Genomic DNA, 43,443 nt, shown 5'->3' with positions numbered 1-43,443 from the left:
GAGACACTGATAATAGTAGCCTATATCTAATAGTATTAAACTAACTATTTAACTGCGGTTTTCAAATCTAAAATCTGATTATTTACAAGTTTTTATACTAAATTTTTACGGCTGTCAAGCACAACTTTACGTGTGAAATACTCAAATAATTTCCAGGTATATGCCCCATCGTTAACGTTTTTGAGAGAACGTGATTGGACAGCTTTGATAGAACTATTTGATCGAGACGACGGTGATGAGATTGAAGCCGACATTAGCGGTAGTTTGTTTTGGCTGATACCTGAGCCTTGTTGGGAAGACGATCCTTTTGATTTCTTGCGTGAGTACCTTTGAAGAGGGCTGAGTTAGGAAAGTTATTAGTCTATTCGATCGCGCCAGGTAAAACAGATATTGGAAAGAGGACGGAAATGCGATCGCTTTTTTGATTGCAGCGATGAATTGCATTTAACTGAAAACTATTGTCCCATTCCCTATTGACGGGTATAACGATGTTTCACTCCAATGGGAAAATATTCGGAATCACCCATTGGGGCTAATATAACTTGTAGTGTTTGGTATTCTACGGGAACATAATTAGCAAACTCGCTATTTAGGCGTAGCAGTTGTGAAAGAATAGAAAATGCGATCGCTTCTCTTTTATCTTCACTCCCCTCTACTCCTGGCGCTAACTCCACAACTACAGATAAAAATCGGTTCTTGTCTGCATCTTCCTTCACCTGCAACACAAATTTACCCGTTACCCATTCTTTAATTACTGGTTGCTCTAATCCCACCGTCACATTTTCTGGATAGATATTTGCGCCAAAGTAGGAAACTGTAAAGTTAGAACGGCCGAATACATAAACGAAAGGTAGCTGATGAATACCTCTAGGTGATTGTTGAGTGTCAGAACGCAGATTTTCGAGCGGGTTAAATCCCCATTCTGCTAAAAATTGCAGCATGGTATCATAACTAATTATTCCGCCAGTATCCAATATGTCATAACGCACTAAGGGAATACCGTTATCTCCAGAAAATAGCAATCCGTCATTGTGAACTTCAAAAAAGCGAGTGAAGGGATCGTATTGTACTAGCGTGGGTAAACGTGATTCTCCAAACAAAGCTCTAGCTGCATTGGGATTTTGCGCCAAAAAACGGCGAATGCAGATACTTAACGGTGTTTCATTCCCCAAAACTCCCGCATCCGCAGTGCCGTAAAGTGATGCAAAATCAGAGCAAGGATTTTGTGAACCAACTCTTTCACCAACTAAACTCCGCCATTCTTCACTAAATACTTCTCCTGCCATAACTAATTTAATCTGATATTGCTGCCACTCCACACCACGAGCGATACCAGTATCAATCACATCTTTTAAAAATGGTGGGTATCCCAATAATACAACTTGCTCAAATGCTGAACCTAATTCTTGGACAACTCGCAAAATTTCTTCTTTGTTATTACCAGGAGTAATTACAGTGATGAGATAACCTTTGCTAGCAAGATAACGACAGCAATTAGTAGTAAATATTCCACCTACCCAAGTACCCAAAGTGAAACAAATAACTGCTAGGGTACGTCTGGTATCTGAATAAAAACTATCGTGAAAAATCTGTTCAAAGCGTGTGGCTATTTGGAGTTCATCTGTGAAAAAACGAGGCCAAAATGTCGGTTTACCACTAGAACCTGATGAAGCAGCTATCATGTCGCACGCTTCTAATTGCCCGTTGCGGCACAAGTCAGCTAAAGGGTAACGCAGTATATAATTTTGTTTAGCGATCGCTGGGAGTTTTTGAAACTCTTCCAAGGTTTGAATAGTCGCGGGATTAATTTCCCTTTCTGCTAAAAAAGCTTTGTAGGCAGGTACATTAGCCGCCACATCATGAAATAAAGTTAAAGCTGCCGAAGTTTGAGTGTTGAGATGCCGTTTCAGTATCGTTTCTAGGGGGGTAGACAAAAAATCTTCAAATGCTTTAATGACTTGCTGCTGTCGTGGTTTGCGATTCATGACGCTTGTTGTTTATCCTGAAATAGAACCAACACCGTTAAAATAATTCGTAATTCGTAATTCGGAATGACGCTCTAATACTCGCTAACGTAATTCGTAGGATATCCGAAAATGAGGGTATGCGCGTTGTAATTATTCAATAAAACCTTAATTTATCCTTCAGCACCATGCAGCTCTATTGCAGTAAACAACACACAAATAATGGTAGTAACCGCTTTTGTACCCTTTGTGGTGAGCCATTACCTCTTGCTGTGGGGCAGGTGGTGGATAATCGCTATCAAATTATCCGTCATCTAGGGCAGGGTGGCTTTGGACGCACTTATTTGGCGGAGGATATAAGTAAATCTCATCAAACCTGTGTGCTGAAGGAATTTGCACCCCAAGTCCAAGAACATCAAGATTTACAAAAAGCTAAAGAGCTATTTGAGCGAGAAGCAAATGTTCTGAAAAAACTCCAGCATCCACAGATTCCGCGTTTTCACGCCTCGCTACAAGTGAAAATAGGTACTAAAGATTTTTTCTTTCTAGTACAAGATTATGTGGATGGTGATAATTATTACCAACTACTAGAACAACGCGAGAGTCAAGGAAAGACTTTTAGTGAAGAAGAAGTAATCACCCTACTGCAACAAATTTTACCTGTATTAGCCTACATCCACTCACAAGATGTAGTTCACCGTGATATCTCTCCCGACAATTTGATTTGGCGGCGTTCTGATAATCTACCAGTGCTGATTGATTTTGGTGGTGTCAAACAATTACCTGCTTCTCAAGGTTTTTGGCAAACTAAGTTGGTTGGAAATAACACATTATTAGGTAAAAAAGGCTACGCACCAGAAGAACAGCTACGGCAGGGAAAAGCCTTTTTTAGTAGTGATTTATACTCTTTAGCGGTAACAACATTAGTATTGCTGACAGGTCAAGAACCGCAAAAATTATACGACAGCTATCAGGGAATTTGGGGATGGGGAAAACAAATCCGAGTTAGTCCCCAATTGGAAGGGGTGTTAAAAAAGATGCTGGCTTATAAACCGAGCGATCGCTATCAACGAGCCGAACAAATCCTCAAAGATTTACCATCGGCAACTGCGACTAAATCACCTGGAAATTATATTACCACCAAGATTAAGACGATGGTAGTTGCTCCGGGAAGACAACGCGCTAGTGCTGTTATGAGTAAATTCCAGAACAAAACGCAAGCAATCTCTAAACCGAAATCTTGGCCTGTTTGGATTCGCCCTTTTGCGATCAGTTTAGGGGGAACAGCTTTAGTTGTCTTAACAGGCGCAGGTACTTTAGCGGTTGTAAATGCAGTCATTCGGAGCGTAACTTCAATCACCCTCCCATCAATTTCATTACCGCAAATTCCCCAATTTCCAAATCCAAGTGGTAAACCAGTCAGCGACAAAGGGAAAAATAGCAATCTCCAGGAAATTATCAATCGTCGCCAAAAACTAGAAATTACTGAAGGATTTTTTATTCCCTTCGTAGATGATTTATTTTATACAAAAAAACCGGAATTAAAAGGACGTAGCCTGACATCGAAACCGGAAGATACTGGTTTACGAGATGACTGGTCTGGTATCGCTGACGATTTATTGAATAAAATAGAACAGGCTGACCTCAGTACAGAAGCTCGTCGTAAATTGGGTAAATATAGTCAAAAAGATTACGATACATGGAGACGACTTGCGCGATCGGGACAGTTTGGGAACTATACAATCGATCAACTAACCAAAGACACAAATGAAAAATTTGATCGGTTGTTTCCTGGTCAGGAGCGTGGGAAACTGAATCAAAAGACTTTCGGTCAAATTTGGTATGCGATCGCAGCCGATCGAGTCAGTAAAGTACAATCTGGCAATTAAGGGGATTGGGGACTGGGGACTGGCGATTAGGGACTAGGGAAGAATGACAAATGACAAATAACAAATGACAAATGACTAAAATATATTGTTCTAAAGGACATGAAAATTCCCCAGGTAGCCGCTTTTGTCTCCAGTGTGGTGAAAATTTGTTGGATAAGCCCATGAGTTATAGTATCCAGCCGGGAATAACTTTAGGCGATCGCTATGTAATTGTGCGTCAAATTGGCCAAGGTGGTTTTGGACGCACTTATTTAGCTGAAGATGTCAACCGTTTCCGCGAACTTTGTGTTTTAAAAGAATTTTCTCCCCAAGTTCAAACCGCTTACGTTGTCCAAAAAGCAGAAGAACTGTTTGAGAGAGAAGCAAGTGTTCTCTATAAACTGCAACATCCCCAAATCCCGCGCTTTCGGGAACTGCTTCGGTTGAATTTAGGGGGCAAAGAATATCTGTTTTTGGTGCAAGATTATGTAGAAGGGGAAACTTATAATTCTTTGTTAAATGCGCGATTGCAGCAGGGCTTGCGCTTTACAGAGGCGGAAGTCCGCCAATTGTTACAGCAAATTTTGCCAGTACTGGAATATATCCATTCACTAGGAGTAATTCATCGAGATATTTCTCCAGATAACTTAATGCTTCGCACTGTTGACAAACTGCCAGTGTTAATTGATTTTGGCGGTGTCAAACAAGTAGTAGCAGCCGTTGCTTCCCAATATTACCAACCCGGCGTAGTTGCACCTCCCCCATCACCAACCCTATTAGGTAAGATTGGATTTGCTCCCCCAGAACAGATGCAAACTGGGTTAGTATCTCCCCACAGCGACTTGTACGCCTTGGCCGCAACAATGTTGGTTTTACTGACAGGGAAACAACCACAAGAATTAATTGATACCTATAATCTTACCTGGCAGTGGCGACGAGAAGTAAATGTGAGTGCGATATTGGCACAGGTATTAGATAAAATGCTATCTGCTAGACCAAGCGATCGCTATCAATCAGTCCGTCAAGTACTCGAAGCCCTCAACCCGCCCCCAGCTAACTTTCCCCCAACTCAATATCCCACCCCACCACAACCCACATCCGCGACTATCGCCATCTCTCCACCTTCTCCCCCATCCCCATCATTTTCCTCATCTCCCCCATCTCCTCAGTCCACAAGCTGGTGGACACCAACAAAAACCTTCCTAGTGGCGGCGGTGGTAGTTGGTAGTGTTGGATTAATTTGGTGGGGACTGAATAGCCGCCGCAATAATCTTGTAGAAGTCCCACCTACTCCTACAGCCAGCCCAATTCCAACCAGTAACCAACCAACCGATCCTTTAGCGCAATATTCACCAGCAGAACGACAGCGCAAAGAAAGATTAAGCGATCGCCGTCAACAGTTGGGGATTAACTCTAACTTCTACGTGAACTTAGTGAATCAAGTTTTTTGGGACAGAAACCCCAGTTTACGGGGACGCACTCTCAGCGATGGCCCTGAAGATGAAGGTTTACGGGCAGAATGGGATAAAACAGCCTCAGAATTGCTAGAAAAACTCGCGCCACTGAGTTCCAACACCCGCCGACAACTGGGAACTTATACAACTGCGGAACGCGATCGCTGGAAAGTAGAAGTCAACAAAATCAATGTTGGTAGTCGTTCTTTGTATGATTTGGGAGACGCAGCTTTTTTAAGTGTATTTCCTGAACAGCGTGGTAAAGATTTTCGAGATCAGCCCATTGGACAAGTTTGGTACGGTTTTGTAAGCGATAAACTTAGTGCGATCCTCAACGGTAACGCTTTCCAGAAGCTTGTTTTTGATCCGGGTGCAACTGGCAAAACAGTCAACGGTATTCTTCAACCTGGTGATGGTAAAGTATTCATTGCCGGACTGGCGAAAGATCAATCTTTGGAATTGAAACTACAGGCAAATTCCCAAGTTTTGTTATCAATATATTCACCATCTGGCAAAATCCAATTTTTAGAAGATTCTCCCCAGCGCAGTTTATCAAAAAAATTACCAGAAAAAGGTTTTTACGAGTTTGTCGTGGTTTCCACAGCATCGAAACCAGAAGACTATCGACTCACCATCACGGCGGAAAATCCCACGCCTACGCCAACACCTACTCCCACACCTACTCCCACAGAAATACCAACACCAACTTCTACGCCAACTCCCACAGAAACCCCCATACCTGAACCTACACCGACACCTAGTGCTGAGGTGACACCTCAAAGTAATTAAAAATTAAAAATACAGCAGATTGCAAGTTAATGAAGTACAAAAATCCCCCTCCCTAACCCTCCCCGATGGATTGGGGAGGGAACCTGGATTTCTCACCACATCTCGATTAAGCCTGCGCTTGAGCAGGGGAGCAGGGGAGAGTTCAAATACCAAGTTCTTTCCTCTCTGCTCATCCTTACCCTGAAGCTTGTGAGAAATGCGGGGGAACTAGATTGGGAATTTCCCCCTTTACAAGGGGGGTAAGGATGTACTTCATTTAGATGCAAAATGCTGTATAAGTGAAAAGCTATTTAAGATAGGCATTTCACGCCAAATGGCATAATTTTTAATTAATCGTTGTTCTACCCCTTAACGACAATAAATTCTTTGTTAATCAATATTAGTTACAAAAAATTTACAATTAGTAATTATTGTTTAATAACTGTCTTAAATCTTTTGGCTATCTGCTTAAGTGTCTTAACTGTCTTTTATTATTAAGTTTTTGATTTAACTATCTGCTTAAGTGTCTTAACTGTCTTCTAATTATTAAGTTTTTGATTTAACTATCATTTAATTGCTTTAGTCTACGGATTGATTTTTTTTTAAAACTATGAAAAGTTATGGAGGCATCATAAATCACTAAAAATTCATTTACCAGCATCGGAAATAAGTAATGACTTAAACAGCTTTTTCAAATGCCTTATCTTTCGTTATAGACAACTTCAAAAAAACGTAAATCGCTTGTTATTTGGATTAACAACATCTTGTCTTATCGCCTGGATACAAGCCACTACGAGGAAACAAAATGTGGGGACTTAGCCCGTTTGGCGAGAATACTTGTAAACTGCAACGGTGCTTAGATCGGCCACAAAATAAAGACAGCAAAAAGACCCCAGAGGAGGTTACGCGCAGATCATGCAACCCTTTGAACTGCCAGAATTTTACATGCCTTGGCCCGCGCGGCTCAACCCAAATCTAGAAGAGGCACGAGTGCATTCCAAAGCGTGGGCCTACCAAATGGGGATACTTGGCTCACAAGAGGAAGCGGAAAGCTCCCCTATTTGGGACGAGCGGACATTCGATGCCCACGACTACGCCTTGCTTTGTTCCTATACTCATCCAGATGCACCAGGGGCGGAGCTTGACCTAGTGACCGATTGGTATGTTTGGGTGTTTTTCTTTGACGATCACTTCCTGGAAATCTATAAGCGCACCCAAGATATGGCTGGTGCGAAGGAGTATCTTAACCGACTACCAGCATTCATGCCAGTGTACCCCACCGATACCCCCCCAGTTCCCACCAACCCGGTAGAACGTGGTCTAGGCGACCTATGGTCTCGTACCGCATTCACCAAGTCTGCGGACTGGCGGCGCAGGTTTTCCGAGAGTACCAAGAACCTCCTAGAAGAGTCTTTGTGGGAACTCTCCAATATCAGCCAAGATCGGATCGCTAACCCAATCGAATACATCGAGATGCGCCGCAAGGTTGGTGGCGCTCCGTGGTCAGCCGATCTCGTCGAACACGCTGTGTTTGTGGAGATTTCAGCCGAAATCGCCACAACTCGACCGATGCGTGTACTGAAAGACACATTTGCTGATGGAGTGCATCTTCGTAACGACCTGTTCTCCTACCAGAGAGAAGTCGAAGATGAAGGCGAAAATGCCAACTGCGTGTTGGTCTTTGAGCGCTTCCTAAAAGTGAGTACGCAGGAGGCAGCCAACCTCACCAATGAACTTCTGACCTCGCGGTTACAGCAGTTTGACAACACCGCCATTACAGAACTGCCGTCCCTCTTTGAAGAATACGGACTAGACCCGGTGGCTCGTGTAAACGTTCTGTTATACATCAAAGGACTACAGGATTGGCAGTCAGGCGGTCATGAGTGGCACATGCGATCGAGCCGCTACATGAACAAGGGAGGGGACAATTCTTCGGCATCCACCCCACTTCTTGGTGGGCCCACTGGGCTGGGCACATCGGCTGTACGGATTAGATCGTTATACAGCACCTTGGGTTTGGGAAGATTCAAGAACTTCACTCATGTTCCATACCAAGCTGTGGGGCCGGTAACGCTGCCGAAGTTTTACATGCCGTTCGCTACAAGTTTGAATTCCCATTTGGATGCCGCGCGCCAGCATTCCAAAGAATGGGCCCGCCAGATGGGGATGCTGGACTCACTACCTGGCATTCCTGAAGCCGTCATCTGGGATGACCACAAGTTCGATGTTGCCGACGTAGCCTTATGCGGTGCGTTGATCCATCCCAATGCATCCAGTGCTGAGTTGAATCTGACAGCGGGCTGGCTTGTCTGGGGAACTTATGCTGACGATTACTTTCCAGCACTCTACGGACACAGCCGCAATATGGCGGGTGCGAAACTATTTAACGCTCGACTGTTGGCGTTTATGCCTCTTGATTCCAGCCCCATCCCCTTACCGACCAACCCAGTAGAACGTGGCTTGGCCGATCTGTGGTCTCGCACAGCTGGCCCCATGTCCCAAAACGCGCGGGGTCAGTTCCGCCGTGCGATCGCGGATATGACCGAAAGCTGGTTATGGGAACTCGCCAACCAAATCCAAAACCGGATTCCAGACCCGATTGATTATGTTGAGATGCGCCGTAAGACCTTTGGCTCGGATCTGACGATGAGCTTATCTCGACTAGCTCAGGGCGACGAGATCCCGCAGGAAATCTACCGGACGCGATCAATGCGCCAACTAGATAATTCGGCCGCAGACTTTGCCTGTTTGACCAACGACATCTTCTCTTACCAGAAAGAAATAGAATTCGAGGGCGAACTCAATAACGGCGTGCTGGTCGTTCAGCAATTCCTCAACTGCGATCTGCCGCAGGCTGTCGAGGTCGTCAACAACCTAATGACCTCTCGCGCCCGCCAGTTTGAACACATCGTTGCCACCGAACTGCCAGCCCTGTTCGACGATTTCGACTTGGACGCAAGTACCCGCGAGAAACTGTACGGATACGTCGAGAAACTACAGCAGTGGATGTGCGGTGTCCTCAAGTGGCATGTGACGGTAGACCGCTATAAGGAATTTGAATTGCGTAATAGTTCGCCAGAAGGGCGGCTACTCAATGGCCCCACAGGTCTGGGCACTTCGGCTGCGCGGATCAGATCGTTGATTGGTACAGGGGGGAATGGTACTAAGAAAAGGGAAAATCGTTGAGGCTCTTGGGTGCAGAGGAGCAGGGGAGAAAGAAGAAGTTTTAGGTATTGCGTTCGGATACTTAGAAATTCTCCTCTGCACCTTTGCCCCCCTGCCCCTCTGCAATCTTTACGCTGCATACTCTTCAGCTTAACTTAGTGCCATTCGGTACAGGGGGTTTAAGTTCAGTCCTCGGTCAAGTCGGGTCGGGTTCTTTTGTCAGTGAATAGAGTTTGGCGGTGTGAGTCCAAGATCGGTATTTGATCGAGTCAGATCGGTTTTTTTAGTAACTTATAGAATAGAGGGTTAGATTATGACAGAATCTATTGAGTCAAATTTGGATGTTGAGAATGAGCATCCCCGGCTGAGTTTAAGTACATCTGCTGCGCGTAACTTGGCGACGACCACCAAATCTGCACCGCAGATGCAGGGCATTACCTCACGGTGGTTGTTGAAACTGTTACCTTGGGTACAAACCAAGGGTGGTACTTATCGGGTAAACCGTCGGCTAACCTATACCGTAGGTGATGGGCGGTTGAGTTTCTCCAACACTGGAGCCGATGTACAGGTAATACCCCAGGAACTTGGTGAGCTGCCATTGCTGCGAGGGTTTGACAACGTTGAAGTGTTGAATGCGTTGGCGGGTCGGTTTGTTCAGCAAGAGTTTGCCCCCGGTGACACGATCGTGGAGTTAGGCCAACCAGCCAATCAGCTTTTTCTGATCGCTCATGGCAAGGTAGACAAGATTGGTGTTGGCAAGTATGACGAACAGACCGTGCTGGGTGTGTTAGCTGACGGTGACTATTTTGGTGGTCAGGTATTGCTAGAGTCGCAGAGTAATTGGGAATTCACAGCCAAAGCAGTTACCCGAACCACGGTATTAGTCCTACCACAACAGGCATTTCGGGAACTTCTCAACCAGTCTGAGGCGCTACAAGCTCACGTCGATGGCTTCAGAACTCGCCCAGAAGGACAACAGAACGAGTACGGTGAAGCTTCCATTGAGGTGAGTTCAGGACATCTTGGGGAAACTGAATTGCCCGGAACCTTTGTAGATTACGAACTTTCACCCCGTGAATATGAATTGAGTGTTGCCCAAACCGTATTACGAGTGAGTACTCGGGTTGCGGATCTGTACAACGAACCGATGAATCAGACGGAACAACAATTACGGCTGACCATTGAGGCATTGCGGGAACGTCAAGAACATGAATTGATCAACAACCGTCAATTCGGCTTGTTACACAACGCCGACCTCAAACAACGCATCTACACCCGCAATGGCCCACCTACCCCCGACGACCTTGACGAACTGCTGGCCACGGTGTGGAAAGAGCCGGCATTCTTCCTGGCTCACCCTCGCACGATCGCTGCCTTCGGTCGGGAGGCCAACCGCCTCGGTCTCTATCCACAAAACATCGACCTGGGTGGCAACCGAGTACCTGCTTGGCGGGGCGTACCCATCTTTCCCTGCAACAAGATCCCCATTAGCAATGCCCGCACTAGTTCCATCCTGTTGCTCCGCACTGGTGTAGAAAAGCAAGGGGTGATTGGCTTACATCAAACTGGTATCCCTGACGAATACCAACCCAGTCTGTCTGTCCGATTCATGGGCATCAGCGAAAAGGCGATCATCTCTTACCTCGTTACAGCTTACTATTCAGCAGCCGTCCTCGTCCCTGATGCACTCGGTATCTTAGAAGACGTACAAATCGGCCTCTAAACATTCATCAGAGGTTAAGGCCAAATAACCTTTTTCAATAAGAAATTACGCTGAAAAACGGGGATTAAAATCAGTTTTGTACTGACTTTTCAGTTTCTCTGAGGAGATTCGCTCCTTCCTACAAATTTGGGAATATTTTCAGTAACATTATTTTTTGACAAAAGTTTTATAACCTTAACCTCTCACCTATTGGGTCGGGCACTTTTGTTATTAACTAGAGGATGAGGTGATGACGGATTCTATTGAATCGAATATAGATTTTGAAAATGAGCATTCCCGGCTGAGTTTGAGTACGGCTGCTGCCCGTAATTTATCTACGACAACTAAATCTGCACCGCAGATGCAAGGTATTACCTCGCGGTGGTTGTTAAAGATGTTGCCGTGGGTGCAGACCAAGGGTGGCACTTATCGGGTAAACCGTCGATTGACCTATACCGTGGGTGATGGGCGGTTGAGTTTCTCTAACACCGGAGCCGAGGTGCAGGTGATTCCCCAGGAACTTGGTGAGTTGCCGTTGCTGCGAGGATTTGACGACGTTGAAGTGTTGAATGCGTTGGCGGGTCGGTTTGTTCAGCAGGAATTTGCTCCTGGTGACATCATAGTGCAGTCAGGTCAGGCAGCAAATCAGCTTTTTCTGATCGCACATGGCAAGGTGAACAAGATTGGTGTTGGCAAGTATGGTGAGCAGCCCGTGTTGGGTGTGTTAGCCGATGGCGATTATTTTGGTGTTCAGGTGTTGCTAGAGTCCCAGAGCAGTTGGCAGTTTACAATCCAGGCTTTGACTCGAACCACAGTATTAGCGCTACCACAACAGGCATTTCGGGATCTGCTCAACCAGTCCGAGGCGCTACAGGCTCATGTCGATGGCTTCCGAACCCGCCCACAAGCACCACAGAACAAGTATGGAGAAGCCTCCATTGAGGTGACATCGGGGCATCTCGGAGAAACTGAGTTGCCGGGAACCTTCGTAGATTACGAACTCTCACCCCGCGAATATGAGTTGAGCGTCGCCCAAACTGTCTTGCGAGTAAGTACTCGAGTGGCGGATCTGTATAATCAACCGATGAACCAGACCGAACAACAACTGCGGCTGACTATTGAGGCATTGCGGGAACGGCAAGAACATGAATTAATCAACAACCGTCAATTCGGTTTGTTACACAACGCCGACCTCAAACAACGCATCTACACCCGTACCGGGCCACCCACTCCCGACGACCTGGATGAACTGCTGACTCGGCGGAGGAAGTCGAAATTCTTCTTGGCTCACCCCCGGACTATTGCGGCTTTCGGTCGGGAGTGCAATCGCCTCGGCATCTATTCAGAAAACATTGATTTGGACGGCAGTTTGGTGTCCGCTTGGCGGGGCGTACCCATTCTTCCCTGTAATAAAATCCCCATCAGCAATACCCAGACTAGCTCCATCCTTGTACTCCGCACTGGCGCGGAAGACCAGGGCGTTATCGGCTTACATCAAACTGGTATCCCTGACGAATATCAACCCAGCTTGTCTGTCCGATTCATGGGTATCAGCGAAAAGGCGATCATCTCTTACCTTGTTACCGCTTACTATTCAGCAGCCGTCCTCGTCCCCGACGCACTCGGCATTCTCGAAGATGTTGAAATTGGGCGTTGAGGGAAGGGTAAACCTAACTTTTTATAGTTAAGGTGAAGGCTACTTTCAATCAAAATCTGTTGGTAAATCTGGATTGCGGTAATGGTGGAAAAGTCGGGTGATTTGTCTTGGTGTCACCCGTCCGATAGAAAGTTCTGGTAAAGTATCTTCAGCAAAAAAACCTACATCTTCAGTTTCAATACTAGATGATGGAGAACCACCGATAATTTCGCAGTGAAAAAACAGCTTATAGACATAAAACGGAAACGGGGGATGTCCCTGTCTATCTCTGTCATAGACTGCTAGTAATTTGATAGCGCGTGCTTGATATCCAGATTCTTCATATACTTCTTTCACAACTACTTCACTGGGTGACTCGCCAATATCAGCCCATCCACCAGGTAAAGTCCAACAGCCATCGGCTCTTTCTTTAACTAACAATATAGTATTATCCCGAAAAATCGCTGCTCGCACGTCAACCTTGGGAGTTGCATACCCGATTTCACGGCTAAATAAATCGAGGACATAACTGTGTTCTACATTCGAGTAAGTCGCCATGATTTCTGTGGCGATCGCTCGTAATTGTTTGTAACGTTCTATATCAAAAAGCCCTTCAGAATAGGTTAGACCATTTTGAGCGATCGCTTGCAACTTTTGTGCCCATTCCAGCCATTTAGTTTCCATATATATTATTTTCTTATGTAGAGGCTTGGGTCGTAGGTATTGGGGAAAGGTGACAGATGATAGGGAATAATCTGTACCCTATTCCCTTCTTCACCCGCATTTCTCACAAGCTTGAGGGGAAAGATGGGCAGAGGGGCAGAGGGGAAAGAACTTGGTATTTGAACTCTCCCCTGCTCCCCTGCTCAAGCGCAGGCTTAATCGAGATGTGGTGAGAAATCCGGGTTCAGTCCCCAGTCCCCAATCCCTAATTACGCATCATCTAAAGCCGCAATTCCGGGCAACACTTTGCCTTCAAGTAACTCCAAACTAGCGCCGCCACCGGTGGAAATATGGCTCATTTGGTCTGCTAAACCAACCTTTTCCACAGCCGCTACTGAGTCACCACCGCCAATGATGGTGGTTGTGCCAGTTTTACCAATTTCGGCGAGGGTATGAGCGATCGCTTCCGTACCTGCGGCAAACTTATCAAACTCAAACACACCCATTGGCCCGTTCCAAATTACCGTTTTGGTATCTGCTAGGGCTTCTTGGAAAAATTTCACCGAATCTGGCCCAATATCCAAACCCATCCAACCATCGGGGATACTCTCAATACTAACGGTTTGAGAATTGGCATCAGGGGCAAAGTTATCTGCCAATACCACATCTGTGGGCAGCAATAAAGCAACGCCCCGTTCTTTAGCCTTAGCTTCCAAAGACTTTGCTAGTTCTAGCTTGTCTTCTTCTACCAAAGACTTACCAACATTTAAACCACGGGCTTTGTAGAAGGTGAAAATCATCCCACCGCCAATGATTAGCTTGTCGCATTTCTCCAGTAGCGTTTCAATCACACCAATTTTGCTGGAAACCTTGGAACCACCAATAATTGCCGCCAAAGGACGTTGGGGTTTTTCAATGGCATTTTGCAGATATTGCAATTCCTTCTCAACCAAATATCCAGCTACGGAAGGGCTGAGAAATTTAGTCACGCCTTCAGTAGAAGCGTGGGCGCGGTGTGCGGTACCAAAAGCATCATTTACATAAAAATCAGCATTAGCTGCCAATTTTTTGGCAAATTCTGGGTCGTTTTTTTCTTCTTCTGGGTAAAAACGGACGTTTTCTAGTAATAGCACTTGGCCATTTTGCAACGCGCCAACTTTAGCTGCAACTTCATCGCCAATGGAGTCATCAGTTTTAATCACTTCTTGCCCCAGTAACTCAGACAGACGCTTGGCAACGGGAGTTAGGCGTAATTTGTCATCCACACCCTTGGGACGGCCAAAATGACTTGCGAGAATGACTTTAGCACCTTTCTGCGTCAAATCTTGGATAGTGGGTAGAGCGGCGCGAATGCGAGTATCGTCGGTAATTTTGCCTTGATCGTCTACAGGCACATTAAAGTCAACCCGCACTAAGGCACGTTTCCCAGATATATCAGCCGAAGATAAACTTGCTAAACTTTTTTTGGACACACCAAACTCTCCTGATTGCCTTTTTGTTATTGTTTTGAAAGTAGAACCATCAAGATTTTACCGGAGTCAGGGGTACCCAAGTGACAGAGATATTTAAGACAGTGCTATTTCCGATCGATCAAAGCCGGGAAACGCGGGAAGCTGCTGATGTTGTTACCAACGTAGTCAAAAAGTACAGCAGTCGCTTGGTGCTGCTGTCTGTGGTAGAAGAATCACCAAAAGATGCGCCTAGTGCAGATCCGATGGTGTCGCCAGAGGTAGTTGCTAAACTGCTAGAAAATGCCCAATCTTTATTTTCTGGGCAAGGAATTAAATCCGAAATCTTAGAAAGGCAAGGTAAACCAGCTTTTACTATCTGCGATGTCGCTGATGAAATCGGGGCCGATTTAATTATCATGGGCTTCCGGGGGCTAGGCTTGACTGAAGAGGGAGCGGATGATAGTGTGACAACTCGCGTGATTAACCTTTCCCCTTGCCCAGTGCTGATTGTGCCTTAGTAGTAATCAGTGCTGAAGGACAGTGTGTTTCTAAACACTGGTAAACTTGTGGTGCGATCGCTAATTAAAAAAGAGAAAAAACGAATGTCACGAATAAAAGGTAAAACCCTTGCTTCTTCTGGCTATGGGGATGTAGAGGAAGTAGTTGATTTGTAAGTATTATTTAGTTTTTAATTCTTGATTGTGCAACCCCTACACCCTTATACCCAAAAGTCACCCATATTCAGGATTTACGCTTTTCTTAATGCCATTCGTCTGTATACCTAGTGAACTACCCCGCCGTCTTCCGGCGGGGCTTCCCAATTCATCGGGAATAGCCTCTAAAACTCAAACTCCGTAGCTCTATTGGTCTGACATTCCCTCCAAGGGCAGGATTCCTGGTTCCCAGAAAAATGTATATAGAACCCATTTGAGATCTATACAGGATGGCAATCGAATTTGGCTGAACTACGAGCTAAGTTACAAATTTTATAGATTGATCGTCAGGATTTTTTTCTTGCTTTTTTTGTCGCTCAACACGACTGTATTGTAGGGTAATGTATCCGTTCCCAGAGGAATTGGCAGCTTAAAATTGGGGCTTTTATGATCGAGTTCGCCTAAATCAATGCTTTTCGTTATATCGCCATCTGTTGCAAGATTTGCGGTAAGTTCGCCTTTATAATCTTCAATTAAAAAGTCTCTAAAGAAAACGACTGCCCCACCCTCAGGATCTATACCAAGGATGACCGTACCACTGAAAGTTGTGCCTTTTCGTTCTTCATCAACCGTTGCCACTGTGATTTCCGAGGGGTCTTGACCGGACTTATCTGCCATAAACTTTTTTCTCTTGCGAATTCTCAACAATTGAAAATGATTTTACAAGAGCGCTATGGGCGATCGCAAAACTCTCAGGACGTATTTCTGCATCGGTTTTGCATTTTCATCTTACCGTTCGCGCAATAACCCAAGTTGCAGGTTATCAAATTCTGGATGCTTTGTAATTGTTAACTCGTCTCCTAGTATTAAAAAACAGAAAATTCTGAGTGCCGGAAGTCGGCGCTCAGAACTTTGGAGAAAAATCTTGCATGTTTACACGCCTAACAGCTTAAAAGCGATAGTTGCGATCGCGCACCCACATGCTAACTGGAACTGCTTTACCCTGTGGATCGACTTTCGCCTTTACCACAATGGGGGGTACTTGTCCTCTGCGGGCGCGTTGGGTTCGCAAATCGTTGGTAATCTGCTGGCGTTGGTTTTCTGGGATGTAATATGTTTCCAAGCCGTAGTTAACGGAACCATCTTGATAAACACCTTTTAAGGCTACCTGATTGGCTCTTAGAGCATTGGGGCGATCGCTACTGACTCGTAACGGTCTCCAAGCTCTAGGAACACCCGTACCAGAGGATAGTTGCTCTTGCAAAGTCACGTAAATGTTGGTTCCATCCGGCAATCTTCTGCCGCTTCCCCTACCTTTGCTGACTAATGTTTGCCAACCAGGTAATCTACTCAAATTTGCGGTACGGGATATGTTGTAATCTAGCGCTAAGGTGTTACCATCTAATACATTGTTCGGGTCTATAGGTACGGTTTGCAAAATCACCGTCTTACCTGTGACATCTGTATAAACAGCTTGGGCTGGTACTGCCATAATTAACCCTGTTTGCAGCGCTAAGGGAGCTAGTAACCGCCAAAAAGGTAAGGGCTTATTCGATTTTTGTTCGCTAGCAATCAAGTAATCCCGAAAAGTTACCTTATTGGAGAATTCGGCTTCGGGAGACAAGGTTTTATTCTTAGATTCAGAAGAACTATTAGTCATGAGCGTAGTCCTAAAAAGCAGAGGTCTTGAAGAGGTCAAAAGTAAAGAGATTAGGACTGACGCAGAGAAACTTTAAAAACTTTGACGCACAGAGATTTTTAGATTTTAGATTTTTCCTTCAATCCAAAATTAAAGTTGCGCTGGAATCGCACCAAAGGTGCTACCAAAATTTAAAACTGTACTACTTCTTACTAGCAGAGCTAGAGCCACCAGGTAAACGGCGTTCAAACCACAATCCAGCGCTAATTAAAGCGGAACCGCACAAGATAAAGACTAGAGACTTGAAAAGTAAGTCGGTATCGTACTCTTGCACGCGACTGATAATTTGCAGTGTTACTAACAGCATACCGCCCCAAAAGGAACTTCTGTTGCTTAATTTCAATCCTTCTTGAATTAGTCCCCAGGCTAATGTTGCTAGAAGTACATTGAAAATAAAAACACCAAGTTCATCAATCCGGCTGATAGTTTGATGCCAAAAAGGTACAATGGCAATAAAGGCAAGAAAAGTACCAATAACAGCAGTTGTGAAAATCACTTCGCGGCGCGGAGGATTATTTCTTTGACGCAGTAGAAACAACCATTGCAATACCGCCAAGCCACTGAGAATCCCCAAATCAACGATCGGCAGAGACTGGAATAAGTTTGTCACGTTCGTTGGTTGATTATAACCATAATTTGGAGATTCCCAAACCCAACGAAAAGACAGCACATAAAAGACAACGCCGAAGCTTACCAATGCTAAATTACGGGCTAGAGATTGAAACAATCTGTAATTTATGGTTGGAAACAGCAGGTCATCATAACTCCAGAATAATGCAGGTGGGAGTGCAAAAGCAAAAGATGCCACCCAAGGGGCTATATCAGCATAATTCAGCAGTGGCAGAGGATTAAGGTTAGCTTGTAGGGAACTAGCAAAAACAAAGGCTGCTAGAGCAAAAATCCAACGCGATCGGCAGAAGTAGGCTAAAGGGACAAACACTAGCCATGCCAATAAAGGCAGATGTTGTACCACTAACCGCGACCAAGTTAACTCTCCTGTTGCGTACCATAAGTCTTCTAGCCCAGTCCAATAACCGATTTCTACGAGGACAATTGACAGAATTCCTAAAGAATTTATGGATAAACTGAAGGCCATCACCACAACACCCAACCCCCAAGCGAGAAACAGTTGGGAAGTTGAACCGACGATATTGAACATCTGGGCCATCAATAGTAAATTTGCACCGAAAATGAAGGCGCTTAAAATGAGCAACCCCTCTCCCAGTATGCGTTTGCTTCGTTCTGGCTTCTTTCCTTCAGGTGGTCTCCAATTGTAAAAACCAGTAATAGCGATCGCAAAAAACAAACTCATCATCAGAATAATTTTGACTTCTCGCGATCCTCCTTGCCAGTTTCCTGATACAAAGGTAATTATGCCTAAGCATAAAAGGATGCTGCCTATAGTAATTGCGATCGCTTTATTGCGATCGCGTGCAGCAGCTTCCAGGTTTTTAAATTGATAACGTTCTGCTATTTGCTCATACAGCGAAGAACTAATTAATCCTTCATCCCTCCATAATTGTGCTTCTTTGCGTAACTTTTGCGGAAAACTATCTAACAACATGACCTTCTCCGGTGCAGTGGGGTAGCTTGGCCATTGCGTTCTGAATGGCGGTCATTATATTTTGAGTATGAAGCCAAAAGCCTTGATTACATTGTTCTCATGTAACAGTTTGATTTAGATTTTGATACAACCTAATTTTACTAATTCGGAATTCGGAATTAAGGAAGCCAGGTTACAGATGATTGAAAATTGGTATTGGATATATCCAGATGGAAAAACCTTCTAATTTATTACTTAAAGTCTCCCGGCGTTTGTTCGTTAATTTAGATGAACAAGAAAAGTTTATTGAGGCTTTAATGAATCCACAGCCTTTTTTGCCTAGTATTCTTTGGTGTCAAGAAAAGCCTGAAACTTTACCTTTAGCAGTAGAAACACCAACCTATTGGCAACCACAATTTATAGACCGTTTATCTCTGGGAGAAAAACCCGGTCAGCATCCCTTGCATCAACAAGGATATTTCTATTGTTTAGATTTTTCTTCGGTATTTGCAGCTACCACTTTGTTAGCAATTCCTCAGTCAATACGTTTAGTTTTCGATATGTGTGCCGCACCAGGAGGTAAAAGTATCTTCGCTTGGAAAGCTTTACAACCAGAATTACTCATCAGTAATGAAGTAATTGGTAAACGTCTAGGAATGCTAATTTCTAATTTGAAGCGTTGCCAGATTAGCTCTAGTGCAGTAGTTAATAGAGATTCAAGTATATTTGCCGAAATGTTTCCCCTTTGTAGCAATCTAGTAATTGTAGATGCTCCTTGTACCGGACAATCTTTGCTTGCTAAAGGTGAAAAAGCACCCGGATGCTTTCACCCAACTGCTATTAATAAAAGTGCAAATCGGCAAAAGCGCATTATAGCTAACTCTGCTAAAATTGTTTCACCACAAGGCTATTTAGCTTATATGACTTGCACATACTCACCCGAAGAAAATGAGCAAGTTTGTGAGTGGTTTTTAGAACGCTTTCCCCATTTTCAAGCGATGGAAATTAGTAATTTATCTAAATATCAGTCGCATTTAACTACAATGCCTTGTTATCGGATGTTTCCTCAAGATAGGTTAGGGGCTGGTGCGTTTACAGTCCTGTTTAAAAATACTAATGAAGATGAAGATGATGATAAAAAAGTAGATTTAAATACAATATATTCGCTGTACATACACCACAATTTGGAAAAGTCAAGTTAATTAAATTGCTGGCATATCTTCTGGCTATCTGGGAGAAAATAGGATTTTTTGAAGAGTGCTGCATTTGTCAATCAGTCATCAGGAGTACACTTTTTAAGTAAGTTGACTTTATATTAAAACCATACATATTGCAATTCTCATATAAGTGCAAAATGTGGTAAAGACAAAACACTTTTCATCTGCCTGAACTTCAGTTCAACCCTTTAAAAACTTTATAATTTACTTCCCAGTCTCCAATCGGGAATGCAACTGAGAGGTTCAGTCTCTTGTCTAGGCGGCAAAGTTTAAGTAAGTGGGTGTAAATAATCAAAGGTTGATAAGCTGTCGCGCCTACAAGTTGCCTCATAATCTTTTAGGTTAAAACCTGTAAACCCTCTCCTCTGCTCCTCTGCTCCTCTGCTGTCTCAATGTGCAAATTAAAAACACAACAGCTTAGTTAGGGCTAAAGTTGCTTACTACAAGTCAATTTAAATAATTTTTTATTGCTTAATATAGTTTAATTTATTATTGCCCACTTACTTTTTTGGTATTTCTAAGCTATACCTAGACAAATATATAACGAGATTAATAAAAAACGCTCAAAAATTAACTCTTATAGAAATAAAATATCTTTAACCTTCTTATAACCTAAGTTTAACCAAATTTTATCCGGTATCAGCGTTAGACTTTTTGAAATAAACATTATACAAAAAAGCTAGACCGTACAGGATGCAAATTACATGAGTCGCAAAGTCAGCAAAGTGTTTAAACAGTCTGGGGTGATTCCTTATAGGGTGAACAATGGCAAAGTTGAAATCTTGCTAATCACGACCCGTAACTTTCAACACTGGGTGATTCCCAAAGGAGATATTCCTAATGGCATGAGTCCGCCTGCATCAGCAGCCAAAGAGGCGTGGGAAGAAGCAGGGGTGATTGGGCAAGTAGATGTAAATGAACTGGGAAGTTATAAGTACCGCAAAGGAGGCAAAATTTACCGGGTCAAGATGTATTTATTACCAGTCGAGATGCTGAGTGAAGATTATCCAGAAGCAAGTCAAAGAAAACGACAGTGGGTAGAAGTGACTATAGCTATCAGGCGGGTTAAGTTTAATTCACTCAAACGAATTCTTAAAGGTTTTTTCCAAGTAAAATCTCACTTTTGTGCATTTCAAGATACTAGTCATATATAGAGATACATCCAGTCTAAGTATAATTAAAAACGCTTTTAGATACTGATTTACAGTGAGTAATTTATCGTTCATAGCAAGTTTTACTAGGACTAAAGTCTTTATTACAAACTTTAATTTATTTACGCCTTACTACTTATTAAAAAGCCCTCGAAGCAAGGCAAGGGACTTTCAATAAGTAGCTAATATTTAAAACAACTGCGCTTGCTAATCAAATAAAAACATAAGAGGTTGTTTTAAAAGTGTTTTGCTGTAACTTTAGGTATTTTTAGATACCCACTAACGCCCTTAAAAAGGGTGGAACCAGAATCAAAGTCCTGCTTTTTCAAGAGGATTTAGGAGGAACTATAACTTTTGATACTCAAAAGAGGACTTTTCAAACAGCCTCTAAAGCATCACCTATATTTAAACCTATTTGATGGTGAGTGTGGGTCTATTTATTGAGTAGACTTATCCGTTCTAAATCCACAGTAAAGCTACCCAAGTTTTTATACCGACAATTCCATCAGCTTGCAATTTCTTAGATGTTTGGAAACTAACAATTGCATTTTTCACTGAATCAGAAAAATGCCCATCAATAGCATCAGTGTATAATCCAATATCTTTTAATTGCTGTTGTAATTGTTTTACTCTTAGCCCAGAATCGCCTAACTGCAATCCATTAAATCGATTCAAATCGGCTCGACCACTAACACCAGTTACACCAGAAATATCACCTGCATATTGATGGATTAGGTATTGCCCCTGCCAAGCGCTAGGAATACTTGGGTTTTGGGTTCCATAGTGGGCAATCCATAACGGATAATTACCAAAATCAGATGGATTGCCAATTTCTTGCCAAAAACTGGGGAAGGTATAAATAATTGGCTTAATTGGTTTTTTTGTTTGTTGTAAAAGGGCTTTTTCCACCTCTGCTAACCACTGTTTGGCTGCATTAATTACAGTTTGGCTATTTCCTTTATCAGTTACCTCTACATCCAAAACTGGTGGTAAGTCTCCGGGTTCTAATTGCCCCAAAGTTTTTAAGAATTCCTTCGCTTGCTGAACTGGGTCAGATGTATGAGGGTGAAAGAAATGATAAGCACCCCGAATAATACCAACAGTTTTCATAGTCTGCCAGTGATGAGCAAAAGCAGAGTCTTTAATGCTAACTCCTTCTGTAGCTTTGACAAACGCAAAGGTTTTACCAGAGTTTTTTACAGCCGTCCAATCTACTCTGCCGTCTTGATCGGCAACATCAATTCCTTGCATAAAATTCTTAACCTTTTTGAACAGTACAATACTGGACTTATCAGAGGCTCTAATTAAATTTATGCTATTTCTGGGTTTTTTAGTAAATTACATAAATTTACTAGGGTTGAGTGGTAAAAGCTTGCACCGAAGTCACTCTAACTTTGCCTGTACAAGGCTTGATTTCTTGCGTGACGGTCAAGTGCTGATAAGCATTAGGAGGTGTGATTTCAATCTTACTAGAGATTGGGCAGTTTTGCTGTGGCGAACTAATGTGGTTGTATGCTAACTGAAATGAGGCTTGTTTTCCAGGAGCTAGAGTTACTTGTTGTCGAGGTTGCTTACTTGAAAAGTAAGTGTCCTTGGAACGGATAACTTTAACCCCTTCCAAAGGTTGGCCTTTTGCATCCAGTAGTGCCAATCCTGGATAACCGTAGAGGGTGCAAGGGGATGAGGCATTATTGGTGAAGGCATAAGTGAGGGCAACATTCCCAACACCAGCATCTTCGGAGACTCGGCGGACTGACAATTGGTTAGTTTCACAGCGCGTCGGATTTGTGGCAGTAGTGGCTTCAGGGGTAAAGTTTTCTGTAGCTTTTCCAGTCGGTGTAGGTGTTGAGGTCAATGCAGCTTCTTTCGTTGGCTGTTCAGTGATTGCTGGTAAGGCTTGCGTCTGTTTGGTAACAGAGGGAGAACCGACACAGCCAGTTGTTATCGCAGTCAGGAGCAACAACATACTGCTTTCCATAATTAGAATTCGCATATCTCTTTTTTTGTAGTGAACTACTTACACTGATGCTTCATATCCAGTATAAGTTTCCAAATTCACAATGGTTAGTATTGCTATGAGTTTGGTATTACATCTGCTCCTTTGGCAAACTCCCCTGTCCCTAAGCTAAGTATTTAATCGAATTCAATTCCGTTTCAAAAAACCGAGTAATCCATTAGCAGACGTGTGTCGTAATAATCTCTGATAGCAGCATTTTGAGCGCCATATTCGTTGACTTTGAGAATATGTGTCACTGTCTTTTTCTCCCATAGGCTTTGAACATTTCTAGATTCCCTTTCTTACATCTTAAATTGTCATGACTTATCCTCAACCACCAATGTAGACTCAGCTGTGCGCCCAAATTCTTCTGGTGCATATTGCAGGTGAACTTCTGCACCAGGCCAAGAAAATGTCCCCGGAGTTACAGAACGAACTAAGTAGTGGAGACTATAAACTCCTGGTTCCAGGTGGTCGGCATAGGCGATAATGCGATCGCGGTACACATTCTTAAACCCAAGTTCCCAGCTATCGGCTTTTGCTTGTAATGCAGCCGTGGAGGTTTGAAAACTTGCATCCACCGCCTCAAAACCTGCTGGTAGTGGATCTTTTATCACCAGATGATCTACAGGATGATCGGCTATGATTTCTAAACCAATATCAAACACCTGTCCAGAAGCTAAAGTCAAGGGTTTATCGAAAGCGTAAATCCCGGTTTTTTGTAAAATTTTCTCTTCATTTACTTGACTAATATTTCGTGTTATGCGTAGTCCGTTAAATTTACCTGGTTGATTTCCTTGCAAGCGATAATTATAAGCAACCAGATAGTGCAAAGTCCCATTACCTGATTTTTGTAGTGTTAAATCATTACGACCACGAGGTAATTTATTCATCGGCACATTTAGCTGTAAGCTAGGATTTTTGTATCCATCAAAGTTATTTTCTCCCAACTTATTACCAGCTAATTGTACAGTAGCAACAAAATTCGGTGGTGTTGATTGTAGTTGACTATAATCTACCAAAGCTGTTAATGCTTGGGCATTATTATAGTTAGTTTGCCATGTGCCATCCCGTCGCAGTGCGAGAAGACTTTGGAATAACTTATCTATAACTTCGGGTTTACTCTGCTTGGCAATAAATAAACGTAAAGCTTGTGCTTGCGTTGTCGTAGATGAACTCATCCATCCCCAACTGCTGGGTAAACTTACAACTGCTGTGCGGCCAGTTTCATAGATATTCTGTTGCAGCTTGTTTACTAATTGTTGAGATTCATTTTGCCATTCTGGGAATTGAGATAAGTATCGCGCTAGTTTAATTTGAGTTACTAAATCAAAATTATTGCGCTGTTCATTAATATCTGCGAGGAAAGTATTGCGTTTATCTCCCAATTCTGCTAGGGCGATTAAAGCGTTAATTTGCAGTTGTCTTTTACAGAGTGGTTGTTTGCAAAAATCGTATTCTCCAGGATTCGCTAGAACTTTTTGCAAATAAGATTTCAGGCGAGACAGCATTCCAGAATCGGCTAAGTTAGGAAATATCTGACTGGCTTTAGCCAAAGATTCACCCGCATAAGAAGAAACCCAAGGGTCGGATTTTTCTTGTCCGGGGAAAGCAGCAAAACCACCATCAGCTACTTGAAGTTTTTGTAATTGTTCAATAGCTTTATTTGCCTGTTGGCTAGGATTAAATTCTACAAATGTTTGGCCAAATTTTTGGGCGATAGTTTGCAAATTAGCCGCAATTAGTAACTGACTTGCCGCTGGTTCTGTAAACGGCAAATCATTATCTGCTAAAACCTGCTTTGCTGGTGCTTGAATCTCCGGTATCAAAGTACTCGCCAACTGAATATCTAAACCTCCCGCATCAGAGAAGGTATTTTTATCAACATTCAGAGGAATTTTTACCTGTTTTTCAGTGACACCAGATTCAACGACTTGTTCTGTAATTTCAATTGGCTTAATTTCCAAAGGTACTTCAAAAGCGTCTGCGGCTGTACCATTTAGCTGAGTGGTAAAGCGGACTTTAGCAACTCCGACGCTATCCGCCAGCATGGGAAAGCGATAAGCATGAGTTGCCGATTCAGCTTTGGTTTGCAAAGAACTAACTGTGGGGTTTTTCTCAGCAAACTTCACATTCCCGCTAAGTTCGCCATTAATTGAGAGATTTCCTGTATTCCCGGTGTTATTAGTTACAGATAAACCAGCGAGGATGCGATCGCCTGGGCGGGCAAATTGTGGCAAGATGGCATTAGTTAGGAGTGGCTTGGTGGTGATAAACGTCGCGTCTCCATTCCCGAAACGCAGATTTCCATCGGTAGCCACAGCCATAACTCGCCATGTAGTTAAATCATCCGGCAATTTAAAAGTTATCTGTGCATTACCATTTGCATCGGTAAGGACAGAACCGTTGTAGTAAGCTAAGGCTTTAAAATCAGTGCGAGTCCGAGTATTTGCTGCACCAGTTGAGAAACCACCACCATAGCCCCAACCTTTGGGTTTAGCTACATCTTGTGGTTGTAATATTACATTTGGGCGATTATCGCTAAAGCGGGTAGATATTGTCTGTTCTGCATAAACTGTATTTACCAAATCTGGCGGACGATAACCAGAAAGTTGTAACACCGCTTCATTTACCACCATAACTGTAAACTGTCCCTTGGTGGGATTACCTTGATTATCCTTCAGTTCCAGTTTTACTGTTTCTTCTGCACCAGGTTCTAATGATGCTTGTACTGGCTTAACTTGCAGTTTTAAATACTTATCTTCTAAGTTGACTTTAAAAGGTGTAAAACCAATCTTCACCAAGTTATCTAAACTTCCTGCTTCTACTTGGCTTATGGGTTTACCTTGCCTTACTAAAATAGCTTCAATGGCTGCATTTGGCAGCATTTCTGGCGTAACTTTAAACTGAATTTGTGGTGCGCTTCCCTGAACTTTGGTAATCTGCTGATAAAGGGGTTTGTCTTTAATCACAGCAAAGTACAATTCTGCATCTGGATAGGGAGATTGAATTAGTACAGTAGCAGTTTCACCAGGTTTAAACTCTTGTTTATCAAGCTTAACTTCTAAAACATCTTTTTCTCTCGAACCCCAAAATACTGGATTTTCTCCGGTTGCCCAAATTTGTAAATCTGTGGCACTTAATTCTGATTTCGCATCACTAAAATTAACTCTAATCCGGTATGAACCCGATTCCGGTGCTGTCAAATTTACCGATTGTGGACTGCTAGCAGATGTAATTTCTGCTTGTCCAACTGTTTTATATTCAACTTGATTTTTTGGCGTTCGGCTACCTTCAACTAATTCGGTGACGCTACTATATTTAATCTCTTGTAATTCTAGGCGCACTTGTTGACCTGTTATCGTTTTTCCTGTAGGGTCGGTAACAACCACATCAATAGGAAAAGCCTTTCGTGCATCAGTAATAAAATTACTTTTTAACCCAATTAGACGATTACTTGGTAAGGCTGTAAAAGTTTTGGAATTCGCTACAGACAAATTAGAAACATCTGCAACTTGTACATCTACTTGGTAAGTCATAGGATATGGTAAATCATTAGCCACGCTGACAGTTTGACTACTTTTACCATTAGCATCTAGCTGGGCATTAGTTTGCAACACATCACTAGATATACTAGGAGATTCTTCCGGCCATAGCCATTGCCGACCAAAAGTAAATTCCTCCCAACCTTTGGGAATAAAATTAGCCTGTTGGCGAGTAATAAAGTATTTTACTTCTCCACCTTCTACAGGCGCACCAAATAAATAATTACTGGTAGCATTAATATCAACTTTATCGTCAATATAAGCAAATTCTTTATCTAAGTTCAGTTCGACTTTAAAGTTCGGTGGCTTAAACTCAGCCACCCGAAATTCACCAGAAACTTCTTGTCCATTTTTACCCTTAGCTTGGATTGTATGGTAGCCTAAGCGCTGAGTAGTTTTAATTGGCAATTCCAGAGAAAACGTGCCAAATTCATTTGTAGTTTGCGTACCTAAGTTGGTCTTTTGTCCATCAGGATTTACCAAAGTTAATTGGTAAACGGCATTTTTATCTTGCTGGATGGTGCCATTTTGCAAAAAGCCAGAAAACCCAGTCAACCAAGCTTTTTCACCTGGTTGATATAACTGTCTGTCTGAGAAAATTACCCCGCGTGATTCTGGCTTACTATCTTGCCAACCTGCATCAATCCCGTAGCCATAAACACCGCTATATTCTTCGGTTCTAGCGAATGCCCAATCTTGATTCTCACGGGCAATTACTAATAATTGTGGTGATTTACTAGAACTTTCATTGCCAGAATAACATTGCTGTAATCCTTCACGAACAATTCTAAAAATTCCATTTTCATCAGTTTTACCAGTTGCACAAGGTACCGGTTCGGGTCGAGATTTTGCTTGTAATTTTGATTGATAAATTTCCACCGTAGCCGCTTGAACTGGCGAACCATCTGTCAGATGATTGACGCGAATTAAGCCTGACTCAGGGAACCATTGAGTAAATACGCCCAAATTCGTCAATTCAACTAAGCCATAAGTGGTAGGTTCTCGCCACAGTTCCTTTCCATTTTCCTGATATTTATTAGTACGGGCTTGCACTCCATAAGCTAACATTCCTGTGGCTGCACTTATTTTTTCCCGCAGAGGAACAGCAATATCAACTGATTGATTTTTTTTACCCGATACCTTAAAGCTTTGCCAATCAGTTGGTTGTGGTAATAAATCATTACTATTATTAAAATAAACTAAATCTGTAGGTTTAACTACTCGATAAGCTGCTTTATATTTAGATTCTGGGAGATTTCCTGTAGTAATATTTAGCTGTAAATTTTTATCGGTAGGGAAAATATTCAAATCTGATGGTACCCAAATATCCCCAGCTAAATCTCCAGTATCATATTTAAGGGTTACAGGTTTACCCAAAGTCTGCCCAAACTTATCTTTGAGATTTCCGCCGATAGTAATTGTATAAGTTTTGGCAGGTTCTAGTGCATAAGGATTGATGCCAACAACTTTATCTTCATCATTTATTTGGATGATTCTCGAAATGTCTTTTGGGGCTGGATTAATAGTAATACTTTCTTTGGCTGAATCTGCCAGTAAAACGTTGTTAAATTCTAGCTGAGGACTGCCTTTAATAAATCGTCCAAAAGTTCCACCTGAATCTGGCTGTCCGTAAAAATTGATTTTCTGGAATGCCAAAGGTGCATAAGTTGCTAACTTACTGGCAAATTCTTTCTCTGTAGCGAGATTGCCATAAGCAGGGAATATTCCAGAAGAAAAGACTAGGCGATAAGGGGTTGCTTTTTCAAGATTTTGCTGTGGGGTAAGGTTATAAATCCAATTGCGGGCTGAAGGGTCAAATTTTTCTAAAGGGTCTTCTTCATTTTTTACTGGTTTTTCTTCTTTGTTTAATTCGACTTTGAAGCCAACACCCTTGTTTTGTCCTTGAGGAATTAACTGTAAATGTTCTTGTACAGAAGCTAAATTTAATTCTACGTTGGAAGTAAATTGGAGCTTTTGTTGTAAATCAATTGGTTCAATATCACCCTTTTCCATGGGATTGACACCGGGTAAATTAGTTAGGCTGATAGATTCGGTATTGAAAGTCCAGGGTAAATCTTTGTCTAGTCGATGATTTTTTAAGTCGGCTAAACCTGCTTTGAGAGTGACTTGAAATCTTGTAGCTATTGGTAATGCTTTCTCAGCTTGAAAACCCACCATGCGCGGTGTCAAAAAGCGAAATTGACCAGGTAAAGGCGGCCAAAGGGCAAATTTTTCTAATAGTTTCTGTTGTTCTGTACTGTCGAGACTTTCAACTGGGATTAAAGCTTCTTTAAAACGGATGCGGATTTGGTTGAGAGGTTTTGCATCGCCGATGGGACTTATTTGTTCAATCCAGTCTGGTAGTTTTGATGGTGTGAGTGGAGATACTGCTGGGAGTTGTTCTTTATTTGAGTTTATACCAAAAAAATTACACCCTGTCATCGCTAGCATGAATGTAAAGAGAAGAAGAAATTGTATTCTTCTCTTCTGGCGTGAGGAATAGCTAATTTTTTTTAACGTAGACGCTTCGGCTTTCCTCAGGCTACTGCGAAGGGCGCTAAGGAAGAGATAGAGAATTTTATGAGGGAAACTGAGTAAAAATCTGATAATCATCTTTTTTAGTAATTCAAAATAAAAAATCATAAATTATAGCAATTAAAATTTGGCATTACCTCATTGAATTGGTAAATGCCAACACTAATAAAGGATGCCAGACGACTATTTTTTACCCAGAATTTAGATTTAACTATGTTTATTTACATAGATAACCAATCCCGTGTGATTGTTCCGAAAAATCACTACAATTCTTAACTATTAATAAGTATTTAACTTCTGCAAATATTAGTTGACATCTGCTAAGTGATTTCAAATAAATTATTAAGGATTTGACATATTTACTGATACAGATGTAATCACTGCGTCAAAATTAAGGTAGGTTTTCTTGGGTAGGAATTCCCTGATGAAACTAATTTTACGATCGCTATTCCAAATTAAGCTCAGTATCAAAGTTATCCTGGCTGTGCTGGTAATTTGCCTTATTATCCGCTTACTACCTTATTTTGCGCCCGTTCGAGCCGCAGATATTGCCCAAAATCAACTGGCAATGCAATTTAGCGATCGCAATGGTTTACCATTAGGAACATTGCTCACCCGTGACCAAGAACATACATCAGTAGTACCCCTAAATCAGGTTTCGCCCCAGTTTACCCATGCCATTTTAGCCGCCGAAGATGGCAGCTTTTACCATCATGGGGCTTTGGATATGAAGGCTGTTATTCGCGCTAGCAAAGAAGCTATTCATGCGAAACGAATTGTTTCCGGCGCTTCCACAATTACTATGCAGTTGGCGCGGATGCTAGATCCTGTGCCTCGTAGCTTCTCTGGTAAACTGAGTGAAATTTGGCTATCTTGGCGGTTAGCAGCAGGGATGAATAAAGATGAAATTCTCTCTGCATATATTAACCGTCTACCAATGGGCGGGAATATATATGGTGTGGAAGCCGCCACGCAGACTTATTTTTCTATACCAGCTAGTGAATTGAATCTTGCTCAAGCTAGTTTGTTGGCTGCTATCCCCAATAATCCCACATACTTTAACCCTTATGAACATTGGGAACGTTTAAAGCAGCGACAAAAATACGTCCTTAATCGAATGGTACAGGAAGGGTATATCAGTGGTGCGATCGCAGCCCGAACATCCGCCGAAAAAGTTGTGTTTCAGTCTCGCCCACGAGGAATTATCGCTGCACCCCACTTTTTATTTTGGTTAGCCAATCAAATCCCCCCAGCCTCCCTTGAAAATCAGGGCTGGGGGGATAAATCTGTTATTCGCACAACTATAAATCGCCCCTTACAGCAGTTTGTTGAAGCACAGTTACAGCAGGTAATTTCTTCTCTCGCCGCTAACAATGTCCACGATGCAGCTGCATTGGTAATTGACAATCAGACTGGTGAAGTTTTGGCTTATGTTGGTTCGCCTGATTACTTTAACGAAGCCAAGTTAGGACGCAATGATGGAGTGCAGGCGCTACGTCAACCAGGTTCTACCCTCAAACCTTTTGTGTATGAATTAGCTTTAGAAAAAGGCTTAATTCGCCCAAATACAATTTTGGCAGATGTCCCCGCCCGTTATGCAATTCCTGGTGCGAGACTTTATAGCCCAACCGATTACACTGAACGCTTTCTTGGCCCTGTGCGGGTGCGAATAGCTTTAGCAAATTCGTTGAATGTACCCGCAGTGAGGGTGTTAGAGAAAGTAGGTGTGGAAACTTTCTTAGAACGACTGCATCAACTCGGATTTGAACACCTCAATCAAAGCCCAGAACATTATGGTTTGGGTTTAACCCTGGGTAGTGGCGAAGTCAGTTTATGGGAATTAGCCCGTGCTTACCTGACCATAGCACGACTTGGAAATGCTACCCCAATAGTCAGCACATTTTCTGATTCCCCAATTCAAAATCCAAGTTGCGCTGAAAACGCACCAAATATAAGATGTAAAATTCAAAATTCAACAACGATATGGCAATTAATTACTAACATTCTCAGTGATAATCATGCTCGTGCAACAGCCTTTGGTGTAGACTCTGTATTAAATTTACCCTTTCCTGTTGCTGTTAAAACTGGCACTTCTTCCAATTTTCGGGATACTTGGACAGTTGGCTTCACTACTGATTACACCGTTGCTACTTGGGTAGGTAATTTCAACGGCGAACCGATGCGACAAGTTTCAGGTGTGACAGGGGCTGCACCTTTGTGGAATCGGATTATGTTACACCTGCACGAACATCAAGAACCAGCAGCTTTTCCATCTCCAGAAGGTTTAGTGCAATTACCTGTTTGTGCAATTTCGGGGTTACGACCGACACCAGATTGTACCTCAGTTGTGCAGGAATATTTCTACCCAGAAGATAAAATTGCCTACGAAGGTGACAATCAATTTAATTTACCACCAGAGTATAACGAGTGGTTGGCAAAACAACAGCAATCAAGTTTTGTTTCTAGCAATTTCAGAATTTTATCTCCCCATCATGGCGATTTATTCTTACTATATCCAGCTGAAGAAGCGAAGCAAAAACTCGAATTTAAGCTAGCGGGAAATAAATCTGTGCCAGTTGAATGGTGGCTAAATGGCGAAAAGTTAGATACAAACTCAGCTAATTCTTTATTTTGGAATTTGCGTTCGGGTAAGTGGACTTTGGAAGCAAGAAGCGGCGAAATGACTGACAAGGTAAGTTTTCAGGTGGAATTAGCTAGTATTAAACCTACGCGTCGAGGTTTTTCTCTTAGTAATTCTCAGGTAAAGAAAAATCGCCCATAATTAAATAGCAAGAGAATGCAGTATTAGAGGACGTTGATTAAAAAAGGCAGGGATTACCTGCCTAGTTCCGTTAAACAGTTTGATGAGCTAACTATTACAGATTTTATTGACAAAGATATTGCAAGATTATGTCAAAGATGTGACCACAAATAATATATCTATTCCAGCAATTAATGTAAGCTTGACTACAGGCGTAGACTTCCTGATATTCCAAAATTATAGGGCAATACAGTTGAGTTAAGGCTAAAACTCTTTGCCAAAGTCAATTTTTTTTAACGTAGATACAAAGCGGCTTACCGCAGACTAAGCTGTTGTGTTTTTAATTTGCACATTGAGACAGCAGGGGAGCAGAGGAGCAGAGGAGCAGAGAAGAGGGTTTACAGGTTTTACCTAAAAGATTATGAGGCAAATTATAGGCGCGACAGCTTACCGCTAAGAACGCATAGACACGGAATGGCTTCCCGCATCACTGTCTATATGTAAGCCTGTGGGAGATATTATTTAGTACACTTAGTTGGGGATGCTGAAAAACTTTTTACCTTTTTTCATCTCGCCACAAAGCAATACCACCTAATAAACCAGTGATATTGGGGATGAGTTTCACATTTAACGGTAGCTGAAAATTAACTCTCACAGCTTCACCGCCGCCAATGTAAAGGTAATCATAATTGAACAGATGTTGCAAGGATGCGATCGCCTTTTCTAAACGCCTATTCCATCTTTTATCACCAATTTTTTCTAACTCTGCACGCCCTAACTGCTGCTCAAAAGTCTCTCCTTTGCGAAACGGATGATGCCCCATTTCCATATTTGGTACTAGCTTTCCGTCTACAAATAAAGCCGAACCAAACCCTGTACCCAGAGTAATCACCAGTTCTACACCTAAACCTTTGATCGCACCCAACCCCTGCATGTCTGCATCATTAATCACCCGTACAGGTTTATTTAAATGTTTTAATAATGCTGTTTCCAAATCAAATCCAATCCAATCTGGATGTAAGTTTACCGCCGTTTCTGTGACTCCACACCGCACCACACCAGGAAAACCGACCGAAACGCGATGAAATTCACCTTGAGCCGCAGCTAAGACAACAATTGCATTAATTACAACCTCCGGTGTAGCCGGTTGAGGTGTATCTAAACGCGCTCTTTCTGTTACAGGAGTCCCCGTAATATCTAAAACCATAGCTTTAACGCCACTACCACCAATATCAACCGATAGGGTACGAATCGATCCATTTTCTTCAACCATTGGCTTACATCCTTGTTAATGCTTGTTCTTTCGTTATTATGCTCTGCTGCATCCCAATAGGATCGGATGTTTGGAGAGTCTTTATATTGAGGGGAGTGGGTGAGAAATAAGCAATGCCCAATATTGGTAAGTTACCTGTAGCTTGGGTGCAAGTTATTCAAGATATTTACACCTATCGACAACCACAGTCTAGTATTGCTGAGTCCTGAGTAGATACGAGCAAAGTTAAAAATCCAATACATTTAGACGCGCGACAACATTCAGATTTGCTAATGTAGAGATAATAGAAAGAGTACTGGCGTAGCTGCTTAAAATCTATCGGGCAGCAAATTTCTATTAAAAGTAATATTAAGAGAAAGAATTATGACGGCGTTTGAACCTAAAAGCATCCGCTCTTATAGCCAAGAAGATGTACACCAAATTCTGCACTTAGCGATCGCTCGTCAAGCTAATGACAAAGATACAGAATTTTCTTACGAGCAGATATTAGAAATTGCTGCCGAGTTAGAAATTTCACCTGATTCTTTAAAATTAGCAGAACGCGATTGGCTAGTACAACAAGGTCAAGTTCAACAACGAAAAGCTTTTGACACTTACCGCATCAGAAGATTTCAGAAACGTTTAGGGAATTACGCAATCCTTAATGGCTTTTTTATACTGCTTGATTTAATTACTGGTGGTGGAATTTCTTGGTCGTTGTACATTCTGCTATTCTGCGGATTACCTGTAGGGCTGGATGTCTGGAATACCTTTCAAGTCAAAGGTGAAGAGTATGAAATGGCATTCCAGAAGTGGAATCGTAAGCATGAGATTAAGAAAACCATTAGCAGCGTTTTGAATAAGTGGTTTAAGGCATTACAGGCTTAGTAGATTTGCTTGCGTATAAGCTCGTTGTAGATATCACTAATTCAAAGAAAAACCCCGCAAGTGGGAGTTTGGACTGCTGAAATTGTTTAATGGTAAGGCTTTTGAAGTTTTAAAATAATCTATACACTAAATCTGCCCGTAGTTCTGCTTGCGAAAAGTTATTCAGGAAGCGAACTTGTTAGGTAAGTCATCAAACGTAATAACCCTGAAAGCCCTTGCATGAATGAGGGTAAACTTACCTCTGTTGACTCAACTGGTTGTCATCTGATTCCGGCTTGGGTGTGGTCAACTTCTGGATGTTGTATGTATACGAATGGCACTCTCCGAGTATTTTGAATAAGAAAATTAAAAGATAAAACTCTGGAAGGTAAGCAGGGCAATGGATGTAGTATTACCAATCTTGAAATATTTGGCAAGAGACACCCACCCAACAGTTGCGATCAAAGATGCGTTTTCCCAATCCCTCTTACTAGATTGGGGATTTTCTGTTGCAAGTGCGTAAATCCCAAGATAAAGTTTTTTCTGAAAACACTTTACAAAACGCAATAAATTCTTTATGATGTGTAACAGGTAGTCAAACCTACCTAATTCATCCACAAATAACCGCATTTATAAAACAATGACAACAACCTTACAACGTCGCGAAAGCGCCAACGTATGGGATAGATTCTGTGAGTGGATCACCAGCACCAACAACCGGATTTACATCGGTTGGTTCGGCGTAGTCATGATCCCCACCTTGCTAGCCGCCACCGCTTGCTTCGTAGTCGCCTTCATCGCCGCTCCTCCAGTAGACATTGATGGAATCCGCGAACCAGTAGCAGGTTCCTTAATTTACGGAAACAACATCATCTCAGGTGCAGTAGTACCTTCCTCCAACGCCATCGGCTTGCACTTCTACCCAATTTGGGAAGCAGCATCTCTAGATGAGTGGCTGTACAACGGCGGTCCTTACCAACTAGTAGTTTTCCACTTCCTGATTGGCATATTCTGCTACATGGGACGTGAATGGGAACTATCCTACCGCTTAGGAATGCGTCCTTGGATTGCTATTGCATATTCAGCTCCAGTAGCAGCAGCAAGTGCAGTATTCTTGGTATACCCCATCGGACAAGGTTCATTCTCTGATGGTATGCCCTTGGGAATCTCAGGAACATTCAACTTCATGATCGTGTTCCAAGCAGAACACAACATCTTGATGCACCCCTTCCACCAATTAGGTGTAGCCGGTGTATTCGGCGGAAGTTTGTTCTCTGCAATGCACGGAAGCCTAGTAACTTCTTCCTTGGTTCGTGAAACAACCGAAACCGAATCTCAAAACTACGGTTACAAATTCGGTCAAGAAGAAGAAACATACAACATCGTTGCAGCTCACGGCTACTTCGGTCGGTTAATCTTCCAATATGCTTCCTTCAACAACAGCCGTTCACTGCACTTCTTCCTCGCAGCATGGCCTGTAATCGGCATCTGGTTCACCGCCTTGGGTGTAAGCACAATGGCGTTCAACTTGAACGGTTTCAACTTCAACCAATCAATCATTGACTCTGAAGGTCGAGTGATTGCAACTTGGGCGGATGTAATCAACCGCGCTAACCTGGGTATGGAAGTAATGCACGAGCGCAATGCTCACAACTTCCCTCTAGATTTGGCTGCTGGCGATTCTGCTCCTGTGGCTCTTTCCGCTCCTGCTATCAACGGTTAAATAGTAAAGTTTAGCTAAATGAGAGAGCGCCCTCTGGTAACGGAGGGCGCTTTCTTATTTGTATAGGTAAAAGATAGGTTAGATAGCAATCAATCCTAAATGAGTTGTGAAAAATAGTTTTCTAATCGAACCACAGAGGCGCAGAGAACACGGAGAGATAAGAAATAGAGGTTTTAACAACTCATTTAGAAATGATATACGTCAAACATTCCCAGTGCCAAAGCATAAAAATTAACTTTTGCACAAACTCTAGGTAAAATACATAAGCCTAATCCTTTTTCTTTAAGATCATGGGCAACACTTTTGGTCATCTATTTCGCATTAGTACTTTTGGCGAGTCTCACGGCGGCGGTGTGGGGGTTGTAATTGATGGTTGTCCTCCACAACTAGAAATTTCGGCAGAAGAAATTCAAGTAGAACTAGATAGAAGGCGGCCAGGACAAAGTAAAATTACAACTCCTCGCAAAGAAGCTGATACCTGTGAGATTTTATCAGGGATATTTGAAGGCAAAACGCTGGGAACGCCCATAACAATTTTGGTACGTAATCAAGATACTCGTCCTCAAGATTACGACGAGATGGCACAGAAGTATCGACCTTCTCACGCCGATGCAACTTATGATGCAAAATATGGTATTCGCAATTGGCAAGGTGGCGGTAGGTCTTCAGCACGTGAGACAATCGGAAGAGTAGCAGCTGGTGCGATCGCTAAAAAAATTCTCCGTCAAATCGCCAATGTGGAAATTATTGCTTACGTTAAGCGCATCAAAGACTTGGAAGGTGTAGTCGATCCCAATACTGTCACCTTAGAACAAGTAGAAAGCAATATCGTTCGCTGTCCTGATGCTGAATGTGGCGATCGCATGATTGAATTAATTGAGCAAATAGGTAGACAAGGCGATTCTATCGGCGGTGTCGTAGAATGCGTGGCGCGAAATGTGCCCAAAGGTTTAGGCGAACCAGTATTTGATAAATTAGAAGCTGATATCGCTAAAGGTGTCATGTCTCTCCCTGCTAGCAAAGGCTTTGAAATTGGTTCCGGTTTTGCGGGAACGCTATTAACGGGAATTGAGCATAACGACGAATTTTATATCGATCCAAATGGTGAAATCCGCACAGTAACAAACCGTTCTGGTGGTATTCAAGGCGGAATTTCCAACGGGGAAAATATCATTTTGCGAGTTGCATTTAAGCCGACAGCAACAATTAGAAAAGAGCAGAAGACTGTAACTAATGAGGGTGAAGAAACTCTATTAGCAGCAAAAGGACGACACGATCCTTGTGTATTACCGCGTGCAGTTCCAATGGTTGAGGCAATGGTGGCGTTGATATTATGTGACCATTTGTTACGGCATCATGGGCAGTGTAAGGTTTTGTAGGTATGTATTATCAGTGGGAATTTTAGGCGCATAGAGACGCGAATTTTCGCGTCTCAACTAAGTTAATTTTGTAATCTAAATGTGTTATTTAATCTAATCAAACTACAGGAATTTAATTACTTCTTGATAAATAATTTCATAACAAAGTCTTCAGAATCAGCGCCGTATCGACTTAAGACTCCACCAAGCTGATGGGTACACTAATTCTGAAGCTTGGAAAATGATGATTGTGGACGATGATGTTGAAGTCCACCAAGCTACCAAATTGGCTTATCGATTTAGAATATCTCCAAGAAGATTTACCTAAACTCATCTCTTCCCGCAAAAAAGGTAGCGATCGCAATTCCAATACTGAGTTAGTCATTGGTCGTTTGTCATGAATAATCAATGCCCCATCCGCTAATTCCAATCCTGTTCGTCTTTTTTACCGCGACTTTTGTAAATACCCCCTAAATCGTGAATTTTGCGAGTTTTCTCAAAAAGCTCGGCCTCAGTCAAACCCCACTGTTGCAAGACTTTATCTAGGTCTTTTTGGATATCTCTCGCCCCTGGAAAGCCTTGATAACGCATTCGGAGTCTAGCCAATTCTGCTAAGTTATAGTCTGTCGCCTCTTGAGAGAGTAAGATATCAATAAGGGGGCGATCGCGGTTATAAAGAGGGTGTTGTTGATCTTTACCGGCCGTTGGTTGAGTCATCGTAAATCCTGAGTGTCGTTAGCGGTGCATTTAACCAGTTCTGAGTCATAAGTTTTAAGTTTAGCTAAGAGCAGGGAGCAGAAAAGGCAAAAGCAAATCATCTTCTCCACTGGAAAACTAATTGTAAAATTGAGAACTCCCGTACAGAGGCGATTAATCCCGTCTCTACTTCTAACTCCTCTTAGACGGCTAGTACACCTGATGTCTTACGGCTCTCACCACTGCCACTTAACTTTAAATAAAGTTACATTAGTCATTAAGAAAATACAAAAAACTTTAGATGAGGGTGAATTTTATCTCACCCAAAGTCCAAGCAGCGAGGGAGCAAGAACCCATTATGTTTGAACACTTCACTTCCGAAGCCATTAGAGTAATTATGTTAGCTCAGGAGGAAGCACGTCGCCTGGGACACAATTTCGTAGGAACTGAACAAATTCTCCTGGGTTTGATGGGAGAAGGAACTGGGGTTGCTGCTAAAGTGCTGGCCGAGTTAGGCGTTACCCTCAAAGACGCACGTCGCGAGGTAGAAAAAATTATTGGTAGGGGTTCTGGCTTTGTACCACCAGAAATTCCTTTTACTCCCAAGGTGAAAAGCCTCTTCGAGCAATCTTTTAAAGAAGCTCATAGTCTGGGACAGAATTACATCAACACTGAACACTTACTATTAGGTTTAACTGAGGCTGGTGAAGGTGTCGCCGCCAAAGTTCTACAAAATCTAGGGGTTGACTTCAAAACTGTTCGCAGTGCTATAGTTCGCCGTTTGGGTGAAAATGCACCAGCTTTCGCTGGTAGTGGTAGTCAAAAGCGCACCCAACCGCTAACGATGGAAGAATATGGCAGAAATTTGACCAAATTAGCGCAAGAAGGCAGACTTGACCCCGTAGTTGGTCGTGAGAAGGAAATTGAGCGGGCAATCCAAATTCTCGGTCGCCGCACCAAGAATAACCCAGTGTTGATTGGTGAACCAGGAGTTGGTAAAACTGCGATCGCAGAAGGTCTAGCTCAACGGATTATTAACCAGGATGTTCCCGAAAGTTTGCAAGACAAGCAAGTTATCAGCCTCGATATGGGGTCATTGGTAGCTGGAACCCGCTTCCGTGGCGATTTTGAAGAACGCATCAAAAAAGTTGTAGAAGAAGTCCGCACTGTTGGCAACATCATTCTGGTAATTGACGAAATTCACACCTTGGTTGGTGCTGGTGGTACAGAAGGTGGTTTGGATGCAGCAAACATCCTCAAACCTGCCTTAGCACGGGGTGAACTCCAGTGCATCGGCGCAACTACCCTTGATGAGTATCGGAAGCACATTGAGCGCGATGCTGCCCTAGAGCGTCGTTTCCAACCGATTATGGTTGGGGAACCCTCGGTAGAGGAAACCGTACAAATTCTTTACGGCTTGCGCGGTGCTTACGAACAGCACCACAAAGTCACAATTTTGGATGCGGCACTTGTCGCCGCAGCAGAATTATCAGACCGCTATATTAGCGATCGCTTTTTACCAGACAAGGCAATAGACTTAATTGATGAAGCTGGTTCTCGCGTTCGTCTGCGGAACTCTCAAAGTTCTCCCAATAAAGAACTCAAGCGTGAACTCGCTGGCGTTACTAAAGAAAAAGAAGCAGCAGTCAGAGTCCAAGATTTTGATAAAGCTACACAACTGCGCGACCAAGAATTAAAACTCGCAGAACAAGTGCAAGCAACATTTGAACAAAACGATCAACCTGTCAACTCGACTGTAGTTGATGAGGAAGACATCGCTCAAATCGTTGCCTCTTGGACAGGCGTACCAGTCAACAAGCTGACTGAATCTGAGTCAGAATTACTTCTGCATCTAGAAGACACTCTGCATCAACGGCTCATCGGTCAAGAGCAAGCAGTCTCAGCTGTATCTCGCGGTATCCGTCGCGCCCGCGTCGGCTTGAAAAATCCCAATCGTCCCATTGCTAGCTTTATCTTCTCTGGCCCTACCGGAGTTGGTAAAACAGAATTGGCGAAGGCACTAGCTGCCTACTTCTTCGGTGCGGAAGATTCAATGATTCGGCTAGATATGTCCGAATACATGGAAAGCCACACCGTCGCCAAGCTAATTGGTTCGCCTCCTGGTTATGTCGGATACGACGAAGGCGGACAACTGACAGAAGCTGTGCGGCGGAAACCCTACACAGTGCTGCTATTCGACGAAATCGAAAAAGCGCACCCCGATGTATTCAATATGCTGCTGCAACTCTTGGATGACGGTCATCTTACCGATGCCAAAGGTCGGAAAGTTGACTTCAAGAACACGCTGATCATTTTGACATCTAACATCGGTTCCAAGGTGATTGAAAAAGGCGGTAGTGGTTTAGGCTTTGACTTCGACACTCAAGCCGACGCTAGTTATAACCGCATTCGCACCTTGGTAAATGAAGAATTGAAAGCTTACTTCCGTCCTGAGTTCCTGAACCGTCTCGATGAAATTATCGTCTTCACCCAGCTTTCTAGGGATGAAGTGAAGCAAATTGCTGAAATTATGCTTCGTGAAGTTTCTAAACGCTTGACAGAAAAAGGAATTATTCTTGAAGTTAGCGATCGCTTCAAAGAACTTGTAGTCCAAGAAGGCTATAACCCCAGCTATGGTGCTAGGCCGTTACGTCGAGCAATTATGCGCCTCTTAGAAGATTCTCTTGCTGAAGCAATGCTGTCTGGTCAAATTGCAGATGGAGACACAGCGTTTATCGATGTTGATGATGACTCTCAAGTGAGAGTACAAAAATCAGAAAAACGAGAATTGCTCTTGGCAAATGTTGGTTAATTTTATACCCGATCACTTTTTGCTGTAATATTTGAGAAATCACTCTAGCCTCTCATCTAAGTAGAGGCACAAGTAGGGGCATCTCCGACAAACATAAAGTGAAATGGTATTATTTCTTACCCCCAGTAAAAATGCTGGGGGCTTTTTTTATGCAATTCTATTTTTAGTGGGCAATATCCACTTACCCACAGGTATTTATAATGAGTTTAGTATATATAGGAATCCGGTTTGATTTGGAGAAAATATGCGTAGGATGTGTTAGCGACAGCATAACGCATTAAAACCGTGATAATAGTGCGTTACGAACTCCGTTTTAACACACTCTACAATACCTAATTTCGTTCAAAAATCAAATAGTAATCCTAAAATAAATTATTTCTATACTGATTCCTCTGGGAACAATTCTGATGACACTTCACTTTCAACTACATTCTCAGAATCACCAGATTTAGAAAACCCATCTGCTGCATCTTTAATAAAACCAGCAACAGGTACCGCGATTATCAAACCTAAGACTCCAGCGACATTAGTTCCTACAAGTAAAGCGATTAACACCCAGATTGGTCTAAGTCCAGTAAATCTGCCTAAAAGCCGTGGTGCGATCGCCTGATCGATTAACTGGTCAATCACAACAGCTACAGCAAAAACCTTTACTGCTAGCCAAAAGTCATGTGTGGCTATTAAAAAAGTGATTACAACAAGACTGACAACATCACCAAAGGGTATTAAGCTCAAAAGCCCAACTCCCAAGCCAAAGAGTAAAGCAAACTGGACTTGAAAACCTAAAAACATTAATGTTATTGAAACTCCCATCAACAAAGCCAATGTTACCTGCCCAATCAAATAATTTTGGAAGTTTTGCTGAATAGACTGGCTTACCTGTTGAGTAAATTTCCCTGGTAACTTCTTAAATATTCCCTCCCAAATTCTTGGGCCATCTAACAAGAGGTAAAAAGTCAGCACTACTATGATTAATGCATCAGAAACACTATCAATCGTGTCTATAATAATGCTTAAAAGTTTATCCGTAACGAACTCTAATTCATTAGGTAATTGATCGGTTACTTGTGCTAATAGCTGACTTAAATTCACATTTAATTTGTGTCTAAAGAACCAATCATTTAAAACTTGAAGTTTTTCTTCACTAGAATCAATCCATTGGGGAAAGACTTTAACCATTTCATTAAATTGCTCTAACACAATGGGTACTAAAGTGATACCCAGAGCAATGATAATTATCAATGCTGATATAAAAACTAATGATACTGCATAGCCACGTTTCACTCCTCGCTTTTGGAGAATGGTAACAGGATAGTTTAAAACGAATGCAAGCAAAGTAGCTAAAACAAGAATGGTGACAACAGGTTGAATATTTTTAATAAGCAAAAATACTAGCCAACCATTGAGAAAGACTAGAGGAAATAGCAGCGTAAAAATTAACCATTTAAGTAGTTGGTTGAGTGAAAAATTCATAATTAATTTAACAGCTAAGATTATTTTATTTACTAGATTTAACCTGGGAATTAAATATACTCAATCACAGGTGAATGAGAAAACTATTCCCAATTCCCAATTATTAACTTTCAGCAAAAGCTAAAAATTGCTCCTCATTTATTCGCCCTGCTTGATACAGAGTATTAGTAATTTCCGAAATAGTTAAAACCGCATGACTACAATAACCATTTTGCTGTAACCTATCTTTCACACCCTGTTCGTGGTCAATAAATACCACAATATCATTAACATTTAATCCTGCTGATTCCAACTTTTCTGCTCCTTCCATGACACTTTTACCACTGATAAGAATATCATCAACCACTACAATTGTTTCACCAGGATGAAAGTTACCCTCAATTACTCTCCGAGTTCCGTGGGCTTTTACCTCTTTACGAGGGAAAATCATCGGACAATTAAGACGCAAAGCTAAACCAGTCGCTGTGGGTAAAGAACCGTAGGGAATACCTGCTAATCTATCAAAATTAAGATTCTTTAAAATATCCTCATAAGCTGTGAGAACTTGATTAAAAACTTGGGGGTTGGAAATAATTTTGCGTAAGTCGATATAATAAGGAAATATCGCCCCTGATGCTTGGACAAAGCTGCCAAACATAATACAGTCAATGTCATAAAGTTGTAAAATCAAATCCTGGTGGGGGTGCTGATTTAGGAAACAAACGTCAGGAAACCACACAGAACATGTGGAATTTTCATAAATAATTTCAGTTTTTATTTGATTAATTTCTGCGCGTAGAGACTTGACTTCCTCAGATAGTTGTGTGTTTGCCAACATATCTTGAGGAACAGGAATTAGCAAACCATCACCGTTAGTATTCAAGCCCGCTTCTAAAATTTGCTTCAGGTTTAGCCCTTCAGCCCAGATGCTACGCGCCATAATAATTCGTTCAGGTGCGATCGCTCGAATAAGTGCTAAGACTTCAGGATTTGTAGTTCCTACTTCCAAACCCAATTGTTCTGGAGTTCCCCAGGTTTTTGATTCTTTTACCACCTGTAAATAAAGGGGTGACTCGTTTGTAGGATATTGCTGTAAAGCTTCTGCACCTGGATTAGAAGTACAGCATAAAATAAACACAGCTTTATCAGGATAGACCAAAAAAGGTGCGACATGATCTTGTCCTGTATAAGGACTAAGAGTGATTGCATCTAAATGCCATTCTGTAAACACAGTTTGGGCAAAAATGGTACTAGTATTTAAGTCACTATGTTTGGCATCTAAAATAACTGGTATGTGCGCTGGAATAGCTGCTAAAGTTTTGTACAGCAATTCTAAACCGGGAATACCTAACGCTTCGTAGAAGCCAAGTGTCGGTTTATAAGCACAAACGTAATCAGCAGTTTCCGCAATAATGAATTGTAACCACTCCTCCAAACCAGCGATTAGTTCTTCAGATTCATAACGCACAGGCATCATCTCTGGATTTGGATCGAGTCCTACAAATAGTAAAC

General features: G+C 42.4%; 29 protein-coding genes. 15 read left to right on the top strand and 14 right to left on the bottom strand.

What is annotated here, in order from left to right; all coding sequences use genetic code 11:
* Positions 1–132 precede the first annotated feature (132 nt).
* On the top strand, positions 133–333 hold the full coding sequence (locus V7K42_RS28500) for a hypothetical protein (protein WP_334891422.1): 201 nt from the start codon (positions 133–135) through the stop codon (positions 331–333).
* A gap of 137 nt (positions 334–470) precedes the next feature.
* Here V7K42_RS28500 and V7K42_RS28495 read toward each other — a convergent pair whose 3' ends face one another.
* On the bottom strand, positions 471–1,985 hold the full coding sequence (locus tag V7K42_RS28495) for a phenylacetate--CoA ligase family protein (RefSeq protein ID WP_334921032.1): 1,515 nt from the start codon (positions 1,983–1,985) through the stop codon (positions 471–473).
* Positions 1,986–2,152: 167 nt separating this feature from the next.
* Here V7K42_RS28495 and V7K42_RS28490 point away from each other — a divergent pair, with 167 nt between their 5' ends.
* The 5 genes from V7K42_RS28490 (at position 2,153) to V7K42_RS28470 (ending at position 12,578) form a co-directional block, all read left to right on the top strand.
* Positions 2,153–3,853, top strand: a complete 1,701-nt coding sequence (locus tag V7K42_RS28490; protein WP_334921030.1) for a serine/threonine-protein kinase — start codon at positions 2,153–2,155, stop codon at positions 3,851–3,853.
* A gap of 71 nt (positions 3,854–3,924) precedes the next feature.
* A complete protein-coding gene (locus V7K42_RS28485) occupies positions 3,925–6,075 on the top strand; it encodes a serine/threonine-protein kinase (protein WP_334921028.1) in 2,151 nt (716 codons plus the stop codon).
* 894 nt (positions 6,076–6,969) lie between these two features.
* Positions 6,970–9,240, top strand: a complete 2,271-nt coding sequence (locus tag V7K42_RS28480) for a family 2 encapsulin nanocompartment cargo protein terpene cyclase (protein ID WP_334921026.1) — start codon at positions 6,970–6,972, stop codon at positions 9,238–9,240.
* Between the two features lie 292 nt (positions 9,241–9,532).
* Positions 9,533–10,942: a family 2B encapsulin nanocompartment shell protein gene (locus V7K42_RS28475; protein WP_334921024.1), complete on the top strand. Its 1,410-nt coding sequence runs from the start codon at positions 9,533–9,535 to the stop codon at positions 10,940–10,942.
* 229 nt (positions 10,943–11,171) lie between these two features.
* On the top strand, positions 11,172–12,578 hold the full coding sequence (locus V7K42_RS28470) for a family 2B encapsulin nanocompartment shell protein (RefSeq protein ID WP_334921022.1): 1,407 nt from the start codon (positions 11,172–11,174) through the stop codon (positions 12,576–12,578).
* 45 nt (positions 12,579–12,623) lie between these two features.
* Here V7K42_RS28470 and V7K42_RS28465 read toward each other — a convergent pair whose 3' ends face one another.
* Complete coding sequence (locus tag V7K42_RS28465) at positions 12,624–13,241, bottom strand: NUDIX hydrolase (RefSeq protein ID WP_334921021.1); 618 nt, start codon at positions 13,239–13,241, stop codon at positions 12,624–12,626.
* A gap of 248 nt (positions 13,242–13,489) precedes the next feature.
* On the bottom strand, positions 13,490–14,692 hold the full coding sequence (locus V7K42_RS28460) for a phosphoglycerate kinase (protein WP_334921020.1): 1,203 nt from the start codon (positions 14,690–14,692) through the stop codon (positions 13,490–13,492).
* 89 nt (positions 14,693–14,781) lie between these two features.
* On the opposite strand from V7K42_RS28460, the gene V7K42_RS28455 reads away from it, so the two are divergent.
* Entirely contained in the window at positions 14,782–15,189 is a 408-nt protein-coding gene (locus tag V7K42_RS28455; RefSeq protein WP_334921034.1) for a universal stress protein, read from the top strand.
* Positions 15,190–15,213: 24 nt separating this feature from the next.
* Entirely contained in the window at positions 15,214–15,345 is a 132-nt protein-coding gene (locus tag V7K42_RS28450) for a hypothetical protein (protein ID WP_334921019.1), read from the top strand.
* Between the two features lie 312 nt (positions 15,346–15,657).
* On the opposite strand, the gene V7K42_RS28445 is transcribed toward V7K42_RS28450, so the two are convergent.
* The 3 genes from V7K42_RS28445 to V7K42_RS28435 all read right to left on the bottom strand — a co-directional run bounded on the left by V7K42_RS28445 (position 15,658) and on the right by V7K42_RS28435 (position 18,587).
* Positions 15,658–16,002 carry a hypothetical protein gene (locus V7K42_RS28445; protein WP_334920806.1) on the bottom strand — a complete coding sequence of 115 codons (345 nt, stop codon included), beginning with the start codon at positions 16,000–16,002 and terminating at the stop codon, positions 15,658–15,660.
* 271 nt (positions 16,003–16,273) lie between these two features.
* Entirely contained in the window at positions 16,274–16,984 is a 711-nt protein-coding gene (locus tag V7K42_RS28440) for a GDYXXLXY domain-containing protein (RefSeq protein ID WP_334921018.1), read from the bottom strand.
* A gap of 181 nt (positions 16,985–17,165) precedes the next feature.
* Positions 17,166–18,587 (bottom strand): DUF2157 domain-containing protein, encoded by a 1,422-nt coding sequence (locus V7K42_RS28435; RefSeq protein WP_334921016.1) that lies wholly within the window; start codon positions 18,585–18,587, stop codon positions 17,166–17,168.
* A 209-nt stretch (positions 18,588–18,796) separates the two neighbouring features.
* On the opposite strand from V7K42_RS28435, the gene V7K42_RS28430 reads away from it, so the two are divergent.
* Together V7K42_RS28430 and V7K42_RS28425 are read left to right on the top strand one after the other, a co-directional pair.
* Complete coding sequence (locus tag V7K42_RS28430) at positions 18,797–19,768, top strand: RsmB/NOP family class I SAM-dependent RNA methyltransferase (protein WP_334921014.1); 972 nt, start codon at positions 18,797–18,799, stop codon at positions 19,766–19,768.
* Positions 19,769–20,487: 719 nt separating this feature from the next.
* The gene (locus V7K42_RS28425; protein ID WP_334887687.1) at positions 20,488–20,937 is read left to right on the top strand and encodes an NUDIX hydrolase; all 450 of its coding nucleotides are present in this window, start codon (positions 20,488–20,490) and stop codon (positions 20,935–20,937) included.
* Positions 20,938–21,393: 456 nt separating this feature from the next.
* On the opposite strand, the gene V7K42_RS28420 is transcribed toward V7K42_RS28425, so the two are convergent.
* From V7K42_RS28420 to V7K42_RS28410, 3 genes are all read right to left on the bottom strand, one after another.
* Entirely contained in the window at positions 21,394–22,185 is a 792-nt protein-coding gene (locus V7K42_RS28420; protein WP_334921012.1) for a GH25 family lysozyme, read from the bottom strand.
* A gap of 100 nt (positions 22,186–22,285) precedes the next feature.
* Positions 22,286–22,927 carry a DUF4232 domain-containing protein gene (locus tag V7K42_RS28415; protein ID WP_334921010.1) on the bottom strand — a complete coding sequence of 214 codons (642 nt, stop codon included), beginning with the start codon at positions 22,925–22,927 and terminating at the stop codon, positions 22,286–22,288.
* A 320-nt stretch (positions 22,928–23,247) separates the two neighbouring features.
* Positions 23,248–28,926 (bottom strand): alpha-2-macroglobulin family protein, encoded by a 5,679-nt coding sequence (locus V7K42_RS28410; RefSeq protein WP_442938646.1) that lies wholly within the window; start codon positions 28,924–28,926, stop codon positions 23,248–23,250.
* 508 nt (positions 28,927–29,434) lie between these two features.
* On the opposite strand from V7K42_RS28410, the gene pbpC reads away from it, so the two are divergent.
* Positions 29,435–31,792: a penicillin-binding protein 1C gene (gene pbpC, locus V7K42_RS28405; protein WP_334921006.1), complete on the top strand. Its 2,358-nt coding sequence runs from the start codon at positions 29,435–29,437 to the stop codon at positions 31,790–31,792.
* A 535-nt stretch (positions 31,793–32,327) separates the two neighbouring features.
* On the opposite strand, the gene V7K42_RS28400 is transcribed toward pbpC, so the two are convergent.
* Positions 32,328–33,044 carry an ROK family protein gene (locus tag V7K42_RS28400; protein WP_334921004.1) on the bottom strand — a complete coding sequence of 239 codons (717 nt, stop codon included), beginning with the start codon at positions 33,042–33,044 and terminating at the stop codon, positions 32,328–32,330.
* A gap of 363 nt (positions 33,045–33,407) precedes the next feature.
* On the opposite strand from V7K42_RS28400, the gene V7K42_RS28395 reads away from it, so the two are divergent.
* The 3 genes from V7K42_RS28395 to aroC all read left to right on the top strand — a co-directional run bounded on the left by V7K42_RS28395 (position 33,408) and on the right by aroC (position 36,992).
* On the top strand, positions 33,408–33,911 hold the full coding sequence (locus tag V7K42_RS28395; RefSeq protein ID WP_334921002.1) for a 2TM domain-containing protein: 504 nt from the start codon (positions 33,408–33,410) through the stop codon (positions 33,909–33,911).
* A gap of 619 nt (positions 33,912–34,530) precedes the next feature.
* On the top strand, positions 34,531–35,613 hold the full coding sequence (psbA, locus tag V7K42_RS28390; protein ID WP_334921000.1) for a photosystem II q(b) protein: 1,083 nt from the start codon (positions 34,531–34,533) through the stop codon (positions 35,611–35,613).
* A gap of 290 nt (positions 35,614–35,903) precedes the next feature.
* On the top strand, positions 35,904–36,992 hold the full coding sequence (gene aroC / locus V7K42_RS28385; protein ID WP_334920999.1) for a chorismate synthase: 1,089 nt from the start codon (positions 35,904–35,906) through the stop codon (positions 36,990–36,992).
* Positions 36,993–37,164: 172 nt separating this feature from the next.
* Here aroC and V7K42_RS28380 read toward each other — a convergent pair whose 3' ends face one another.
* Positions 37,165–37,356: a hypothetical protein gene (locus V7K42_RS28380; RefSeq protein WP_334920997.1), complete on the bottom strand. Its 192-nt coding sequence runs from the start codon at positions 37,354–37,356 to the stop codon at positions 37,165–37,167.
* A 35-nt stretch (positions 37,357–37,391) separates the two neighbouring features.
* Positions 37,392–37,688, bottom strand: a complete 297-nt coding sequence (locus V7K42_RS28375) for a DUF3288 family protein (RefSeq protein ID WP_094332546.1) — start codon at positions 37,686–37,688, stop codon at positions 37,392–37,394.
* A gap of 337 nt (positions 37,689–38,025) precedes the next feature.
* Here V7K42_RS28375 and V7K42_RS28370 point away from each other — a divergent pair, with 337 nt between their 5' ends.
* Entirely contained in the window at positions 38,026–40,479 is a 2,454-nt protein-coding gene (locus V7K42_RS28370) for an ATP-dependent Clp protease ATP-binding subunit (protein WP_334920995.1), read from the top strand.
* Positions 40,480–40,857: 378 nt separating this feature from the next.
* On the opposite strand, the gene V7K42_RS28365 is transcribed toward V7K42_RS28370, so the two are convergent.
* Positions 40,858–41,952, bottom strand: a complete 1,095-nt coding sequence (locus tag V7K42_RS28365) for an AI-2E family transporter (RefSeq protein ID WP_334920993.1) — start codon at positions 41,950–41,952, stop codon at positions 40,858–40,860.
* Positions 41,953–42,055: 103 nt separating this feature from the next.
* Positions 42,056–43,443: bifunctional orotidine-5'-phosphate decarboxylase/orotate phosphoribosyltransferase (locus V7K42_RS28360; RefSeq protein WP_334920991.1), on the bottom strand; the 1,388-nt coding region annotated here is incomplete at its 5' end.

The sequence above is a fragment of the Nostoc sp. genome (assembly GCF_036917455.1).
Classification (GTDB): domain Bacteria; phylum Cyanobacteriota; class Cyanobacteriia; order Cyanobacteriales; family Nostocaceae; genus Nostoc.
This window is presented reverse-complemented; position numbering and strand designations above follow the sequence as displayed.

Excerpts from the sequence above, each read along its gene's own strand:
- V7K42_RS28495 (WP_334921032.1), bottom strand. The coding sequence starts at position 1,985 with ATGAATCGCAAACCACGACAGCAGCAAGTCATTAAAGCATTTGAAGAT.
- V7K42_RS28490 (WP_334921030.1), top strand. The coding sequence starts at position 2,153 with ATGCAGCTCTATTGCAGTAAACAACACACAAATAATGGTAGTAACCGC.
- V7K42_RS28485 (WP_334921028.1), top strand. The coding sequence starts at position 3,925 with ATGACTAAAATATATTGTTCTAAAGGACATGAAAATTCCCCAGGTAGC.
- V7K42_RS28480 (WP_334921026.1), top strand. The coding sequence starts at position 6,970 with ATGCAACCCTTTGAACTGCCAGAATTTTACATGCCTTGGCCCGCGCGG.
- V7K42_RS28475 (WP_334921024.1), top strand. The coding sequence starts at position 9,533 with ATGACAGAATCTATTGAGTCAAATTTGGATGTTGAGAATGAGCATCCC.
- V7K42_RS28470 (WP_334921022.1), top strand. The coding sequence starts at position 11,172 with ATGACGGATTCTATTGAATCGAATATAGATTTTGAAAATGAGCATTCC.
- V7K42_RS28465 (WP_334921021.1), bottom strand. The coding sequence starts at position 13,241 with ATGGAAACTAAATGGCTGGAATGGGCACAAAAGTTGCAAGCGATCGCT.
- V7K42_RS28445 (WP_334920806.1), bottom strand. The coding sequence starts at position 16,002 with ATGGCAGATAAGTCCGGTCAAGACCCCTCGGAAATCACAGTGGCAACG.
- V7K42_RS28440 (WP_334921018.1), bottom strand. The coding sequence starts at position 16,984 with ATGACTAATAGTTCTTCTGAATCTAAGAATAAAACCTTGTCTCCCGAA.
- V7K42_RS28435 (WP_334921016.1), bottom strand. The coding sequence starts at position 18,587 with ATGTTGTTAGATAGTTTTCCGCAAAAGTTACGCAAAGAAGCACAATTA.
- V7K42_RS28430 (WP_334921014.1), top strand. The coding sequence starts at position 18,797 with ATGGAAAAACCTTCTAATTTATTACTTAAAGTCTCCCGGCGTTTGTTC.
- V7K42_RS28425 (WP_334887687.1), top strand. The coding sequence starts at position 20,488 with ATGAGTCGCAAAGTCAGCAAAGTGTTTAAACAGTCTGGGGTGATTCCT.
- V7K42_RS28420 (WP_334921012.1), bottom strand. The coding sequence starts at position 22,185 with ATGCAAGGAATTGATGTTGCCGATCAAGACGGCAGAGTAGATTGGACG.
- V7K42_RS28415 (WP_334921010.1), bottom strand. The coding sequence starts at position 22,927 with ATGCGAATTCTAATTATGGAAAGCAGTATGTTGTTGCTCCTGACTGCG.
- V7K42_RS28410 (WP_442938646.1), bottom strand. The coding sequence starts at position 28,926 with ATGCTAGCGATGACAGGGTGTAATTTTTTTGGTATAAACTCAAATAAA.
- pbpC (WP_334921006.1), top strand. The coding sequence starts at position 29,435 with ATGAAACTAATTTTACGATCGCTATTCCAAATTAAGCTCAGTATCAAA.
- V7K42_RS28400 (WP_334921004.1), bottom strand. The coding sequence starts at position 33,044 with ATGGTTGAAGAAAATGGATCGATTCGTACCCTATCGGTTGATATTGGT.
- V7K42_RS28395 (WP_334921002.1), top strand. The coding sequence starts at position 33,408 with ATGACGGCGTTTGAACCTAAAAGCATCCGCTCTTATAGCCAAGAAGAT.
- psbA (WP_334921000.1), top strand. The coding sequence starts at position 34,531 with ATGACAACAACCTTACAACGTCGCGAAAGCGCCAACGTATGGGATAGA.
- aroC (WP_334920999.1), top strand. The coding sequence starts at position 35,904 with ATGGGCAACACTTTTGGTCATCTATTTCGCATTAGTACTTTTGGCGAG.
- V7K42_RS28380 (WP_334920997.1), bottom strand. The coding sequence starts at position 37,356 with ATGACTAACTCAGTATTGGAATTGCGATCGCTACCTTTTTTGCGGGAA.
- V7K42_RS28375 (WP_094332546.1), bottom strand. The coding sequence starts at position 37,688 with ATGACTCAACCAACGGCCGGTAAAGATCAACAACACCCTCTTTATAAC.
- V7K42_RS28370 (WP_334920995.1), top strand. The coding sequence starts at position 38,026 with ATGTTTGAACACTTCACTTCCGAAGCCATTAGAGTAATTATGTTAGCT.
- V7K42_RS28365 (WP_334920993.1), bottom strand. The coding sequence starts at position 41,952 with ATGAATTTTTCACTCAACCAACTACTTAAATGGTTAATTTTTACGCTG.